General features: G+C 37.4%; 52 protein-coding genes, 2 pseudogenes and 1 riboswitch (2 of these 55 running past the window's edge). Of the genes and pseudogenes, 15 read left to right on the forward strand and 39 right to left on the reverse strand.

Annotation, left to right across the window (positions count from 1 at the left end; genetic code table 11):
* The 3 genes from OE105_RS11835 to OE105_RS11845 form a co-directional block, all read right to left on the reverse strand.
* Nucleotides 1-568, reverse strand: partial view of an ABC transporter substrate-binding protein gene (locus tag OE105_RS11835; RefSeq protein WP_275420379.1) — the beginning only. Its footprint begins 1,055 nt before the window's first position; the window shows 568 of its 1,623 coding nt (coding positions 1-568); its start codon is at nt 566-568; its stop codon lies beyond the left edge, outside the window.
* Nucleotides 569-636: 68 nt separating this feature from the next.
* Nucleotides 637-1,611 (reverse strand): ABC transporter ATP-binding protein, encoded by a 975-nt coding sequence (locus OE105_RS11840; protein WP_275420380.1) that lies wholly within the window; start codon nt 1,609-1,611, stop codon nt 637-639.
* Nucleotides 1,580-2,596 (reverse strand): ABC transporter ATP-binding protein, encoded by a 1,017-nt coding sequence (locus tag OE105_RS11845; protein ID WP_275420381.1) that lies wholly within the window; start codon nt 2,594-2,596, stop codon nt 1,580-1,582. Before OE105_RS11845 ends, OE105_RS11840 begins: the two co-directional genes overlap by 32 nt.
* A gap of 565 nt (nt 2,597-3,161) precedes the next feature.
* Between OE105_RS11845 and OE105_RS11850 the strand changes: the two genes are divergently transcribed.
* The 4 genes from OE105_RS11850 to uraA all read left to right on the forward strand — a co-directional run bounded on the left by OE105_RS11850 (nt 3,162) and on the right by uraA (nt 8,611).
* Entirely contained in the window at nt 3,162-4,013 is an 852-nt protein-coding gene (locus OE105_RS11850) for a glycosyltransferase family 8 protein (RefSeq protein WP_275422183.1), read from the forward strand.
* Nucleotides 4,014-4,121: 108 nt separating this feature from the next.
* On the forward strand, nt 4,122-5,354 hold the full coding sequence (gene pepT / locus OE105_RS11855; RefSeq protein ID WP_275420382.1) for a peptidase T: 1,233 nt from the start codon (nt 4,122-4,124) through the stop codon (nt 5,352-5,354).
* 249 nt (nt 5,355-5,603) lie between these two features.
* Nucleotides 5,604-7,058 carry a catalase gene (locus OE105_RS11860; RefSeq protein ID WP_275420383.1) on the forward strand — a complete coding sequence of 485 codons (1,455 nt, stop codon included), beginning with the start codon at nt 5,604-5,606 and terminating at the stop codon, nt 7,056-7,058.
* 272 nt (nt 7,059-7,330) lie between these two features.
* A complete protein-coding gene (gene uraA / locus OE105_RS11865) occupies nt 7,331-8,611 on the forward strand; it encodes a uracil permease (RefSeq protein ID WP_275420384.1) in 1,281 nt (426 codons plus the stop codon).
* A gap of 204 nt (nt 8,612-8,815) precedes the next feature.
* On the opposite strand, the gene zupT is transcribed toward uraA, so the two are convergent.
* Nucleotides 8,816-9,628, reverse strand: a complete 813-nt coding sequence (zupT, locus tag OE105_RS11870; protein WP_275422184.1) for a zinc transporter ZupT — start codon at nt 9,626-9,628, stop codon at nt 8,816-8,818.
* A gap of 729 nt (nt 9,629-10,357) precedes the next feature.
* Here zupT and OE105_RS11875 point away from each other — a divergent pair.
* The gene (locus OE105_RS11875; RefSeq protein WP_275420385.1) at nt 10,358-12,373 is read left to right on the forward strand and encodes an LTA synthase family protein; all 2,016 of its coding nucleotides are present in this window, start codon (nt 10,358-10,360) and stop codon (nt 12,371-12,373) included.
* Nucleotides 12,374-12,791: 418 nt separating this feature from the next.
* Here the strand turns inward: OE105_RS11875 and OE105_RS11880 are convergent, their stop codons facing one another.
* On the reverse strand, nt 12,792-13,298 hold the full coding sequence (locus OE105_RS11880) for a PaaI family thioesterase (RefSeq protein WP_275420387.1): 507 nt from the start codon (nt 13,296-13,298) through the stop codon (nt 12,792-12,794).
* Nucleotides 13,299-13,526: 228 nt separating this feature from the next.
* A riboswitch (cobalamin riboswitch) is annotated at nt 13,527-13,717 on the forward strand.
* A 127-nt stretch (nt 13,718-13,844) separates the two neighbouring features.
* Here OE105_RS11880 and OE105_RS11885 point away from each other — a divergent pair.
* The 5 genes from OE105_RS11885 to OE105_RS11905 all read left to right on the forward strand — a co-directional run bounded on the left by OE105_RS11885 (nt 13,845) and on the right by OE105_RS11905 (nt 19,769).
* Nucleotides 13,845-15,722: a DUF4430 domain-containing protein gene (locus tag OE105_RS11885; RefSeq protein WP_275420388.1), complete on the forward strand. Its 1,878-nt coding sequence runs from the start codon at nt 13,845-13,847 to the stop codon at nt 15,720-15,722.
* Between the two features lie 87 nt (nt 15,723-15,809).
* Nucleotides 15,810-16,511 carry a DUF4430 domain-containing protein gene (locus OE105_RS11890; RefSeq protein ID WP_275420389.1) on the forward strand — a complete coding sequence of 234 codons (702 nt, stop codon included), beginning with the start codon at nt 15,810-15,812 and terminating at the stop codon, nt 16,509-16,511.
* A gap of 74 nt (nt 16,512-16,585) precedes the next feature.
* Entirely contained in the window at nt 16,586-17,470 is an 885-nt protein-coding gene (locus OE105_RS11895) for an energy-coupling factor transporter transmembrane component T (RefSeq protein ID WP_275420390.1), read from the forward strand.
* A complete protein-coding gene (locus tag OE105_RS11900) occupies nt 17,443-19,089 on the forward strand; it encodes an ABC transporter ATP-binding protein (protein ID WP_275420391.1) in 1,647 nt (548 codons plus the stop codon). Before OE105_RS11895 ends, OE105_RS11900 begins: the two co-directional genes overlap by 28 nt.
* A complete protein-coding gene (locus tag OE105_RS11905; protein ID WP_275420392.1) occupies nt 19,086-19,769 on the forward strand; it encodes an ECF transporter S component in 684 nt (227 codons plus the stop codon). Before OE105_RS11900 ends, OE105_RS11905 begins: the two co-directional genes overlap by 4 nt.
* A gap of 39 nt (nt 19,770-19,808) precedes the next feature.
* On the opposite strand, the gene OE105_RS11910 is transcribed toward OE105_RS11905, so the two are convergent.
* From OE105_RS11910 to hprK, 3 genes are read right to left on the reverse strand one after another with little or no spacing between them, the layout of a single operon-like run.
* Nucleotides 19,809-20,093 (reverse strand): hypothetical protein, encoded by a 285-nt coding sequence (locus tag OE105_RS11910; RefSeq protein ID WP_275420393.1) that lies wholly within the window; start codon nt 20,091-20,093, stop codon nt 19,809-19,811.
* A gap of 40 nt (nt 20,094-20,133) precedes the next feature.
* A complete protein-coding gene (locus tag OE105_RS11915; protein ID WP_275420394.1) occupies nt 20,134-20,583 on the reverse strand; it encodes an ACT domain-containing protein in 450 nt (149 codons plus the stop codon).
* A gap of 37 nt (nt 20,584-20,620) precedes the next feature.
* Nucleotides 20,621-21,538, reverse strand: coding sequence for an HPr(Ser) kinase/phosphatase (gene hprK / locus OE105_RS11920; protein ID WP_275420395.1), 918 nt, complete (start codon nt 21,536-21,538; stop codon nt 20,621-20,623).
* 804 nt (nt 21,539-22,342) lie between these two features.
* On the opposite strand from hprK, the gene OE105_RS11925 reads away from it, so the two are divergent.
* Nucleotides 22,343-23,245 (forward strand): M23 family metallopeptidase, encoded by a 903-nt coding sequence (locus tag OE105_RS11925; protein WP_275420396.1) that lies wholly within the window; start codon nt 22,343-22,345, stop codon nt 23,243-23,245.
* 27 nt (nt 23,246-23,272) lie between these two features.
* Entirely contained in the window at nt 23,273-23,683 is a 411-nt protein-coding gene (locus OE105_RS11930) for a bactofilin family protein (protein WP_275420397.1), read from the forward strand.
* 140 nt (nt 23,684-23,823) lie between these two features.
* Here the strand turns inward: OE105_RS11930 and OE105_RS11935 are convergent, their stop codons facing one another.
* The 7 genes and pseudogenes from OE105_RS11935 to OE105_RS11965 form a co-directional block, all read right to left on the reverse strand.
* Entirely contained in the window at nt 23,824-24,030 is a 207-nt protein-coding gene (locus tag OE105_RS11935; RefSeq protein ID WP_275420398.1) for a DUF2179 domain-containing protein, read from the reverse strand.
* 396 nt (nt 24,031-24,426) lie between these two features.
* On the reverse strand, nt 24,427-25,941 hold the full coding sequence (opuFB, locus tag OE105_RS11940; RefSeq protein ID WP_275420399.1) for an osmoprotectant update ABC transporter permease/substrate-binding subunit OpuFB: 1,515 nt from the start codon (nt 25,939-25,941) through the stop codon (nt 24,427-24,429).
* Nucleotides 25,934-26,899, reverse strand: a complete 966-nt coding sequence (locus OE105_RS11945) for an ABC transporter ATP-binding protein (RefSeq protein WP_275420400.1) — start codon at nt 26,897-26,899, stop codon at nt 25,934-25,936. Before OE105_RS11945 ends, opuFB begins: the two co-directional genes overlap by 8 nt.
* Nucleotides 26,900-26,903: 4 nt before the next feature.
* Nucleotides 26,904-27,761: an SDR family oxidoreductase gene (locus tag OE105_RS11950; RefSeq protein WP_275420401.1), complete on the reverse strand. Its 858-nt coding sequence runs from the start codon at nt 27,759-27,761 to the stop codon at nt 26,904-26,906.
* Nucleotides 27,762-28,081: 320 nt separating this feature from the next.
* Nucleotides 28,082-29,332 (reverse strand): annotated as a pseudogene (ltrA, locus tag OE105_RS11955) (group II intron reverse transcriptase/maturase).
* A 1,327-nt stretch (nt 29,333-30,659) separates the two neighbouring features.
* Nucleotides 30,660-31,232 carry a hypothetical protein gene (locus OE105_RS11960; protein WP_275420402.1) on the reverse strand — a complete coding sequence of 191 codons (573 nt, stop codon included), beginning with the start codon at nt 31,230-31,232 and terminating at the stop codon, nt 30,660-30,662.
* A 127-nt stretch (nt 31,233-31,359) separates the two neighbouring features.
* Nucleotides 31,360-31,494, reverse strand: a pseudogene (locus OE105_RS11965) (IS3-like element IS655 family transposase); the annotation flags it as partial.
* 48 nt (nt 31,495-31,542) lie between these two features.
* On the opposite strand from OE105_RS11965, the gene OE105_RS11970 reads away from it, so the two are divergent.
* Complete coding sequence (locus OE105_RS11970; protein WP_275420403.1) at nt 31,543-32,523, forward strand: Abi family protein; 981 nt, start codon at nt 31,543-31,545, stop codon at nt 32,521-32,523.
* Between the two features lie 559 nt (nt 32,524-33,082).
* Here OE105_RS11970 and rlmH read toward each other — a convergent pair.
* Nucleotides 33,083-33,562, reverse strand: a complete 480-nt coding sequence (rlmH, locus tag OE105_RS11975; protein WP_275420404.1) for a 23S rRNA (pseudouridine(1915)-N(3))-methyltransferase RlmH — start codon at nt 33,560-33,562, stop codon at nt 33,083-33,085.
* Between the two features lie 110 nt (nt 33,563-33,672).
* Nucleotides 33,673-33,843 carry a hypothetical protein gene (locus OE105_RS11980; protein WP_275420405.1) on the reverse strand — a complete coding sequence of 57 codons (171 nt, stop codon included), beginning with the start codon at nt 33,841-33,843 and terminating at the stop codon, nt 33,673-33,675.
* Between the two features lie 201 nt (nt 33,844-34,044).
* Between OE105_RS11980 and OE105_RS11985 the strand changes: the two genes are divergently transcribed.
* Nucleotides 34,045-34,539 carry a GNAT family N-acetyltransferase gene (locus tag OE105_RS11985; protein WP_275420406.1) on the forward strand — a complete coding sequence of 165 codons (495 nt, stop codon included), beginning with the start codon at nt 34,045-34,047 and terminating at the stop codon, nt 34,537-34,539.
* Between the two features lie 250 nt (nt 34,540-34,789).
* Here OE105_RS11985 and OE105_RS11990 read toward each other — a convergent pair whose 3' ends face one another.
* From OE105_RS11990 to OE105_RS12085, 20 genes are all read right to left on the reverse strand, one after another.
* Nucleotides 34,790-35,740: a hypothetical protein gene (locus OE105_RS11990; protein WP_275420407.1), complete on the reverse strand. Its 951-nt coding sequence runs from the start codon at nt 35,738-35,740 to the stop codon at nt 34,790-34,792.
* Nucleotides 35,737-36,255: a sigma-70 family RNA polymerase sigma factor gene (locus tag OE105_RS11995; RefSeq protein ID WP_275422185.1), complete on the reverse strand. Its 519-nt coding sequence runs from the start codon at nt 36,253-36,255 to the stop codon at nt 35,737-35,739. The genes OE105_RS11990 and OE105_RS11995 overlap by 4 nt, the downstream gene beginning before the upstream one ends.
* Before the next feature lie 453 nt (nt 36,256-36,708).
* The gene (locus tag OE105_RS12000; protein WP_275420408.1) at nt 36,709-36,927 is read right to left on the reverse strand and encodes a CxxH/CxxC protein; all 219 of its coding nucleotides are present in this window, start codon (nt 36,925-36,927) and stop codon (nt 36,709-36,711) included.
* A 67-nt stretch (nt 36,928-36,994) separates the two neighbouring features.
* The gene (locus tag OE105_RS12005; protein ID WP_275420409.1) at nt 36,995-38,209 is read right to left on the reverse strand and encodes a S1C family serine protease; all 1,215 of its coding nucleotides are present in this window, start codon (nt 38,207-38,209) and stop codon (nt 36,995-36,997) included.
* A gap of 73 nt (nt 38,210-38,282) precedes the next feature.
* A complete protein-coding gene (locus OE105_RS12010) occupies nt 38,283-39,077 on the reverse strand; it encodes an MBL fold metallo-hydrolase (protein WP_275420410.1) in 795 nt (264 codons plus the stop codon).
* A gap of 97 nt (nt 39,078-39,174) precedes the next feature.
* Nucleotides 39,175-39,990, reverse strand: a complete 816-nt coding sequence (locus OE105_RS12015) for a two-component system regulatory protein YycI (RefSeq protein ID WP_275420411.1) — start codon at nt 39,988-39,990, stop codon at nt 39,175-39,177.
* Nucleotides 39,977-41,290 (reverse strand): YycH family regulatory protein, encoded by a 1,314-nt coding sequence (locus OE105_RS12020; protein WP_275420412.1) that lies wholly within the window; start codon nt 41,288-41,290, stop codon nt 39,977-39,979. The genes OE105_RS12015 and OE105_RS12020 overlap by 14 nt, the downstream gene beginning before the upstream one ends.
* On the reverse strand, nt 41,290-43,110 hold the full coding sequence (gene walK, locus OE105_RS12025) for a cell wall metabolism sensor histidine kinase WalK (protein ID WP_275420413.1): 1,821 nt from the start codon (nt 43,108-43,110) through the stop codon (nt 41,290-41,292). The genes OE105_RS12020 and walK overlap by 1 nt, the downstream gene beginning before the upstream one ends.
* 5 nt (nt 43,111-43,115) lie before the next feature.
* Entirely contained in the window at nt 43,116-43,823 is a 708-nt protein-coding gene (yycF, locus tag OE105_RS12030; RefSeq protein ID WP_275420415.1) for a response regulator YycF, read from the reverse strand.
* A 519-nt stretch (nt 43,824-44,342) separates the two neighbouring features.
* Nucleotides 44,343-45,815: a peptidoglycan DD-metalloendopeptidase family protein gene (locus OE105_RS12035; protein WP_275420416.1), complete on the reverse strand. Its 1,473-nt coding sequence runs from the start codon at nt 45,813-45,815 to the stop codon at nt 44,343-44,345.
* A gap of 458 nt (nt 45,816-46,273) precedes the next feature.
* Nucleotides 46,274-47,557 (reverse strand): adenylosuccinate synthase, encoded by a 1,284-nt coding sequence (locus OE105_RS12040; protein ID WP_275420417.1) that lies wholly within the window; start codon nt 47,555-47,557, stop codon nt 46,274-46,276.
* A 231-nt stretch (nt 47,558-47,788) separates the two neighbouring features.
* Complete coding sequence (gene dnaB, locus OE105_RS12045) at nt 47,789-49,153, reverse strand: replicative DNA helicase (protein WP_275420418.1); 1,365 nt, start codon at nt 49,151-49,153, stop codon at nt 47,789-47,791.
* A gap of 270 nt (nt 49,154-49,423) precedes the next feature.
* Nucleotides 49,424-49,873 carry a 50S ribosomal protein L9 gene (gene rplI, locus OE105_RS12050; protein ID WP_275420419.1) on the reverse strand — a complete coding sequence of 150 codons (450 nt, stop codon included), beginning with the start codon at nt 49,871-49,873 and terminating at the stop codon, nt 49,424-49,426.
* Nucleotides 49,874-51,841 (reverse strand): DHH family phosphoesterase, encoded by a 1,968-nt coding sequence (locus OE105_RS12055; protein WP_420842536.1) that lies wholly within the window; start codon nt 51,839-51,841, stop codon nt 49,874-49,876.
* An 83-nt stretch (nt 51,842-51,924) separates the two neighbouring features.
* A complete protein-coding gene (locus tag OE105_RS12060; RefSeq protein WP_275420420.1) occupies nt 51,925-52,863 on the reverse strand; it encodes a YybS family protein in 939 nt (312 codons plus the stop codon).
* A gap of 332 nt (nt 52,864-53,195) precedes the next feature.
* On the reverse strand, nt 53,196-53,438 hold the full coding sequence (rpsR, locus tag OE105_RS12065) for a 30S ribosomal protein S18 (RefSeq protein ID WP_275420421.1): 243 nt from the start codon (nt 53,436-53,438) through the stop codon (nt 53,196-53,198).
* A gap of 127 nt (nt 53,439-53,565) precedes the next feature.
* On the reverse strand, nt 53,566-54,051 hold the full coding sequence (gene ssb, locus OE105_RS12070) for a single-stranded DNA-binding protein (protein ID WP_275420422.1): 486 nt from the start codon (nt 54,049-54,051) through the stop codon (nt 53,566-53,568).
* Nucleotides 54,052-54,090: 39 nt separating this feature from the next.
* Nucleotides 54,091-54,378, reverse strand: a complete 288-nt coding sequence (rpsF, locus tag OE105_RS12075) for a 30S ribosomal protein S6 (RefSeq protein ID WP_275420423.1) — start codon at nt 54,376-54,378, stop codon at nt 54,091-54,093.
* A 139-nt stretch (nt 54,379-54,517) separates the two neighbouring features.
* Nucleotides 54,518-55,618 (reverse strand): redox-regulated ATPase YchF, encoded by a 1,101-nt coding sequence (gene ychF / locus OE105_RS12080; protein WP_275420424.1) that lies wholly within the window; start codon nt 55,616-55,618, stop codon nt 54,518-54,520.
* 35 nt (nt 55,619-55,653) lie between these two features.
* Nucleotides 55,654-55,878, reverse strand: coding sequence for a DUF951 domain-containing protein (locus tag OE105_RS12085; RefSeq protein ID WP_275420425.1), 225 nt, complete (start codon nt 55,876-55,878; stop codon nt 55,654-55,656).
* 174 nt (nt 55,879-56,052) lie between these two features.
* On the opposite strand from OE105_RS12085, the gene yyaC reads away from it, so the two are divergent.
* Nucleotides 56,053-56,685 carry a spore protease YyaC gene (gene yyaC / locus OE105_RS12090; RefSeq protein WP_420842537.1) on the forward strand — a complete coding sequence of 211 codons (633 nt, stop codon included), beginning with the start codon at nt 56,053-56,055 and terminating at the stop codon, nt 56,683-56,685.
* Here the strand turns inward: yyaC and OE105_RS12095 are convergent.
* Together OE105_RS12095 and OE105_RS12100 are read right to left on the reverse strand one after the other, a co-directional pair.
* On the reverse strand, nt 56,670-57,374 hold the full coding sequence (locus tag OE105_RS12095) for a DUF554 domain-containing protein (RefSeq protein ID WP_275420426.1): 705 nt from the start codon (nt 57,372-57,374) through the stop codon (nt 56,670-56,672). The two genes, yyaC and OE105_RS12095, sit on opposite strands and share 16 nt — an antisense overlap.
* Before the next feature lie 62 nt (nt 57,375-57,436).
* A protein-coding gene (locus tag OE105_RS12100) for a ParB/RepB/Spo0J family partition protein (protein WP_275420427.1) crosses the window boundary here: on the reverse strand, nt 57,437-57,671 show its 3' end. It continues 620 nt past the right edge of the window; only the last 235 of its 855 coding nucleotides appear in the window; the start codon falls outside the window, past its right edge — the gene reads right to left on this strand; it ends in the stop codon at nt 57,437-57,439.

Raw genomic sequence — 57,671 nt, forward strand, 5'->3', positions numbered from 1 at the left:
ACATCGCAATATTCTTTAAAAAGACAGCTTGTGGATGTTTCAGAGTAAACTGAACTTCATATTCACCGGTCGCTTCCACTTTTTCGATGTTGTCACCGAACATGGACTGATAATATGGAAAAGGTGTTTGATCTCCCGAAGTACCAGCATTACCATTTTTCCAACGTTCGAAGTTTACGACGACGGCTTCGGCATTAAAATCGGTTCCGTCATGGAATTTAACCCCTTCCCGTAGTTGGAAGGTGTAAACCAATCCATCATCCGAGACGTTCCAATCTACAGCCAGACCGGGTTCTAATTCCGTGTTTTGTTCACCAAAATTTATTAAGTTTTCAAAAATATTTACTGTTACTTTAAAAGCTTCACCTTCTGTCGTGGCACCCGGATCAAGGGATGTGGAATCTCCCCCACGGCCGAATACGAGTTCTTTCGGTGTATCTTTTACCTCATCCTTCCCATCGTCACTATTTCCGCCCGCCTTTTCATTATTCCCTGAACAAGCAACTAAAGCGAATGATAGGAATAGGAACAATAGGAAAAATAGCCATTTTCTTTTCCCTCTTTTCACCTTTACTCCCCCTTTTCATTGTTTTCATTTATCAAAATGTGGCCGTCTTAATACAGAATATTCAAAATTTAATCATTGTACAGATGACATGCCACATAATGACCTGGTCTGAATTGTTTCATTTTCGGCTTTTCCACTTTACAAATATCCATGCAAGCATTACATCTCGTATGGAAAACACATCCTGAAGGTGGATTTGATGGACTTGGTAAATCCCCTTTGATTTCAATTCGTTCCCTTTTCACCGTCGGATCGGCAATAGGAACAGCACTTAATAATGTTTTCGTATACGGATGCAGAGGTTCCCTATATAGCTCTTCACTGTCGGATAATTCGACCATATGGCCTAAATACATAACGCCTATTCGATCGCTAATATACCGAACAACTCCTAAATCGTGGGAAATAAAAATATAAGTCAGTTCAAACTCCTGTTGCAAATCCTTCATTAAGTTTAACACTTGGGATTGGATAGAAACGTCTAGGGCAGATACCGGTTCATCGGCAACGATTAACTTTGGGTTCGTCATTAAAGCTCTTGCGATACCAATGCGTTGCCGCTGACCACCACTAAATTGATGGGGGTATCGTTTTTTATGCTCCTTTCTCATACCAACAACATCCAAGATGTGTTCGACCTTTTCTTTCCTTTCCTCTTTTGTTCCAATTCCATGTACGATAAGGGGTTCGGTCAAAATTTTTTCAATCGTATGGCGCGGATTTAGCGATGCAAAGGGATCCTGAAAGACCATTTGCATATCCCTTCTCGTCTTCCGCATCTTTTCTTTTGAGAAAGTATATATATTTTCTCCCTCAAAAAGAACTTCCCCTCCTGTCGGTTCGTGGAGCCTTAACAGGAGTTTCCCCGTCGTTGATTTCCCACAACCGGATTCTCCGACTAGGCTAAATGTTTCTCCTTTATTTACAGTAAAGGAAATTCCGTTTACCGCTTGAACGGTTCCAATTTCCCGTCCAAATACACCACCTTTAATCGGAAATTCCTTTCGTAAATCATTGACTTGTAGTAATGGTTGACTGCTCACGTTCTTCCCCCTCCTTTTCTACTAACCAACAGCGAACTTTATGATTTTCCTCCGTCGTATAATAGGGGGGTTGATCATGTAAACATCTGGGCATTCTTACATTACAACGACTATAAAAACGACATCCTTTCTTTACTGATCCAGGTTTCGGTACAGTTCCTGGTATGGAATATAATCGTTTCTCTTTTTTACGAATGTCCGGAATCGATTGTAGCAACCCTTTCGTATATGGATGTTGTGGATTTTGGAAGATCGTATGAACATCGCCCTCTTCGACAATTTTCCCCGCATACATGACGATGACCCGTTCACAAACTTCTGCCACAACACCTAAATCATGGGTAATAAGGAGTACCGCTGTTTTTAACTTCTCATTTATTTCTTTAATCAATTGTAATATTTGTGCTTGAATCGTAACGTCCAAAGCGGTAGTTGGTTCATCGGCGATCAATACTTTCGGATTACAAATTAAAGCCATGGCAATCATGACCCGCTGCCGCATACCTCCGGATAATTCATGGGGATAGGCATTCATTAGTTCTTCATGGCGGGGCAAACCGACGAGTCGGAGCATTTCCACCGCCCGATCGTAAGCCTTTTTTTTCGGCCATTTATTATGGATCAACACTGCTTCCATCAGTTGATTGCCAATGGTAAATAACGGATTTAATGAGGTCATCGGCTCTTGGAAAATCATCGCCAATTCATTTCCTCGAACCCGTCGCATTTGTTTCTCATTGAATTGCAAAATATTTTTCCCGTTTAAATAAATTTCTCCCCCAGTAACTTTACCCGGTGGATTTGGAAGAAGTCCCATAATCGATAAAGAAGTGACACTTTTACCCGATCCGGATTCTCCAACTATCCCGACGATTTCCCCTGGATATACGTTGAAAGAGATATCTTCAACGGCAGGTACTTCACCATCATCGGTGAAAAATGAAGTTTTTAAGTTTTTGACTTGTAATAACGGTTTAATTGTCATAAAATTTCCCACCTTATAATGGGTATAAATAATGTTTAATTTAAATTTTAGTGATAATTATTCCATATTTTGAATAAATAATCAATATGTTTTTTTAAAAAAATATTATTTTTTTAATATATTACAATTTTGATAGTTTTACATAAACCCTTTTCTATATAATTTATTCCCGCTTTACTATATTAAATTACTAATTTTTAACATTCCTTTGCAACAAAGGGTGAATTTGTTATTCTCGAATCCACCTGCCGAACTTTCCATTGACCGGATTCGAATTTACCGAACGATTCCATATATAGAAACCCTTTTATATGTTCTTCCCTTTTAAAAGTTGAACATGTCATATACGGACGGTACTTTTGATTTCCTCCGTTAAAAAAATAATTTCTACTAAACCTTCTGTAAATACAACCTTCCCTTTAACTTTTTACTAGAACATTTTTTTCAAATTCCATTACAATTCAAAGGAGAACATCGACTATACGGATATTTTTTTTAAGCATTTTTCATGTTAAAATAATTGAGACACTTGTAGGAATTTGATGGAAAAGAGGTGCATCCCCAAATGATTAATATTCTCGTTACTTTAAATGCCAACTATATTCCTCCACTGAAAGTTATGCTTCATTCTTTGTTCTCAAGAAATAGAAATGAAACAATACATGTTTACTTAATGCACTCGACGTTATCAAAGGAACAACTTCTTGATATAGAACAATTTATCCAATTATACGATCAACATTTCCATCCGATTTTCATCGATGATACACAATTCCAAGATGCCCCTGTATTTCGGCACTATACGGTGGAAATGTATTATCGGTTAGCCGCTCATTTGTTTTTACCCCAATCGGTGGACCGTATCCTTTATTTAGATCCGGATATTGTCGTCATTAACCCAATTAAAGATTTTTATGAAATGGATTTTGAGGGCAATTTATTTATCGCATCCGAACATGAACATACGACAAAAATTGTACAACCGATTAATAAATTCCGACTAAAAACGCCAGCAGCAAAAGGGTATTTTAACACGGGCGTTTTGTTAATGAATATTGAATTAATGAGAAGACTGATTCAAATGGATGTGATTTATTCTTTTATTAAAGAAAATAAGCGGTTATTGATTTTGCCGGATCAGGATATTTTAAACGGTTTGTATTGGGATAAAATTAAACCAGTCGATAGTTTCCGTTACAACTACGACGCCCGCTATTTCGAACTGGCAAAACTTTATCCGATGTATAAAAAAGATCTAGTATGGATCAAGATGAACACGTTATTTATTCATTATTGTGGGAAGGATAAACCTTGGCATAATAATTACAAAGGGACCCTCGGATTTTTCTACAACTATTATGAGAAAAAAATGAACGAAAAATTAGAAGGGTCGATATTCCAAGATGACAGAACCTGAATATCTCATCTCCTTCACAACATATTTTTCTTTCTGAGATGGACATTTGCACTCCAATTACTTTTTGATATGATGGATTAAAAAACGAAATAAATAGGAGATGATCTTTTGAAAGAGGATTTGATTCGACGGTTTACTTCATATGTCAAAATTGATACCCAGTCCGATGAAAACAGTTCGAGTTGTCCTTCCACCCCCGGTCAATTAACTTTGTTGAACCAACTTGTGGAAGAACTACGTGCCATTGGAATGGAAGAGGTGTCGATCGATGAAAACGGGTATGTATTTGCCACATTACCGGCAAATACGGAGAAAGATGTACCAGTAATTGGTTTTTTAGCCCATGTAGATACAGCCACCGATTTTACCGGTAAAAATGTGAATCCACAAATCGTAGAAAAGTATGATGGGAAAGACATCGTTTTAAATGAAAAATTAGGTGTTGTTCTTTCGCCTCAAGATTTTCCAAATTTGGCAAACTATAAAGGGCATACATTAATTACAACGGACGGAACGACACTCCTCGGTGCCGATGATAAAGCAGGCGTAGCTGAAATTATGACTGCAATGGATTATCTCATCCAACATCCGGAAATTAAACATGGAAAAATCCGGGTTGCCTTCACACCGGATGAAGAAATCGGTCGTGGTCCCCATAAATTTGACGTGAAACGATTTGGGGCAAAATTTGCTTATACAGTAGATGGGGGTCCAATCGGAGAATTACAATACGAAAGCTTTAATGCCGCCAGTGCGAAAATTACAATTAAAGGAAATAATATTCATCCAGGCTCAGCAAAAGGTAAAATGGTGAACTCTATGAAAATTGGTATGGAGTTACACGGTATGTTGCCAGAAAAGGAAGCTCCCGAATATACGGAAGGATATGAAGGATTTTATCATTTGTTATCCTTCACGGGAGACGTGGAAAACACGAAGATGGAGTATATCATCCGTGACCATGATCGGGCAAAATTTGAAGAAAAGAAAAATACGATGGCAAAAATCGTAGAAAAACTCCAAGAAATGTACGGAAAGGACACCCTTTCCCTCGAATTAAAAGATCAATATTACAATATGAAAGAAAAAATAGAACCTGTACGAGAAGTTGTGGATTATGCTCGAGATGCAATGAAAACACTCGGTATTGAACCGGTGACTGAACCGATTCGTGGAGGTACAGACGGCTCCCAACTTTCCTATATGGGACTACCAACACCGAATATTTTTACAGGTGGGGAAAACTTCCACGGAAAATACGAATTCATTTCAGTCGACCATATGATCAAAGCGACGGAAGTCATTATCGAGATTATAAAAACCTTTGAAGCTCGTTCATAATTTTCAACTAACTTAATATAATTGATAATTGATTTTCCTATATCATTCTTACGATTGAGAACAGAGTCAATCCTAACCGTTGGATTGGCTCTTTTTTAATTAATTGTTCTTACTATAGATCTCCCGGGAAAAAAGATTAATTATATTAAATTCTTTTTTATAATTATTATAATTAAGTATTGATTTTATTATAAAATTTGTTATCATTATAAGTACGTTGATAATATTGGAAATTTAGGAGGGAAATACATGTCTGAAAAACGTCTAACCACTAGCTGGGGAGCCCCCGTCGGTGATAATCAAAATTCCATAACTGCTGGAGCCCAAGGACCGACGTTAATTCAAGATGTCCACCTATTGGAAAAACTCGCCCATTTTAATCGGGAACGTGTTCCAGAACGGGTCGTCCATGCGAAAGGCGGCGGAGCCCACGGTTATTTTGAAGTGACCAATGACATGTCAAAATATACGAAAGCAAAAGTATTTAACGATGTCGGAACAAGGACTCCCGTTTTTGTGAGATTTTCTACCGTTGCAGGAGAATTAGGTTCTGCCGATACCGTTCGAGATCCAAGGGGATTTTCCGTCAAATTTTATACGGAAGATGGAAATTATGACATCGTTGGGAATAACACACCAATTTTCTTTATTCGTGATGCAATCAAATTTCCCGATTTTATCCATACCCAAAAACGTGATCCGAAAACCCATTTGAAAAACCCGACGTCTATGTGGGATTTTTGGAGTTTGTCCCCCGAATCCTTACATCAAGTTACATACTTATTTGGTGATCGGGGTATTCCGCTCACATGGCGACATATGAACGGCTATGGAAGTCATACGTTTAAGTGGGTAAATGAAAAGGGAGAAGCTGTTTGGATCAAATATCACTTCAAAACCGATCAAGGGCTCAAAAATATGGATCCAGATCTTGCCGTCAAAATCGCCGGTGAAAATCCGGATTACCATATTCAAGATCTTTACAATGCCATTGAAAAGGGAGACTTTCCTTCTTGGACGTTATATGTGCAAATCATGCCTTATGAGGATGCAAAAACGTATAAATGGAATCCTTTCGATGTGACGAAAATTTGGTCCCATAAGGATTATCCGTTAATTGAAGTAGGGAAAATGGTGTTAAACCGAAATCCGATCAATTACTTTGCGGAAGTCGAACAAGCAGCATTTTCCCCCGGAACACTCGTACCCGGTGTTGAACCGTCCCCGGACAAAATGTTACAAGGTCGTTTGTTTGCTTACCACGATACGCAAAGATACCGAATCGGTGCGAACTTCAACCAATTGCCGATCAATACACCGAAAGTTCCCGTAAATCATTATCAACGGGATGGAGCGATGAATCCTGGAACGAACGGCGAAGGATCCGTCTATTATGAACCGAACAGTTTCGATGGGCCGAAAGAAGATGAAAAGGCGAAGATTACACCTTTTGAAGTGTCCGGTTTTGCTGATAGCGTCCCCTATGACGATGATGACCATTATACACAAGCGGGGGATTTGTATCGATTAATGAGCGATGAAGAAAAGGAACGTCTTGTAAAGAATATCGTCGATTCTATGAAAATGGTGGAAAAGGAAGAGATAAAACTACGTCAAATCGAACACTTCTATAAGGCGGATCCGGAATACGGAACCCGTGTAGCTGAAGGACTCGGCCTTTCCGTTCCTGAAACGGTTCGATAAATGTACAGAAGAAAAAAATCCTTTTTTAAAATTATTTGTGTTGACATTTACCTCTGAAATTGCAATAATGTTAAAGATAAGTAAATAGCAACCTTTAAGGCAGTCCTGTGAGGCTGGCAAGGTGATCGATTTCGTTCGTCATGCAATCAATCTATGATTATATGATTATATGACGTGTGCTTTCGTGTGCATATATCAAGCGATAAGCACCTTGCCGGCTAGTCAGGCAAGGTGCTTTTTTATGCCCAAAACAAAATAAAGGAGAGGTTTTCATGGAACAAAAGGAAATTCAAGTTCACGAAAGATTGCCTTTTTTAAAGAGTTTACCACTAAGCTTACAACATTTGTTTGCAATGTTCGGTTCAACAGTTCTCGTTCCAATCTTATTCGGTGTCGATCCAGCAACGATTTTATTGATGAATGGAATTGGAACATTGCTGTATCTTTTCATCACAAAGGGAAAAATCCCTGCTTATTTAGGTTCGAGTTTCGCTTTTATTTCACCGGTTTTCGCCGTATTAAACGCCCATTCCGGAGGAGACGGCTATAGTTACGCACTCGGTGGATTTTTTATGATTGGTGTTATACTCGTTATCGTCGGATTCATCGTCAAACTCGTCGGGACAGGTTGGTTAGACGTGATTTTCCCACCGGCTGCAATGGGTGCAATCGTTGCCCTTATCGGTCTTGAGCTCGTACCTGTCGCTGCTGAAATGGCTGGTATCATCAAACCTGCAAATGCATCGGCAGATTGGAGTCCAGATCCTCACGCCATCACTGTCTCTCTTTTAACCTTAGGCATTACGATCGTATCTTGGGTCACATTGCGCGGATTTTTAAAAATCATACCAATCTTAATTGGTATTGTTAGTGGTTATATAATCGCCTTCTTTTTCGGACTGGTCGATCTTACAGCCGTAAAAGAAGCATCAACCTTGTCCGTCCCCCATTTTTACTCAATGAAGTGGAGCTTATCGGACATCGTCGTGATTCTTCCTGCAGCCTTAGTTTTAATACCGGAACATATCGGGCATTTGTTCGTCACAGGAAATATTGTAAAAAAAGATTTGGCTAAAGATCCCGGCCTTGACCGGTCACTTATGGGAAATGGTTTTTCGACGATGCTATCTAGCTTTTTCGGTTCTACACCGAACACAACGTATGGTGAAAATATTGGTGTTCTAGCGATTACTCGGGTTTACTCCACATGGGTAATCGGTGGAGCTGCTGTAATTGCCATCATCCTGTCGTTTTTCGGTAAATTGGCTGCTTTAATTTCTTCCATTCCTACTCCTGTCATGGGCGGAATATCCCTCCTCCTTTTCGGAATTATCGGAGCAAGTGGTATTCGAATGTTGGTGGAATCGAAGGTCGACTACAGCAAATCTCAAAATTTAATTTTAACGAGTGTCGTCCTTGTAATTGGTTTGAGCGGTGCTGCGATTGAAATTGACACTGTTCATTTAAAGGGAATGGGCTTGGCAACGATCGTCGCCATTATCCTAAGCATATTTTTCAAGTTACTCGATATTTTAAAATTATCAAATGAATAAACATCAATAAAGGGCTGGAAAAAAATTACAGCCCCTTTCTTCGTAAATGAAATTCGATTGATTTCAGTGGCTGCACTTTCCGCGGGTACGGTCTTGCCTTATTCATCTAAAGGCTCTCCAGCTCGTGCTGTTCCCGCAGGAGTCTGCTGCCACCTTCCTTTCATCAACTTAGGGACTGATCGATCAGTTCCTTTTTCTTTCTCTTTACAAAAATAATATTAAGCTGACCGCCATTACCGCCATACCGCAGATTAATCCGTAAATAGATGTATGGGCTTGCTCGTATTTTTTTGCAGCAGGAACCAATTCGTCAAGAGAAATAAATACCATTATTCCAGCAACTGCAGCAAAAATACACCCGAAAACGATATCGTTCAAAAAGGGCATTAAAATGAAAAAAGCAACCAAAGCACCAATCGGTTCCGATAAACCGGAAAGGAAGGATAACCGAAACGCTTTTTTCTTACTTCCCGTTGCAAAATAGATTGGAACGGATACTGCGATTCCCTCTGGAATATTATGAATCGCAATGGCAATCCCAATAGCGACCCCGAGTTTAGGATCTTGCAAAGCAGATGTAAAGGTAGCAATTCCCTCTGGAAAATTGTGAATACCAATTGCCAAAGCTGTGAACGTACCCATTTTCTTCAAGGAGGGATCATGCATGACATCCGGAGCTAAAGATTGCATGTCCTCAATCTTTTTTAATTCATGGGGGTTTGATTGTTTCGGAATCAATTTATCGATTAAAGCGATGAATACCATTCCTCCGAAAAAGCCACCAACGACCGCCCAATTTCCGCTCTTTTCACCTAATGCATCCACGAGAGTATCTTGTGCTTTCACAAAAATTTCTATCATCGAAACGTAAATCATAACCCCTGCAGAAAATCCGAGGGAAAAGGAAAGGAATTTCGTATTTGTCGTGGAAGCAAAAAAGGCGAGAATACTTCCTATTCCAGTCGCTAAACCTGCAAATAATGTCATGAAAAAGGCGATATATACGGTTTCATCCATGTTCATCTTTCCCTTCTTTTCGGTTCAAACTGTAAAATATCGATACGTTCCCTATGACAAAGGGATATGTAAAACAATGAATGGTACTACAGAGGATGCGCCTAAGAAAACGATTGAAGCTGATCTAAAAATTTGATAAAACTCATTTATACAACTGAAAATCGAATCCCTTTGAATAGATTTCAAAATACGAAATAACCTAACCATGGGGCTTAACCCCTTTTTATCAATCTTTCCCGCTGGCTTATATTTTGTTCATGCCATTTTATGACGAATACATCAGTCCTTTATAAAGACGCGGATTAAAAACAAAAAACCAACTTCCAAATGGAAGTCGGTTATTGCATACAGCCACATTTGCCGTATTGGTATAATGAAGTTTTAAAACCACCACTCCCAAAAAGTGGGTGTTCGCAAAGACGTTCCTGCGTGTCCGCCATGTCCTGAAGACAGCGGCCTGTCATTTCCGCCCTACTCTAAAACTCCCTGTTAATCGTTAGGTGAAAAACTTATTAACAGTACGTACAATGTAGCTTTTTCTTAAATATAGTATAATTGTTTTGAACATGATTTGCAATGGTAATTATCCGTAAGGGGCAATATCTTCGTCTGGAAACGTTTCCTTCATTGGTAAGTTTTGTCTTTTTACCATTGCCTACATTCAAAGTATTATGTAGCTTGAATTTTTTCAAACAAGCTCGACGAACCCTTTGGACGAGGTGGATGAAGATGAACGATCGATGGAAAATGAGTGGATTTTTTTTCTATTTCCTTCTGTCCTTTTTATATATGGAAGGTTTGCTAAAATTTGCCCTTGGGAAACCCCTTTTTTCCTTTCATACCATTTTAATTGTTTTATTTTCAACCTTTTATGCTCTTCTTTGCTTTTTTTTCATCAACCTCTTTCCGAAAAAAGGAATGGTTAAACTTTCCGTACTCATCTTTATCATTTTAGGGATCGTTTTTTCTTCACAATTCATCTATTTTTCTTTTTTTAAAACGTATTACTCATTTTATTCTGCGAAAAATGCTGGCCAAATCACCCAATTTTGGCAGGATATTTTACTGTCCCTTTGGCATAATTTGTTCTGGATAATCTTATTTTTCCTCCCTGCGATTGTATTCATCCCTTTCGGAAAAAGGAAATTTACCTATCCAAAATTATCTTTTATTGTAAAATTTTCGATTCTTTCATCGGCATCTGTTTTTTATATTAGTTCAATCCTTTTCATCCACTTCTCTGGAAGGCAGCTGAATTCGATTTACGATTTATATTATCAAAATAATTATCCAAATTTATCGGTTTCAAAATTAGGCCTATTGACAACGATGCGACTCGATCTTCAAAGACAACTTACCAATTGGTCTCCTACTTTGACTAAACCAATTTCTTTTAATACCGATTCGAAATCTAATGTGCCAAAAAAAGGAGAAAATGGATCAACCATTGAAAAGGAAGGGGAAAAAACAGATTTAGATTTACCAAAGGATGTGATCGATGAACCGCAAATATTGAACATTGATTTTGATTACTTAATCGCCAATGAAAACAATGCCGAAATCAAAAAAATGCATCAATACTTTTCAGCGGTTCAACCGACATATAAAAATGCATATACCGGGAAATTTTCTGGTTATAACCTAATTTTTATCACGGCAGAAGGGTTTTCCCCCTTGGGAGTTCATAAAGATGTAACTCCGACCCTTTATAAATTGGTCCATGAAGGATACCAATTTACCAATTTTTATACGCCCATTTGGGGAGTTAGTACGTCAGACGGGGAATATGTTGCGACAGTTGGTCTCATTCCGAAAAGTGGGGTGTGGAGTTTTTACGAATCATCGAAAAATGAATTGCCCTTTGCTTTAGGCAATCAGTTGAAAAAGTTAGGATATAAAACTGTTGCATACCATAACCATACGTACGATTATTACCGGCGGGATGTATCCCATCCGAACATGGGATATGACTATAAAGGTGTTGGAAACGGTTTGAAGGTAAAAGAAACATGGCCGGAATCGGATTTGGAAATGATGGAAGTAACGATTCCAGAATATATCGATAATGAACCGTTCCATGCCTATTATATGACGGTTAGTGGCCATTTACGATATTCTTTCACAGGAAATTACATCGCTTATAAAAATAAAAAGTACGTGGAAAATCTCCCTTATTCGGATGAAGGCAAAGCATACATTGCTACCCAAGTGGAACTCGATCGGGCGTTAGAATATTTATTAAACGAATTGAAAAAGCGGGGAATCGCAGATCGTACATTAATCGCATTAAGTGCGGATCATTATCCATACGGTTTAAAAAAGAAGACGATCGATGAACTGGCAGGACATAAAGTAGAAGAGAATTTTGAACTGTATAAAAATCACTTTATTTTGTATACGGAAGGGATGGAGGAAGTCGTCGTCAATCAACCCGCCTCTAGTTTAGATATTATCCCGACCTTATCCAATTTACTCGGATTGCCATATGATTCGAGGTTATTGATGGGACGTGACTTATTTTCCAATTCGGAGCCCTTGGTTATTTTCCAAAATCGAAGTTTTATTACCGCTCAAGGGAAATACAATTCCATTACGAACACGTTCTACCCCGCTAATAACGACAATCCAATGGAAGATTACGTAAAACGGATTTCCACGATCGTGAATGAAAAATTTTATTATTCGGCAAAAATTTTAGATACGGATTATTATTCAATTATTTTAAAGGCTTTGGATAGGGAGTAGAAAGGTTCCATTTTGATGGCGGCCCTTTCCCTTTCTTGAAAATACTCTAGTTAATCTGTCAAATCAAAGGTAGGTTTTTCTTCCAATTTCCAATTTATATCCTTTAAAAAAAACAGCATACCTTTGTTTCCATCGAAAAGGTTTTTCGGCTAAAAGGAAATGCATGGGGTCCTTCCCACAATCAAGATTCCAAAGTTTTCATAGTGGGAAAGACCCGATCGTAAAATATGAAACGTTTAGGGACAAGGCAGTCCAAAAGTACAGCCCCTTTCATGAAATACGTTTGATGTTATTCCGATGACAGTACTTTTTGCGTGCACGGTCAAGCCTTTTCGACGCGCAAAATCATCTGTGGAATCTTCGGCACGTGCTCTTCCTGCTGGAGTCATCGCCACCTTCCCTTTTATCCATTTGGGGACTAATTGGAAAGTTCCTCTTTGTTTCGATTTTCCATAAAGGTTTCTGGCATAACGACGACAGTGACATCCCCTTTTGCACAAAGGGTTTGATCCGCATATAACTCTGTAAATACCCGCCATCTTTTTGGATGAATTTCCGTTACGTTCCCAACAGCTTTTAAAGTCGTATTTTGCGGAGTAGGTTTTAAATAATCGACTTTTAAGGAAGCGGTAACAAATCTCGGTGGTTCCGTCCCATCACCCGGTTCGTTCCCGTTTTTTCGATGAAGGGCTAAGGATGCAGAACCGGTACTATGGCAATCGATTAAGGAAGCGATTAGTCCACCGTACACAAACCCGGGCACAGCCATATGCTCCTTTTTCGGTCGATAATATGTAACAGTTTGATCCCCATCCCATCCTGTTCGGAAATGGTGTCCATGTTCATTTAAACTCCCGCAACCGTAACACCAAGCAAATTCGTCTGCATAATCATCTTGAATAGCGTGAATGACTCGTTCCTCCACAAGCAAATCCCCCTTTATAATGATATAGCCTTCCTATATTATCTAATAATTTCGAAATCGATTCTAGCCCCTTTGCTTCAATTTCCCATCACTCGAATTCGAGGAACCGAGCTTCCGAACAGATCACTATAACGAATCTCCAACTTATTTCAACCCCTTCCATAGCATTGAATTTACATTTCCCTTGACGAACATGGAAGCTGTCTCTTATGATGAAATTGAATACAATTACATACGGGAAAAACAGGTTGATTTTTGTTTACTGAACAAAAGTCATTAAAAGGGAAGTTCGGTGAAAATCCGACGCGGTCCCGCCACTGTAAATGGGAGCTTCTAAGGAGACCACTGTCAAAACGATGGGAAGGCCTTAGTAAGCGATGAACATGAGCCAGGAGACCTGCCTGTTTTTTCACGCCGTTAACCCTACGCGGATAGGGGGTGTGGTTTGCAAATGGGTTTTTATACCCTAAATATTTTTTGCAAAGTACATCTCCTCCGAGGGATGTTTTTTTTCGCAAAAACATCAGATAAAAGGAGGAAAATAAAATGATTATGGAAAAACGTTGGAGGAAAATTGCAAGTATTTTTGTCATTGGACTTTTGTTTCTTTTGCAAATCGGTATTTTTCATCAAGTAAACGTGTTTGCAGATCAATTGCCACAGGGAACGATCATTACCGTTTTAGATCGAGACGGGGATCCGATAATTGCTACAAAGGCCGTTCCTTTTGAGGAAGGAGCGTCGGCAAAAGATTTATTGGAAAAAGTCGCTGATCAGGTTACCTTTGAATCAACCGAATATGGACCTTTTTTAACGGGTATAAACGGACATTTTCCCGAAAATAACGATTATTGGGGGTTTTTTATTAACGGAGAATCATCGATGATCGGAGTCGCTGATTATACCGTTCAACACGGAGATCATTTGCTATTTCAAATCATTGACGGAACCAAATGGCCACCCGCTTCTGTCAACGTAACCGTCACAGCGGTAGACGGTACGGGAAAGGTTGTGATTCCGGAAACTTCCCTTTCCGTTGTAAAAGGTGCAACGGCTTATGATGCCCTTATACAAGCTGCCAAAAAGAATGATGTATCGATGAATATTTCAATCGATTCCCAATGGCTTGTGATGGTTGAGGGCTTAGGGAATGTACAATTAGGTGATAAGGAATTTTGGGCGACGTATATGAACGGACAAGGGATGAGCGTAGGTGTATCATCCTATCAACTGAATGAATGTGATCGTCTATATTTAACCGTTGCTTCCTTTGCCGATGATCGTTTTCCATCGACAATCGAAGAGGAAGTAGAAAAGTGGAAAAATTGTCCGAACTCGGATGAAGAACGTGACCCTTCTACAGGTGAAAATGAAAATCAAACCGGATCGGATCAGAATGTACAGGAAATTGTGAATGAAGTCGTTCAATACTTACAAGCGAACTCTTCATTCCATTGGCAAAGTTATATCGCATACCCTTATTTAAATAAAGAAATTCCTGATACGGTTGTTGGAGATGTAGTTGATGAAATCAAATCGTCTCAAGGAAACTTCCGAAATGTCACCGAATTAGAAAAGACCATTCTCATATTAACGGCTGCGGGAAAGGATGCCAAACAAGTAGCTGGCTACGATTTAATCGATCTTCTTGGAAATCATGAAAATATGACAAAACAAGGAAACAATGGACCGATTATGGCACTAATCGCTTTAGATAGTGGAAATTATGAAATACCGAAAGATGCCCTCTGGACGCGTGAAAAACTAATCGATATGATTATTGAAAACCAACTTGCATCCGGTGGTTGGTCCCTTGTCGGTGATCATCCAAGTACAGATATAACCGGCATGGCTTTAGCTGCTTTATCTCCTTATCAAAAGAAAGAAAATGTACGAAACGCAATCGACAAAGCGGTTCAATGGCTGTCTAACGAACAAACGGAAACCGGCGGCTTTTATGAAGAACTAAATGGTGGAGAAGCGAGCGAATCCATCGCTCAAGTAATCATCGGTTTAACTGCAAATCAAATCGATCCTACGGGGGATTTATTTACAAAATTAAAAGGAAATTTAGTACAACGGCTGATATCCTTTTTCCGAGAAGATGGCGGTTTTGCCCACCTGCCTTCAGATAAATATAGTAATTCCATTTCGTCTAACCAAGCTCTTTTAGCATTGGTCGCATACCAAAATTATCTCGATGGAAACAGATCCGTTTTCCAATTAGTCGACCGTTTCAATGATTTAAGTCCAATTGATCAAAATGGTCCCAATATCGATCAAGAAAAACAAACCAGTCTCGAAGGAAAAAGATTACCAAATACCGCCACAGCCAATGAACAACTACTTTTCATTGGTATGCTCGTCCTCGTTTTGGCACTGTTTACGTATCGCTTTTATCGAAAAATACACATCAAATCTTAATTGTAAGGGTGCCATAATCGGCGCCCTTCCCGTACGCATATCGGTTTACTTTTATTTCATTTATTGAGAAGGTGGGAGATGGTCCCAATGAAAAAATGGTTCGTACTTATTTTATCCATCCTATTGACAATTTCCATCTCCGGATGTAGTCCGGATCCCGTTTTACCGACCGATGACAATAGTCAATCGCTCGAAACATCCAAACAGGTTCAAGAAAATCAACAACAGGAAAAAAAGGAACAAGAAACGGAAATCGATGAAAAAAATTATCATGAAGTTGACCGTTCTAATGATGAAACAAAAGGGGAACAAACCGGGAAACAGTCCATTCAATCCCCGAAAAACGATGAAAAAGAAAATCAATCGAATCAAGAAAAACCTGTAAGCAAAAAAAATGAGGACGAAATTCAACCAAAGAAGGAACAGCAACAAGAGCAAACGGAATCGTCCACAAAACCGAAGGAAACCGTCACCCTTTCCATCGTCGATTTAAATGGTCCGGTAATTCCTGCGACAAAAGTGGAAATCGAACCGAATGATACCGTATTAAGTGTGACGGTTCGAGTTTTAAAGGAAAAAAAGATCCAATATGAATATACCGGTAAAGGTGCTAGTGCCTATGTAAAAGGAATCGACAACTTATACGAAATGGATGAAGGACCTTTAAGCGGTTGGCTATACAAAAAAAATGGTACGATCGTAAGTAGAAGTGCAGGAATTGAACCGGTAACAAACGGGGATCGAATCGAATGGTTTTATACGAAGGATTATACGAAAGTTCGGGAATGAAAAAGTTTATCTTCCTCTATAAAAATCGATTCGGTTAGCGCCCTACTTTTTCAAACACAAGGGGTGAACGTCGATTGGACTATGGTTTTCGCAATTATCATCCGTTAACAAATTTTATCTATTATATTTTTACATTCCTCCTGATTATGCTCAGTCAGCACCCGTTTTTTTTATTTTTCACCGCTATATTTATGATTTTTCTCAACTACTTACTAGATCGCGGGAGGCAATTGCGGAGATGGGGGAAGTTTGTCATAACACTTATATTCCTATTTATAATTATCACCCCCCTAATTAATCATCGGGGATCGATTATCCTTTTTTATGTTTTAGATAAGCCGATTACCTTTGAAGCAATTTTACAAGGCGTCATTAATGCTTTAACCTTATTTTCAGTAGTAGCATTATTTTTCACCTTTTCTTTCGTCATAAACGGGGAAAAATTACTGTTTCTCTTTTCCAAATACTTTCCTAATTGGGCATTGTTAACGATGTTATCCGTTCGATTCGTTCCATTGTTTAAAAGACGGTTAGAAGAAATTCGAAGGGTCCAACAAACGAAAGGAGATGCTCACGAACGATCCATCAAAAGGCGATTGAAACATGGGTTATTACTGATTCAAATTTTATTGACATGGTCCCTGGAAGACGGTATCCAAACGGCGGATTCCATGGCGGCAAGAGGCTACGGTTTACGAAAAAGAAGTCGATATATTCGTTATAAAATCGAAAAAAAAGATATGGTTCTGATTATTCTTATGTCTTATTTCACCGGCATTTCCATCTGGGGATGGTTCCTAGGGGATAACATCTTAACGATCTTTCCCATACTCGAACCTTACTTTCTACAAGGAAGGGAATGGTTCTTTTTCACAAACTTCATTTTTCTTATAGGACTGCCGCTTTTGATTGAAGGAAAGGATGCGTTCAAATGGCTATGTTGGAAACGAAACAATTGAGTTTTACTTATCCAGATCAAAAACAACCTGCTTTAGACAATGTGTCATTATCTGTAGAACCAGGCGAGTTTGTGATACTTTGTGGCCAATCAGGTAGCGGCAAGTCCACGTTACTCCGACTCATAAAAAGGGAGATCGCCCCCCACGGAAAAAAGGAGGGAGATCTTTTTTATAAAGGGCAACCATTGGAAAAAACACCTCCCCTTAAAGTGTCCAAAAAAATCGGGTTTGTTTTCCAAGATCCGGAAAATCAAATCGTCATGGATCAAGTGTTTGATGAACTAATTTTTGGAATGCAAAATATCGGAATGGAAACGGACGAGATGCGCAAGCGAATTGCGGAAATTACCCATTTTTTTGGTATTCATCATTTATTAAAAAAAGAAACCCACGTTCTTTCCGGTGGTCAAATGCAAATGATCAATTTAGCATCCATATTGTTAATGGAACCAGAAATTCTTTTATTGGATGAACCGACAGCTCATCTAGACCCGATTGCGGCAAAGGATTTTCTCCATATTGTCGGTCGAATGAATCGGGAATTCGGGATGACTGTGATCATGGTGGAACATCGTCTCGAAGACGTGTTGTCTTTCGCAGACCGACTCATCGTTTTAGAAGAAGGAAGGATTTTGAAAGATGGTCCCGTTCGTCAAGTAATTAACCAATTGTCCGATGAAAAAAATCATACCTTTTCATATTTGCCAGCACCTGTTCAATTATATTTCCATTATTCCACGAACAAACAAGTGGAGGAAATCCCTCTAACAATTAGAGAAGGGAAGAAATGGGTTCAGCAGTTGAACGTACGTTTACGAGAAATACCTAAAAAATCTGTATCGAGGAAACAAACGATTTATTCCCTTGAAAATGTCGATTTCCGTTATGAAAAACGTGGGGACAATATTTTAAAAGCTTGCCACTTATCCGTTCAAGAAGGAGAATGGTTAGCGATCGTTGGTGCAAATGGGACGGGAAAAAGTACTTTATTAAAAGTGATGGCTGGTATCCTACGACCGCAACGAGGATGGGTGAAAGTGAATGGGAAAATGTTACGGGGGACAATCCCTGAAATCGGTTATGTCCCTCAAAATCCAAAATTACTTTTTTCCTCCGACACCATTTATGAAGAACTGTCTAATCAAATTCCGATAAACAATCGAGATAAAGGACGAAAAAAATTAACAGAGCTGATTACCTTTTTCAACCTAGAATCGTTATTAAATCGCCACCCGTATGATATAAGCGGTGGGGAGATGCAAAAGGTGGCCATCGCCTCCGTATTACTCTCTTCCCCAAAAATCTTATTATTGGATGAGCCGACAAGGGGTTTGGATCCAACGGCAAAAAGGGAACTCGGTACCCTGTTGAAAAAATTACAGGAACAAAACATGACAATTGTAACGATTACCCATGACATTGAGTATGCCGCTTCATTTGCTGACCGTTGTGCAATGATGTTCCAAGGAGCAATCACAGTCCAATCACCAACGGAAGAATTTTTCAAAGGGAACCATTTCTACACGACGATGATTAATCGAATGACGCGGGGAAGTAATGTACCGGAAGTGATTACAGTAGAGGAGGCAAAAGAGAAATGGGATTTGGAGGAAGAATGAAAAAGGGAAAGATTGAAATGTTAGCCATTTTCTTTCTTTTAACTTGTTTACTCCTATTATTCACCTTATTTTTTCACCATCACTATATGCTTACGAGCGTCGTTTTTTTAACTTTGACCTTCATTCCCTTTTTCATTCGTTTTGAAAAGAAAAACGGATCGGGTAGAGAGCTGGTCGTGTTAGCCATTTTAGCAGCCGTCGCTTCCGTTAGTCGCATTCCCTTCGCATCGATTCCGAGCGTTCAACCGATGACCTTTGTCATTATTATGACGGGGGCGGTTTTTGGAATCGAAAGTGGCTTTGTTGTCGGTGCTTTGTCAGCCATCGTCTCGAATTTTTTCCTCTATCAAGGACCGTGGACAGTTTGGCAAATGTATGCATGGGGACTGGTCGGTATTTTAGCTGGACTTTTGAAACAAACATTTTTTATCGAAACAGCGATTGGTCGGGTTATTTTCGGTATTGTAACCGGGTTTTTATTCAGTTGGATTATGAATATATGGGTGGTTTTAACGATGGTTCAAAATTTTAGCATCGAACAAGTACTGGTTTTTTATGCTTCTAGTTTTCCCTTCGATCTTTCCCATGCTTTATCCAATGCCTTTTTCTTACTCGTTTTTGCCAAACGGTGGATAAGCATACTAACGAGATTTCAAAAAAAATACGGGTTGTTAGAATGATTAATCATTTGCAACTACCCGTATGTGCATAAACCATTTTCAGTTCGGCTGGATCTGTTTATACGCTTTGATAAATTGGTCAGGGGATTGTTTCACCGGATAGGAATACACTCCCCGAATTGTATGTAAATACAGGAAACCGATGGAAGAATCAATCGGCCGGAACGTGATGTCGTTTACCTCCTTTAAAGGAAATTCCCGATACTTGGTTGCAATTTTATCAGGATATAACGTTAACATCCTTTCTTCTTCCGTAACCGTTTGCCCCTCAATTTCCACTTTTCGAATCATTTTTATATAAGGTAATTGTGCGATCGGTTCCATTCCTTTCCTTCCTTTTAAAAAAGAATAATTGAACGATTTTTTATATATCGTCCTTCCCTACGACGATTAATTGCTTAACGCCAGCAATCCGTCTCATTTCTTCTATGAAATCGGTCATATTCATCATCAAATGTAACGTATCGATCGATAATACGACGTTGGCAACTCCTTGAAGGGGGATGCTTTGATTGATCGTTAATATATTTCCACCTTGATCCGCTACGAAACGAAGAACCGTCGACAAAATTCCTTTTTTATGTTCTAACATTAGGGACACGGTGATAATTTGTCTAGATGTTGCCTCGTGAAAGGGGGAAATTTTATCCTTATATTTGTAAAAGGCACTTCGACTTAAACCTGCTTTCTCAACCGCTTCATTAATCGTTTGTGCTTCCTTTGTGTCCAATAGGCGTTTCGCTTCGATCGTTTTCAATATCGCTTCGGGTAAAATATCCCGATGCACCAAATACCAAATATCTTTCCTTTCCAAAAACACCCCTCCCTTATTTCAATCGTTCAATCCCATTTTATTCCGACCGGTTTAATTCAATTCGACGATAAAATTCTTCTAAAGCACTGTATCCTTCCTGTTGCAAGTACCAATTATTCGCCGCCGCTTCCACAAGGCCGGCTACATCTCGACCCGGTTGAACTTGAATTTCCACATGCGGAATCTTCACCCCTAAATATTCAATATACTTTTGGGGAATATCCAACTCATTATTTAAATCCTCGTCCTTCCATTTTGTTAGTTCTATATCTAGAGACACCCTCGTTTCCTCTTGAAACGCTTTTCTTCCATACATTCGAACGACATTAAGTAAGCCGATGCTTCGTACAGCTAAAAACTCCTTGTTCGTTTCATTATGGGTACCAAGAATCGTCTGGGAACTTAATTTTTTCAAGCGAACGATATCATCTGCAATTAACCGATGTCCTCGACCGATTAATGTATGGGCTGTTTCGCTTTTTCCTATACCGGATTTTCCTCGAATTAAAATCCCGACACCGAATACGTTCATACAAACCCCATGAACGGTGATCTCTGGGGCCAACATTTTCGTCAAAAAAATATTCAATTGGTCGATAAACTCACTACTTTTTTCCTTCGTCCTAAGAAGCGGGATCCCTTCTTCTGAGCAAAATTTTTTTAAATACACTAATCCTTCTTGACCACGTGTAACAATAAAACAAGGGGGATGATATTTCACAACATTACCTATTCGCCGATGCCTTTCCTCATGACTTAACTGGTGCAAATACGTTATTTCTTTTTTCCCAAGTATTTGGATTTGTTCCATGGGAAAATAATCAAAATATCCCGTGAATTCTAAACCTGGTCTATGGGTACGGGGTTGAGTAATTTTACGATTCAAATGTTCCTCTGCAGCTAAAACTTCTAATGAAAACTCCCGAACGAGTCTTTCTACTGTTATGTATTTCATTTATCCATCTTCCTTCCATACGGATCCATAAGTTTCATTTTTTTCATCGATTTCCTACCCATTTTTCTGTAATCCTTGTCAATAAAAGGCTTTCATCGTTATCATACATTTATATTAACATAAGTGGTCTCTTTTCATAAATTCCAAATGAATTAAGAAACGACCTTATTATTTGAATATTTGTGTATTTTATTAAAATAATCCAACGGTTTTCCCATGAACTTATAGCAGAAAAATAAATCGCTTCGTTTCCGCACTCAATGATATTAAATTATGACATTTTTACTTCCTTACATATTGGACTTGGTAATTTTGGGTATTACGCTCATTACCGTTTATGAGTCATTTTTTCCTCTTAATCGATCAGATCTCGGTTTTGAATCCTTCAACCCTACAAATCGATTTAGAGCGACATCTTGTTTCTTTTTTAACGTTCATTTTACATATTCCTTCTTAATTTTTTATAGATATAGCAGATTCTCATTCCATGTAATCAGGACTTTCATCCTATTTTTTCAATATTTTGGTAGATTTAATCAAAATACTGAAATGAAACAATGACTAATTTATCATTTTTATTACACTTTTATTGAAAACACTTATTTTTATTGACATTAGCTAACATCTATTTACAATGATAATAGATAAATATGTCACATATTTCATCGAATATTATGAATGATTCGTATTTTTTGTCTATTTTTCTTTCAATTGTATTTGTTTATACGAAGAGATGGAAATTCATTCAAAATGGATGGAACTCTGATCACACTATTTTGCCTAGAGGAGGTGAAACAAATCTGGATGATGAACAAGGGAAAAAGGAAAGAAATCACCTTTACGATCCTTTCCAATAATGCTAACGCGGTCGTTACACGATTTCGCGTCCCAAAAATAGTACTTTATTTTTTAACCGCTTTACCTTTTGTTCCAATCCTTTTACTTGTTTACTATATTACCATCAGTGGGAGTCAACAAGCGGAATTGGAAAAATTGGCACAGAAACTGGAAAATGAAACGGCAGAAAAGGAACAACTGGAACAAATCGTCACGGTTCTGGAAGAAAGATCTGGAGAAACAAAAGTTTACTTGGAACAACTAGCTGAGTTGGAAAACCGCATGCGTAATTACATAAATGAATTGCCTTCCGTAATCGAGCCGATGGGTGGTACACAAATTTTAGTAGATGAAGATGAATCGGTGGAAAACGGGAATGTCATCGCTCAATCGACAGAACTTATAGAGCGATATGAAAAAACGTTAGCGATCGTCGGCGAAGTAAGTGAAGAACTACGGTATACCCCAACCGCTTGGCCGACTGTTCCGAACACGATTACATCGGAATATGGTCTGCGTCGCGATCCTTTCAATTACGCCCCATCTTTCCATAGCGGAATCGATATTCGTGGAAGTTACGGAACCCCGGTATTTGCTACCGCAGATGGAAAGGTGATATTTGCTGAATATTATGGTGGCTACGGAAATACGATCAAAATCAAACATAACGGTACATACACCACCCTGTATGGGCATCTATCAAAAATTAATGTGAACGTTGGGGATACGGTAAAGAAAGGTGACATCATTGGCGCCATCGGTAGTACTGGGAGAAGTACTGGACCACATCTCCATTACGAAATTATAAAAAACGGAAAAACAGTTAACCCGAAACCTTATTTTATGTTTTTCGAAACGAATAAAGACTAATGACATTACTAGAAATGAGGGGGCTTTATGATTAAAAAAAGGGATGAAAGAAGTATTGAAACCATTATTAGTAAAGAAACGGTCATTGAAGGAAAAATCACGTTACCTAGTAGTCTTCGCATCGACGGAAAAATTTTAGGAGAAATTGAGTCTTCTGGGGATGTTTATATTGGAAAAGGGGCGCATGTAGAACCAACGGTCCGTGCGAAAAACATTATTGTTGCTGGAGAAGTAAAAGGCGATGTACATGCGACAGAAAAGATTCGAATTGAAGCGACAGGAAAGTTAAACGGAACCATTTCCGCACGGGGTATCATCATCGAAGACGGAGGAATCTTCAACGGAAGTAGCACCATTGTTGAAGCGGAAGAGACCGTCGGATTGAAATCAAAAAACAAGCTCGTAAACAAAAAAGAAACGAATGAAGCAGCAGGATAATGGGGAGATCAGAACGATGAATTCTTCTAACCTTTGGAACGATATAGGTGTTCTAAAGGTTATTTTTTTGGAATACTTTTATATTCATATGCAATGTAGATTATTCAAAATAGGATTTTCTAACTATGTTAAAAATAAAATTAAAACCTTTTATGCTGATTTATATCCTTTTCTACAATTTCATATACTGGATAAATGGTTACATATGCTTTTTCATCGATTTCTTTAATTATTTTTTTGAGTTGTACAACTTCAACATCATTTATAACAATATAAAGTAATTCTTTTCTTTGTTTACTAAATCCACCTTTCCCTTCTAACTCGTTATTCACTTTCGTTGAGAACATTACTTTATGGCAAAATAAATTTGGGAGTTTTGAACTTAGAAAAAGTTCTTTTTGAGGGGAAATGTACCAAGAAGATTATAGATCCATTAAATTGGATAAACTAATTAATCAACAATAGAGTTTTTCATTAGTATTTGCTTCAGTTTGTACAACCTGTTAAGTAAATGTACAATAAATACGTTTACTTATAAACAGGACAAGTGACGTGTATTTTTAAAAAAACACCCCCATTTCTTTGGGGGTGTTAATATTTAGCCAATATCTTGTATAAGGTATTTCTTACATCCTACTTATGCAATATCCAATTTTTTTACGAAAAGAAACAAACCTGAAAAGAAAAGAATGCCTCGGACAATATTCTCCCATACACGGCTGTAACCTAGACCAAATCTACATTTATTTGATCAACCCTTCCTTTTTTAAATAGGCCCGGGCAACATCGGAGGCACGTTTTCCTTCCACATTTACTTCATAATTCATTTTCCGCATTTCATCATCCGTTATTTTTCCTGCCAGTTTATTTAATGCATCAACGATTTCCGGATACTTTTCGACCGTTTCTTTTCGCAATAATGGTGCTCCTTGATACGGTGGGAATAAATGTTTATCATCTTCCAATACCTTTAACTCGTATTGTTGTAACTCGCTATCGGTTGAATAGGCATCGACGAGATTAATTTCTCCAGATTCAACAGCTACATACCGAAGTTTCGGTTCCATCGTAACAAGATTGGAAAACTCGATACCGTATAAAGATTGAATGCCTTTATATCCGTCTTCCCGATCAGAAAACTCCAACGTAAATCCTGCTTTCACCTCGGGCAAAATCGCCTGTAAATCAGAAATCGTTTCCAGTTCATATCGGTCCGCCAGTTCTTTAGAGACAGCTAATGCATACGTGTTGTTGTATTGCATCGGTTGTAACATGACGAGATCAAATTTTTCTAACAGCCCGTCCCGCGCTTGTTTATACACTTCCTCCCGATTGGTACTCACCGCTGTTTCCTTTAAAAACTCGGAAATCGCAGTACCGGTAAATTCGGGATAAATATCGATATTTCCCGAAGTTAAAGCATTGAAAACAAAGGATGTTTTTCCAAATCCAGGTTTTAATTCCACCTTTAGATCCGTTTCTTCTTCAATTAATTCCTTGTACATGTTAATTAATATTTCCGGTTCAGAGCCGAGTTTTCCGGCAATAACGATTTTTTTCTCCCCATTTACAAATAAAGGGGCTATGATAATAATCATTGCAATTACTGTGATGCTACCTAATGTGATCATCGTGTTTTTAAAGGATAATTGTTCGAGTTTTTTTAGTAAATAATCAAAAACAATGGCAAGGGCTGCAGCAGGAATCGCTCCGAGAAGAATGAGATACGTGTCATTTCGGTCGATACCAAGTAAAATAATGTCCCCGAGTCCACCTGCACCAATCAATGCAGCAAGGGTTGCCGTACCGACAATTAACACCATTGCCGTCCGAATTCCCGCCATAATTACGGGCATGGCAAGGGGAATTTCTACCTTTATGAGTCTTCTTCTATTGTTCATTCCCATCGCTTGTGCTGCTTCAATTAACGATGGATCCACTTCCTTTATTCCCGTATACGTATTTCGTAAAATGGGGAGTAATCCGTAGGCAACTAAGGCAATGATTGCCGGTATTTTTCCAATTCCAACGAGGGGAATGAGAATACCTAACAGAGCTAAAGAGGGAATCGTTTGAATCACAGCTGTAATGCCGATAATAAATTCCGCCACTTTTTCTTTTTTCGTTAAATAAATGCCTAACGGAATGGCAATGACTCCTGCAAAGAGTAAGGCGATTAAGGAAATTTGAATATGTTCAATTAACGCATCCAATAACTCCATTTTTCGATCTTGGAATATTTCCATAAAATTATTCATTCGATTGACCTCTTCCCCGAACGTTTTTCGATAAATATTGAATCGTAGCCCGCCGATCGATGAATCCGATCAGCTTACCATTTTCCTCCACCTGTAATCGTTCATCCTCCGAAAGCTTTTCCAATACTTCATGTAAGGAGGCAGATACGTTAACGACCCGGAGATGATCATTTACATTCGTTTCTTCTGTACGTACGAGTATTTTTTTCAATTGAAAATCTTCACCGAACCGATCGCTTTTTCCACCGACAAATTGTTGGACAAATTCATCGACCGGATGGTGAATCAATTCATAAGGTGTACCAACTTGAACGACCTTTCCATCTTTCATAATGCATATACGGTCAGCAAGTTTTAACGCTTCTTGCATATCGTGGGTAACAAAGACGGTCGTTTTTTTTAGATTATTTTTTAAATGTAATAGGTCATCTTGAAGTTTTTCTCGACTAATCGGATCTAATGCACTAAACGGTTCGTCCATTAAAATAATTTCCGAATCGGCAGCTAAAGCCCGAATTACACCTACCCGTTGCTGCTCCCCACCGGATAATTGATGCGGTTTTCGATCTGCATAAATATGTGGATCTAATCCGACCATTTCCATTAGTTCATAGGCCCGTTTTTTCATTTTCTCCTTCGACCATTTTTTCATTTCCGGAACGACCGTAATATTTTGTTCGATGGTCATATGGGGAAAGAGGGCGATTTGTTGTAAAACATAGCCAATATTCCATCGGAGTTCATAAATATCGTAATCGTGAATTTTTTTTCCGTTAATATAAATCATCCCGTCGGAGAGCGGAACAAGTTGATTAATCATTTTCAAAGAGGTGGTTTTCCCGCTCCCACTCGGACCGATCAATACGAAAAATTCCCCCTGATTGATCTCCACATTTAGGGAATCGACCGCAACCGTTCCGTCACCGTATACTTTCGACACATTTTCAAATTTAATCATCCAATTACCCCTTATAATTCCTTTTTATAAAGGATAACAAATCTTCCGGCTCTTGTCCTGTAATTGATTCAATATCATTTGTCGTTTCGTCCATTAAATGGCAACTTGCCGCCACGTATAAAGAAGCGAGAATCGGGCCAAATCCTTTTGGCTCATCATACGTATCGGCAAACTCTTGGGCAGTCATCGGATCGTATACAATCGTATGACCGCTTGCTTCGCTTAAAATTTCAGCAAGTTCGGGCATTGAATAAGCTTTCTTTCCAGTAAGTGTGTATGTTTTTCCGTATAATTCCGGCTGAATGGCAATTTGAGCAATCGCCCTTGCCAAATCTCTTCTAGAAACAAAATTGATCTTTCCATCTCCAGCCGGATATACGAGTTTTCCCCGCTCAATGAGTTCCGGTAAATACGGTGGTAACGGATCCGCATACATGGCGTTACGAACAATCGTATAATGGACATTAGCTGATGCGAGCCGACGAGGAACATAACCGTAAAATGGACTTAAAACAAACGGATTGTTTTCATGGTCGGCAAAAAAACCGATGACGATCAATTGTTTCACCTTTGCCTTTTCTACTGCAGATAAAACATTTTCAAATTCGGCAATTCGTTTAAGATTTGGGTGGACGATACTCGGAATGTATACGAGTGTATCCGTACCGGTAAAAGCGTTCATCATTTTATCCGTTGACTGGTAATCGGCAACATGAATGCTGACCCTTTCCCCAAATATTTGTTTCGCCTTATCCCCATTTCGAACCGTTACCGCTATCTCCTTATCCGTTCCAATCTTTAATAATTCTTCCGTAATTTTTTGTCCTAAACTTCCCGTAGCACCGGTCACATTAATTTTCATTTCCTTCACCTCGATTTTTTTCTTCCTTAGTAAAATTCCCTCGAACATCATTTTTCATGATAAATTTGACCATTTTATCTATTCATCATTTCATGTAACAATTTGTATTACATGTAATGATAATAGTTACAATTAATTGGTTTGTCAACTTTGACTTTTTCTCCTTCTTCGTTTATGAAACGATTTTAATTGATAAAAATGTTGATTCATTGATGATATCCTCTGAGAAACTAACGATCGTGAAGACAATCGAGTAGGAGGGGCTACTAACCCCGTCCTCTCACACCACCGTACGTACGGTTCCGTATACGGCGGTTCAATTAAGATAAATGACGCAGAAATCTATAACGTTTTCGTAGACTTTTAAGCCCTTGATTACTCGAGTATGAGTTATTGAGGGCTTGGTCTAATATCGGACTCTTTGCGATACGCCAATAACCTTTCCGGCTATTTCCCCATTCATAGGCTTTCCATTTGGGTATCCCTAAATGAATAAGATTCCGTATCTTTGCCTTCGGTACTTTCCAATTTTTCCATAAACACATACGTAACCTACGTCGAATCCATCCATCTAAATTACGGAAGACTAATTCTGTATCTGCAAGCGAAAAATATCTGCACCAACCCATTAGATATTGATTCAGTTTCTTTATTCGATTCTCCATGGGTATAGGCATTTTTCTTGAAGTTATTTCTCGGACTTTTCTTTTCATTCGTTGAATACTCTGCTTTGCGATACGAATCTTTGGTTCCTTGGAAATAGTAAAACTAAATCCTAGAAATTTTCGCCCCCATGGACGGTCCACCGCAGATTTCTTTTCGTTCACCTTTAAGCGAAGCTTTCCTTCAATGAAACGTTTCTAGCTTGCCATTTTTCGTTCCCCTGCTCGTTTCGATTGAACATAAATATTACAATCATCGGCATACCGAACGAATTTGTGTCCTCTCTTTTCCAGTTCTTTATCTAGTTCGTCCAAAAGTAACGGGCTTAATGGACCTCCTTGGGGTGTGCCTTCTTCTGTAATAGAGACCACTCCGTTTATCATTACGCCAGCTTGTAAATATTTGCGGATCAGCTTTAATAACAACTTATCGGTGATTCTTTTCCCTAATGTGCTCATAAGTCTGTCATGGTTTACCTTATCAAAGAACTTTTCTAAATCCATGTCTACGACCCATCTGTATCCTTCTTTGATATAACCCTTCGCTTTCCTTACAGCGTCATGTGCACTCCGATTTGGTCGAAATCCATAACTATGTTCAGAAAACATTGGGTCATATATCTTCGATAATACTTGGGCAATGGCTTGTTGAATCAAACGGTCTGTTACGGTTGGAATACCTAATAACCTTATACCACCATCAGGTTTCGGGATTTCGACTCTGCGGACTGGCATAGGTTCATAGGTACCTTTGAGAATTTCTTCTTTAATGAATAGCCAGTTCTCTGTGATATGCCTTCGTAGGTTTTGTACGGGCATCCCGTCAACTCCATGGCTTCCTTTATTCTGTTCCACTCTCTTTAATGCTTGAATCATATTCTCCCGTGACAGAATTCGATTCAAAAGCATGTTATTCTTCCTTCCTGAATAGCTTATCTTTTTATGCCAGTAGTCACTCCACCCTCCGAAGGTCCCCCACGGGATTCACCGTTTCCTCCCTTCTGGTAGGTACATTGTTTTCTGTGTTCATCATGACACACTGAATGCCAAGGGCTATTCTCTCTTAATTGTTCGGTCCTTCTTAGTTGTTCTAGATCAACTAATACTATGACCTCTGCTGACTTCTGATAGTTCAGCTGTTTATCACTAAACAGGTTGTGAAGGGTACTTCACATATCCATCAGATCTCCCCGGGTAAGAGTGCAATCTTTCTTTCCATTTATCTGCTTCATTTACTCGGTATCACCTTGGGCAGAAAGGACTTTGTTGCCTGAGCAAACTCATCCAATGATACCTAGCCTTATATGAAGTTCGTGTTCCTCAGATCGGAAATTTGCCGCTCGATTCCTTCAGATTCCGCGTCACCAGGGACACCCTTGCGTTAAGCTAACCGTTACTTCTGCCTTCACGGCTCGGGACTTTCACCCTAGAGATTACACCCATGCCGGGTGCACAAAAAGAAGGGATTTTGAAGACCGGCATTCGCACACTAGTCATTCATGCCGACAAGGCAAAAAGCATGTTAGAATCCATGTGAGTTTTTCCACTTCCTTTTTCTCCTGCCCATTGGATTTTTGTAAAATAGATTTTATCAATTTCGTTCACTCATACTAAATCGAATCGGATGGAGAACAATTCATTCGGTAAAGAACGAAAGTAAGCAGTGTATTACAATGCCTTTTTTCTATCTTTACTAGAGATCTTATGAATATATTTTGTTGTTCGTTATAACCGTGAATAATAAAGGATAGGAAAAACAATTGATTCAAGAAGTTTAATCAAAAACATTTATTTTTTACATACGATTTCCCCAAATCAATATCCCTTGACATGTATCGTTTGAAAATTAACGTTTGGTCATCGAGGCAGTTGGGGGCAAAAGCGATCAAATTTTTTCCACCTTTCCAATTCACCCGTATTATCCGAATTAATTTTCAGGCAAAAAAAAAGAGACAAGCATGCCCCCATTATTTTCTCCCCATCATTCGATTCAGATTTTTTTCATCTATTTCATAGTACATCGTGGAATTTAGATTCGTCGTATACGATTCCCCTTTCATTTCGTAATGAAGGGTAGGCGTAATTTGATAAAAATCTACATCCCCTTCTAGCTCATGAAAATTGGCAGTTAAACGGATCATTTCATCTGGTTGGATGACAACATCTGTATCAAAATTTTTCCCGTTTACTAATATCGTATTAAATTGAAGATGTTTATTATCTATAAAAAGATCCTTTAATGTATCGAATCTTCACCAGAATTCCTCAATTTCACATCGAAAGTAAGCTTTGTAGATATAGCTGGATAAGAACCCGCCTCTAATAAATTTTCGTGCAAACCTGTACTCACTTGAATATTGCCAACTGAAAAATCATATTGGGATTGATCGTCCGTTCGTATTGTAATCGTTTGAATCGTTTCCGAAATCTGTTCAGTCACATCAGCTACCCCAATAGTTGCAACAAGGGTGAATAAAGAATATTTGTCGTTGATATCATCACCCTTTTCGATCTGATATTTCATTAGTTTTATTTTTTCTGTATCTTTTAATGAAATTCCTTCAATATGTTCAACGTCGCTCGGAGGAGCAATAAAAACTAAATTTAGTGATTGTTCTGGAAACGTATCACTTAGCTTAATATCGCTATCCCACCTGGCGAATTTCACCTTTTCTGGTGTGAATGTTTCTTCTTTATCCGGTAATTGCATCGCCTTGTCTTCATCTCCATCTCTAAAAAAGAAAAAAAGGGTTGTAACCGTTATAAAAAGGATTAGTAGAGCGAACGAGTAAACATACTTCCGGTTCATATATAATCCTCCTATCTATCGAAACTTCGGACGACACAATTTTATTTTAATTAACGTAAATTATATTTTCAATATTTTTATAATTTTTTAAACGATAAAAAAGTTTTCTAATCAAAAGTCACATCTACTTTCGTCCTATGATCAGCGCGGCTTGTTTAAAAATATCATTCTCCATCATCAGTCTTTGATTTTCTTTGCGTAACCTAATTAACTCTTCCTTCTCAGGGGTTCTATTGACCTTTTCTTCAAAGGATCCACTTGTTTTATGCTGACAAACCCATGATATAATACAAAAAGGAGGGGGAAATAAATGTCAAAAGTAAAGAGTATAGATTCTCTTATGAAATATTTAAGAGACAAACATGGCATTCATATCTCAGGAAGCACTCATAAAAGAAAACTTCGAAATATTGGGTATTACCATGGATATAAAGGCTATCGCTTTATTAAAAAACCAAGTAAAAAAATTAATTATACTGATTTTAATCAGATTTTATCAGTCAATGAATGCGATATGGAATTGAAGGCACTATTTTATCCTCAAATAATGTTTATTGAAACTGCTATAAAAAATTACGTTCTTGAAATTGTTTTGAAACACGGAAAAACGGATCGCTTCGATACTATTTTTGATACTCTTTTAACCAATTATAAAAGACATAAAGTTGGTTCTAAAGATTACAAAAAAGCACTGAATCAAAGATTACGTTTGAAAAATAAATTTTACGAAACACTTGCACGTAACTATAATTCTGACAAACCAGTAGTGCAACATTTTTATCATCAGGACAGGCATGTACCAATATGGGCGATTTTTGAGGTCATAAGTCTTGGGGAATTTGGAAATTTTGTTTCCTGTTTAGATATAAGGATTAAACGGGATATCTCCAAATCGTTAAATCTAAACCAAGCCTTTGATGGAGATGCTAAGATGACTGAAAATATAATTTTTCTTATCAAAGATTTAAGAAACTCAATAGCCCATAATGATGTAATTTTTGACACACGTTTTCAAACTGGTAAACCAAAAAAGTCTTTAATAAATGCTTTAAAAAGTGATACAGGTATTCAAAATATTACGTTTAACACTATTGTAGATTATTTAATTTTGTTAATATTCATCCAAAAGAAACTCTATATATCCAAAACAGAATTGAATAAGATAGTAAATAAGTTTGAAACAGTTATTAATCATTTCAGAACACAAATCCCAATATCTGTTTATCATCAAATTTTTCATACAGATACAAGGAACAAAATAAATTCTTTAAAAACGTTCATTAAATCGTAAATTTCTTGCATCTTTTTATAAATAGTTGTATATTATATATACAGAATAGCGGTGGATGTCTTCGGACCACACCTAAGGGAATTGGATGCGTCCAATTCCCTTTTCGAAATTTTAATTACCTTTTTTAATCTAAACTTACAGGGGGTAGTTCAAAAAAGTCAGGGTAACTGATTTTTTTGAGTCCCTCATTTTTTCACTTTTTAAAAAAACGCACAAAAAACCGTCCTTTAAGTAAAATGAAGTTACCACACAACATTACATACAGGACTGTTTTTTATGAGCAATCAAAAGATTATGTAGCATTAGCTCACAACATACTGAAAGTAGCCGGCATCCGCCAGCTACTTTCAGATAAAAATCGAAAACATATAAAAGCAAGTGGAGAGAAACGAATTGTTTTTCTCCACCTACTTCTTTTTAGGGAGTTATGAGAAAGGGAACTTATGATAAACCAATGGTAAAAAGAGTATTTTTTAGGTTAGATATCACCTTGCTAAAAGTAATTTGGAATAATTAAAAAGGGGCTATTTATGCTCTAAATCTTATAAAAAAACCTAATTTACTTATGATACGGCTCATTCCTCATGATGCGAAATGCCCGGTATAGTTGTTCGAGTAGAATCACTCGCATGAGTTGATGGGGAAAGGTCATTTTAGAAAAGGAAAGGGATTCGTTCGCCCGCTTCATCACCTCGTCGCTTAGTCCGAGGGATCCTCCGATGATAAAGGCGATATGGCTTTTTCCACGAATAAACAGTTGTTCCAAATTAGTGGCAAATGTTTCCGATGATTTCATTTTCCCTTCGATGGCTAATGCGATCACATAGGCATCGGGAGCGAGTTTTGCTAAAATCCTTTCCCCTTCCTTTCTCTTTACGATTTCCTTTTCTCCTTCTGTCATATTTTCCGGAGCCTTTTCATCCGATACTTCCACAATTTCTATCTTTACATAACTCGATAACCTTTTGGCATATTCATCGACTGCTTGCTTTAAATATTTTTCCTTTAACTTTCCGACGGTTATTATCGTTATTTTCATACGTTCGTTCCTTCCGTTTTTTCTTTAGTATAGCAAAAATAAAATGACAGACTAAGGTGCGGTGTGCCCCCATCTGCCAAAGGAAAATCAATTGTATAATGATGATACCTTTATAAACTGATCATTGAACCTTTACCTAGCAGCATTCCTTTTGAATAAACGGCACTAGCCATGGCCAAATCAAAATAAGCGATACCGACCGATTTAAAGAAGGTGATTTCATCCTCCGTTTCCCGGCCCAATTTCTCACCAGAAACGAGTTCGTCGAGTTCACTATCCACTTGATCAAAATCCCAAACTTCTTTCTTTTAGGAAGTAATCAAATTTTCCGTTTACTCTTTTGTCCTTCATATGTTTCGACTACGATTTTTGAACTTCTTCGGATCGTTTTTTTAGCGTAAAATCAAAACTAAGGAAAAGGACAAACGTATAAAAAAGGAAACGTTCATAAGACTACTGATACATTGAGGAGCGAAATTTAAATGGAATTCATTTCAACAAAACATCTTTCAAAAACGAAACTAACGAATTTTTTCATCGAGCATTGGGGAAGTCCGGAGATGGTAATTTCAAGCGGAACGTTCCATTGTGACGAATTAGACGGTTTTGCTGCAATCGATGAGCGAGGAAAGTTGATTGGACTCATTACATATGTCATTGAAAAGGATGAATGTGAAATTATTTCTTTGGATAGTATTATTGAAAACAAAGGGATCGGTAGCACCCTATTAAAAATGGTAGAAAAGGAAGCGAATAAACACCGATGTCAACGGATAAAGTTAATTACGACAAATGATAATTTACATGCTCTAGGATTTTATCAAAAGCGGGAATATCGATTGGAAAAAATTTATGTAAGGGCAGTGGAAAAGGCAAGAAAAAGAAAACCGGACATCCCGCTTATCGCAAATAACGGGATTCCAATTCGGGATGAACTGCTTTTAGTGAAACGAATCGACTCAGATGAACAAAATTAAATGGAGAAATGGCAGCACATCATTAATATAAGGACTGTCCGATACACCCCAAAGTTGATGGGGAAGGTAGTGGCGATCCTTTAAGGAATAGCACGTGTCGAAGATCTGACAGACGAGCTTGTGAGTTGAAAGGGCTAGGCCGTTCCTGCGGAAAGGGCAGCTATCGAAATGAAATTAAACGCATTTCATAAAAGGGGCTGTATTTTTGAACGCCCCCACGTCTACATATAGCCGTCTTTGTTACAAAAAATCATTTATTCAATTGATTCCACATTTTAGCAAAGGGTTTTTCATTCATTTTAAAATAAACAAGCATATTTCCATAATAAATATACCCGTCTTTGAAAAGTATGAGTTTTACTTTTGAGCCATCCGCAAGTTCGATCGTTAACTCACGAAATTGTTCATCCGTTCGGAAATCGACAATTGGATCTAAATTTTCTTTCCGAAGAAATGGTTTCGTTTCATTCAACTCATCGATAAAATCATTTACAATTTCCAAATTTGAAATAGGGTAGTATTGATCTATATTGTAATCCCAATCGTGAAAAGTTCGATAAAATGCATTCGTAACGTTCCCTGCCAAATGTAATTGGCCAAATAGATCCCCTCCACCTGTTATTGTAATCCCGTACAAGTTTTCGAAAAACTGGGCATACGGATGGCCATTCCCTTCTCCGTAAGCCATAATTCGAAAATTTTGATCATAACCTTTAACGGAATATACATTTACTTCTCCGATGTTCGAGGCAAATTCCTCTTCGTACGCTTCTTCCTTACCCATACTCCATTCATCAATTGTTGGCTTCGTTATTCCAAGTTTTTCTCCAATTAACGCTTTAGCCTTTTCCGGTTCGATTTCCGTACTTGTTTCCGTATAGATTTTTCCATGATAAATAATGAGACCAAGCATATCAGCAGTAACCGTCGTTTTCTCCGGTAATTGAATGGGTGGAATTTGAATGCCCTCATGCTTTGAGACATGGGTATTTTGAAAGTCATCATTCATAAAGAAAGATAAAATCGTGTATGTTCCAATGGATATAAGAAGTAAAGCAATTACGGCAATCGTTTTTTTACCGATCCTTCGTTTCGAACTATCCATTTCTTTTTTCGCTTTTGAAACACCGAGTATGGTCCTTTGATGAAGTTCTTTTGGAATGTCAATTGAATGGATAATTCGTTTCATTTGATCGTTCATTCTACACCAACTCCTTTTACCTTTTTCCGAAGTTTTTCTAAGGCACGATAGAAAATGGTCTTTGCTGTACCTAACGGAATATCAAGGATTTCGGAAATCTCTTTAAAGGTTAAATCTTCATAAAATCGTAAAAAAATCACAGTTTTTTCATCCTCATTCAAAAGGTCGATGATTTCACGAACAGCTATTTTCAAATCGAGATCTTCTTCTATTCGGCCAATCCAATCCATTTGAATTGGTTGTGTCAATGGAAGGACCTTTTTTCGTTTTCGAAGCAAGTCGAATGAGCAATTGATCACGATTTTGAATAACCAGGTTTTCACATGTTCCGGTTCTTTTAAATTTTTAATTGATTTAAAGGAACGATAGGCCGTCTCTTGTACAATATCGAGTGCATCCTGTTCATTCTTCACATATAAAAATGCCATGCGATAAAGATCCTCTTCAAACGTTTGAAATAACGTTAAATATGCTTTCATATTCCCTTTTTGTGCTTTTTTTACTAACTGGACCAACTTCACTTGTTACCCTCCCAATTTGTTAACTCACCTCAGTCATGGGCATATGTATCCGATTAATGGCCGTAGGAATCTACTTGATCTCAGTTTTCAGTAAAAAAATGATGTAAAAAGTCGTATTTGATAGATTTTTACTTGAAGAATCGGGTTTTTTCACTTATTAGACGATGCACAATGGATTTTAGCTTTATTTTATAAATATTTTTTCAGATAAAAAAAGATATGAGAAAAAGAATGATAACAAAACAGACAAAAAGAAAAGGAGTAGTGGGGTCTACTCCTTCGATTTCATAATATGAAATTTTTTAATGTATCCATTCGTTTTGTATTGAACCATCCACTATAGAATGGTATTCACAAAGGAAAGAATCCATTTTCCACATGAATACACATGTTATAAACAAGTTACAGACAACTTATTCACAGGACTTATCCACATATTCACAAAATCTATCCACATTTTGTGTGGGAATATTCGTTCGACACAATATATACACTTAGTTTTCCACAGTATGCACAAGCCTTTGTTGACAATTTCCCACTTTCCAATCGTTTTAATATTGGGGGTGTTCCTTTTTCATTGATGATCTCTTCCATCGCATATTCTACATGTTCTTCACAACTATAAATTACTTTTTTCTCCGTTCCTAATTCATTTTCTTTTTCCATTTTCAAGGCTCCTTCCCTACGAATTTCATGATAAAAGACGGATAATGTTCTATCCGCCTTTCACTTGTTAAAACTGTTCTTCAGTAAGTTCCAATGTTACTTTTTCATATTTACCATCTCGGTAATAGCCGACAGTAAGAGAATCTCCGATATCTGTTTCTGTGTATAAATATTTTCTTAAATCGATAATATTATGAACATCCTTACCATCTAATTTCACAATAACATCCAGTCGTTTCAATCCAGCCCGATCTGCAGGACTACCGGGGACAATCTCTGCAATTAATAGGCCAGAACGAACATCTGATGGAAGTTTTAACGTTTCATGTAAATGATAGCCAGAGATTTGGGTAATATCTTGTAATTTCACACCCATATACGGACGTTTTACTTGACCGAACTGTTCTAAATCTTCGATGATCGGTATAGCGATATTAATTGGAATGGAAAAACCGATACCTTCAACTTCTTGTTCTGCAATCTTCATTGAATTGATTCCGATAACTTGACCGGAAATATTTACGAGGGCTCCCCCGCTGTTTCCAGGGTTGATTGCCGCATCTGTTTGCAAAACTTCCGCGTTCCAATCTGCTACTCCATCTTGATCAAAATCGATTGGTACCGTCCGTTCCAACCCCGATATAATGCCTTGAGTAATCGATCCTGAAAACTCCAAACCTAACGGGTTGCCGATTGCAATAACCGGTTCACCTAATTTTAATGAATCCGAATCGCCAAACTCGGCAACTCGGTCGATATCAGAGCCATCCACTCTGATGACAGCCAAGTCCGTCCAAATATCACTACCGAGTAATTCTGCTTCTAATTTTGTCCCATCTGGCAGTGTCACTTCCAATTGATCCGCATTTTCAATCACGTGATGATTCGTCACTATAAATGCTGTATTCCCCTTCTTTTTATAGATGACACCCGAGCCGGTTCCTGCCTCCATACTTTGGGTCCAAAAATTACTCGTCGTATAATTGGTAATGCCGACCACTGTATCAATGGCCCTATCCACTGCTTTTGTAATATCCGTTGTTACATTTAATACATTTCGAACGGTACTGTTTTGCTCATTTATTTCCGTTGAATCAACGATTTCCTGTCCATATTCTTCCTCTTCATTAAATGGCAATATATCTCCCCTTATCAAAAAGAAGAAACTTGCAGCAACGATCAATCCCCCTAGGAGTGCACCGATAAAGCCTGAGAAAAAATATCCCCGTTTCCTATTTTTTTGTCGATATTCATTGATATAATCCTGATCATAATAACCCATTCCACACGCCCGTCCTTTCTACTGTGTGTCAAAGAGCTATTTTTATCATTGCCAAACATCAGCGATTCTTACACTAAATCGTCTTAATTGGAGTAGGTATTTTTGGATCTGTATCATACAAGGAAAAACTTTCCCCAACGGCAAAACCTTTCTTTTTTAATATTTGGGTAACGCTCATTCGAGCCAATTCCTTCATGTTGTTATCTTTACTTAAATGGGCTAAATAAATCCCTTTTGTTTGATCACCGATACATTCGCTCATAGCAAGGGCTGCATCTTCGTTGGAAATATGGCCCACATCACTTAAAATTCTTCGCTTAACACTCCATGGATATTTTCCCATACGTAACATTTCCACATCATGATTACTTTCAAAAATAAAATAATCAGCGTTTTTAATTTTGCCAATCATTCGGTCATTCACATAACCGGTATCGGTAATGATCGCCAATTTTTTCCCTTCATAATGGAATATGTAAAACATCGGTTCTGCCGCATCATGGGAGACAGCAAAGGATTCAATATCCAATTTTCCAAAAGTACGAACTGAATCAGTAGGAAAAGTAAATTTTAAATCCGTCGGTATTTCTCCAAGTTGCGGTTCCATTACCCGCCATGTTTTTTCATTTGCATAAATGGGTAATTGATATTTTCTTGCAAACACGCCAACCCCTTTAATATGGTCTGAATGCTCATGGGTAACGAAAATACCCGATAATTTTTTCGGATCCCGCCCGATCTGTTTGAATAATAAATCCATTTGTTTCCCACTTAAACCGGCATCGACTAAAAGTGCTTGGTCATCGGTTTCTACATAAATAGAATTTCCTGTACTGCCACTTGCTAACACACTGAATTGTAACGTCATTGTATCCTCTCCACTTTTTCTCGTATGATCTAAAGATGTATGTCCACTTTATAATTTTGATGGTGTTTTTTCTACACATATCCCTTCATATTCCTTTTTAAGGGATCGCATTTGGGTCCCGTTCTTGCATTCGCTCATTCGCCTCTCCTGTCTCTTGGAAAATTGAGCCTTCGACAGCATTGACGAATAAATTCTTTTCCCCGTTAATTTCAAATCGCCACGTCGGCACTAATAATTGCGAGGAAATTGCAGGAACGAGGGTATAGTAACCGAGGGCCACATCCGTAATTTTACTTCCACTTTGAATATATTGTTTATTATACAAGATCAACAGTGCTTGTTTCGCAGAAAAAATATCCTGTTCTTTAATTTCTTTAATATTGTCCAACATTGTTTGGGAATAGGAATCAATATTTCCATTTTGATCTAATTGAAGAATAATTGCAGCGTTCTTGTTTTTGTAAAATGTTTTGTTTTTAAAATTTTGATAGTAAATGATTTGTCTTTTTTCAGGATCATAATCCCAAAATGTATATTGATTTCCTTGGTAAATATGATTGAAAACAAATAAATCCACATCCGTTTGTTTCCAATCATCATTCAATTGGAATGGAATTGATAAGTTGCTTTCAAGGACATTTTCACTAACGATGGTAATTTCTTGACCGGAAAGGTCCTCCATATCATTACGATGAAATGTTTTTGCCGTTGCCTCCACATAATATTCCTTTTTCGGTTCTTGCGGTAATTCTGGTACTTCAATATCGTCAGCCAACAGCCGTTCCTCCATCGACGTTTCCTGGATAAAAGCGTTTTTGTTTTCCGTTTCTAATTGAATTAATCGGAAAAGTAAAAACACATTTAAAATGAGAAAGGTGAAAATAAAAATCGTTTTTGCTCTACTCCAATCCATCGTTCACCCCTCCCATAATCAAACTGCTTCCACCAACCTTTTTCCACTCTTCATCCGTCCGATAAAACCAAGACGGTTCAAGGATAATTAACGGTTCTTTCATGTCGAATGTTAATTGGTATCCAATCAAAATATCTTCGATTCCATTGAGATCGACCGAATCATTTTCTTCCAGTCGTTTCAATACGTTTTTACCAGAAAGTAATTGATACCTTTGATAAGTAGGATTAAAAGAAATATTAAACTTAAAATATGGGCGTTCATAGGAATAAACCCCCTGATTGCCAATGATGAGGGAAATTTCACTTGCTCCTGAATGACTGAATACTGGATAATCTTGCAAATACATTTGAAAAATGATCTTATTTTCTTTCTGTTCATACCGATTGAAAAGATACTGATCCGTCCATCCGCTATGTCCGTTCACATAATCCACTGCTTTTTTCATTAAATCATCTGACGATATCATCCTATTTAGTTGAACCGTTAGATTAACGAAAGAAAGGGTTTTTGTATCCGGAAAAATATCCAACAAACTCGAACCGTCCGTATATCGATTTCCAGTTTTCGTAACGAAATCGGGATCAGGGAAAAGGGCATCCTTAAACAAGATTGTATCAAAAAACCTCGGAATAAATTTGGAATTATTTACCTCAATTTCACGATTTAAAACAAATAAATAAGACTCGTCATCCTTTTTATATGCATAATAGGGAACACTTTCTCCAACTATTTCATTATAGAGGGTAAGGAATTCTTGCAATTGATTATATCGAACCCCTGCCTTCACCGCAGATTTCATGTCTGAAGAGAGGAAAAACACAGTCCCTTCCTCATCATTCAGTTGTTCTGGAAAAATGAAAATATATCGGAAATTACCGAATGGTACAGTTTTCGCATCAATATTGAACAATGAATTAATTAAATCGAATGGGATATCATCGGAAAATTGAAAAATGATGACATCCTCATAGGGTGGCTGTTCGTATCGATTAAAAAATTCTTCACTATTTTTTTGGAAGTTGTAGTAATCCCACCCTTCCAATTGTCGATATAACTGTCCAATTTGGGCGTTTTTTTCCGTTCCCGTATATTCCGTTTCATTTTTTCGGAAAATTAATTTGTTCGGGATGATCAATTCTTTCATACTTTTCTTTTGGTCGATATTTATTTCCTTCACGTATTCCCTTCGATCGATGGAATCGTAGTTTTGTTGGTATGTGACCAAATTCCAAAATAAATATATACTCGATAAAACGAGAATTGTTAGTATGATCGATTTCACGGTTTCTAATTTCATTAAAAATCATCCTCTTGTGTACGGTCATAAGGAAGAGTGAAATGAATGGTCGTTCCTTTTCCTTCGATGCTCGTCGCCCATATTTTTCCTCCGTGGGCTTGGACCATTTCTTTAGCAATTGCTAAACCGAGACCGGTTCCACCCATTTGCCTCGATCTAGCTTTATCAATCCGGTAAAATCGGTCAAAAATCCGATTAATGTTTTCTTTTGGAATACCGACTCCTTGATCCGATACTCGAACTTCTACATATTCATGGTATACAACAACTTTAAAGGTTACTTGCCCACCATTCGGTGAATATTTTAAAGCGTTAGAAATAATGTTATCCATTACTTGTGTAATTTTATCAGTGTCGATTTCCAAATATATAGGATGTTTCGGAAATCGGCGAACGAAGGTAATTCCTTTCTCCTTCGTCATTTCAAATCGATCGATGATTCGATCCAAAAATCCGACGAAATGTACCCATTCTTTTTTCACCCGATAATCTTTGCTATCCATTTTGGAAAGTTGCAACAAGGCATTGACGAGGCGAATCATCCGCTCCGTTTCATTTTGCGTTACATGAATAAACTTCGGTGCCAGTTCTTTCTCTTTCCACGCACCTTCAGACAATGCCTCCAAATAACTTCTCATCGTCGTCAATGGCGTCCTTAATTCATGGGAAACGTTAGCGACGAATTCCCGCCTTTCCATTTCGATTTTTTCCTGTTCGGTAATATCGTGTAAAACAACGATTAACCCATTCATTAAACCCGTTTCCTTTTGAATAACAGAAAAGTTCGCCCGTAAAATATACGGGTTCTCTTCAGAACTGTAATCAAGAATTATCGAATTTTGTTCCTTTAATAATTCTTCAAAGGTGTATTTTTTTTCTAATCCTAACAATTCGACAACGGGTTGTGAAATCACTTGCTCATGGGTTACGTTTAACATCTTTTCTGCCGCCTCATTGATTAAAATGACCCGGCCCTTTCGATCGGTCGATATCACCCCATCGGTCATAAAGGTTAAGATTGAGGAGAGTTTCCGTTTTTCGCTTTCCGTTTTCGCCTGCTCATCTTGTAATTTTTTTGTTAGATGGTTAAATGTTTCAGCCAATTGTCCGATTTCATCATGACTATACACTTTAACCTTTCGGGAAAAATTTCCCTTTGCCATCGCTTGAGCTTGTTTTTTCATATCCGTTAAAGGCCTCGTGATCGTTTGGGCGACGAATACAGCAATGATGGCCGTTAAAAAGAGGGCAATGACCGTACCTGTAATCAATATCCCATTGATGACCCGAATTTGATCGTAAACTTGCTCAATTTTCCCTTCGACATAAACAACGGCAACCATTTTCCCGTTCGCTTTCATCGGAATATACAGTCGCCATACTCTTCCGTTTTTCGGGTCAATGACTACGTCGTCAATTTTTTCTTCTGTATTCAATGAGCCGGTAACTAATTTGTCCGTCGTCCTTTTTCCGACGATGTCTTGATTGTTTTCATCGGATGATGCGATAATGCGTAAATTTGTATCGATTACTTGAATTTCAGAAATATCTTCAGAAGTGTTTTCCATTAATATGTTTCGGATGTCTTCTTCCAACGGTGTGTTTTCTTCCTCATTCCGATCCTTTAAAAATTCTTGTTCTATATTATAAATGAGAAAGTTCATCCGTTCTAAGATTGAATTTTTGAAATTATCCGTTAACCGGTTCTCCAACTCTTGGACAAAATAGACACCGATAATTTGCATAGCAATTAAAATCAATAATACGAAAAATAATATAAATTTTAATCGAATGGAGGAAATGGTCGGTCGAATCTTCATTCTTTTTACTCCTGTTCAGGGTTTTTTAAATAATACCCTACACCTCGACGGGTGACGAGCCAATCGGGATGACTAGGATTATCTTCAATTTTTTCACGTAATCGACGAACGGTTACATCGACCGTCCGCACATCGCCGAAGTAGTCATAGCCCCAAACCGTTTGTAAAAGATGTTCTCGGGTCATAACTTGACCTAAATGTTTCGCTAAATAATATAACAGTTCAAATTCCCGATGTGTAAGTTCAATCTTTTGACCACGTTTTGACACCATATACGCATCTGGATGAATGACGAGGGAGCCGATGGTGATCTCATTCGTTTCATTTTGGACAGCCGCCGTCGTTACTTGTTTATGTCTCCGTATATTCGCCTTTACCCGTGCCAATAATTCCCGCGTACTAAAAGGTTTTGTAACGTAGTCATCTGCTCCCAATTCAAGTCCTAAAACTTTATCGATTTCCGAGTCTTTTGCGGTTAACATAATAATTGGCATTTCATATTTTTTTCGTACTTCACGACAAACTTCCATCCCATCCCGCTCTGGCAACATAATATCTAGTAATATTAAATCTGGTTTTAGTTCGTCCACCTTTTGCAACGCTTCTTCGCCGTCGTAGGCACAATACACCTCATAACCTTCTTTTTTTAAATTGAATTGCAATATATCCGCAATTGGCTTTTCATCATCGACAACTAATATTTTCTTTGGCATAGACCCCACTCCTAATTAAAATTCATTCAATCCACTCTTTTCCTCATTTCAATGGAAGGAAAGGTCTATATCATAAATTCCCTTTCCTACTTGGACAAACGGATTAAATTATCAAGTCGTTTACTATATATTTGATTTTATCGGTATACATTCCTAATATTACTTTACCATGAATTGCAAGCAGAATTCATCCTACAAATGGTCACTTTCTATCCTTTTCTCTCAAATTCCTATATCAAGTCGATTCGTTCATTGAAAAAGATCAATCCGTTGCCATACAGGTTTCTATGATCGTTTGTTTTTTTGTTTATCGGTAAATAAAGCCCTTTTCTATTTGGGAAAGTTTATTTTTTTTTAAAAACATGATTATAGAAACATTTAATCTGGGGAAAATATTTTTTAGCAATTATTTCCCGAGAAATATTCATAAAATATACTCAATTTTTCTTTTTGAAATAGCAAAATTCCCCGGGTTCTTCCGGGGAATTTTTATATTAATATATTTGTTTACCATACATATTATTTTAAATATGATAATGGATTTTGGAGAACACCGTTTTTATACACTTCAAAATGTAAATGGGTACCTGTTGAATAACCGGTGGAACCCATGACACCAATTTTCCTTCCCTTTTCTACCGTTTGACCAACACTAACGCTTATGGAGGAAAGGTGGGCATATACCGTACGCATACCGTTGTTATGGTCAATCACGATTTTATTTCCATAACCACCGTCCCATCCTGCGAAAACTACTGTTCCGTTATCTGCAGCCTTAATTGTATAATTGGACGGTCTTGCAATATCAATTCCTTTATGAAAGCTTCCCCAACGATATCCTACATAACTAGAAATATATCCGCCGTTCGTTGGCCAAGCTAACGTTCCGGTTCCACGGGAAGGAACAACCTTCGTTCCTTTATGGACAACTTTCGTTACAGGTTCCTTTAAAACCTTCTCTTCCTGAACTTCTTTTCTCACTTCTTTTCCGTTTACAAGTTGCACGTAATATTTAACAGCCTTTTCTCCTTCTTTTCCTTTTTGAACGACTTTTGTATCACCTTTATACATACGGTCGTCTTTTACATATTCAACGTCATAATCAATTTTCTCATTTTTTAAAACTTCTTTCTCAACGATGACATCGATATACGGTTCGTATGCTGTTACATTTAGTTTATCTCCAATTTGTAAAATTGTTTCTTCACTTACTTGTGGGTTGAGCTCTAACAATTGTTTTAATTTGAGCCCGTGATCCTGGGCAATGGAACCTAATACATCCCCTTCTTTAACCGTATATTTTTTCTCTTCTAGCGTCCCTTTCATTAATAGTTTCAAAGCATCATCGACGGGAAGAACTTGTTCCGGTTTTACATCGTCTAAAGCAACGGTTATGTTTTGAGAAAGTTTTACGTCCAATATCCGAGTTCCCTCTTCTTCAAGCTCAGGCAACTCTTCCCCAGAAGCTAATTTTTCTAAATCTTTTCCTTTCACATATTTTAATTTTAATTCATTGATCAGTTCTTCCACTTTCTCTTGATTTTCCAAATATGTGACCGTCTCTCCGTTAATTTTCAAAGCGACTGCTTCTACAATCACTTCATACTCTTCTTCTACTTCTTTTAAGACTTCTTCATCTGAAATATTCGTAGAACGGAAAATTTGTTCTGGAACGAATACAAGCTCGTCGGCTTTAAAAGAAAGATCATAATCTTTATACTGCTCTTTTACTTCTGCCATTTTTGCGTTTAAAAGATTTTCTACTTGTTGTTTGTCTGATACGGCTCCTATATATTCATTATCTATGTACACGTGGTAGATTGTTTGCAGTTTCGTAGGTGTCTTTGTATCGGCAAACGCTGTATTTATTGAAATTGTTGAAACAACCAAAGTCGCAATGACTGTCTTCTTTAAAGCTCCATTCGTCTGAATTCGGAACTTTTCCATGCGTTCTGTCATTTTAGACAGATTTTCTTTAAATTGTAAATTCATCTTATGTTCCTCCTAAACTATTTGACTACAAATAGATTAGTACCTGATTTTTCTATCCGATTTTCTTTTTATACTTTATCATAAAATGAAGAAAAATGGAGTAGACGTTTTCATTTTGTAATGTAATTGTATAATAGCAGGAAAAAACTTGTATCCATTTCAGTCAAACATATAGAAATTCAGAAAAACAATAGGCTTTTTCCATTGAATTTTCATTTACTGAAAGGATCTTTGAAAAATTCATTCCTTTTTCAGTGTTATGTTACAATAATATTACAATAGGTTTACAAAATGTACGGGGATTTTACATTTTCCTTTGGACAATCTTTTAAAATGTTCTCCTTCTTTATACAATTTTGTCATGAAAACTCATTTTGTGTGAATGTTCCTGTCCATAAAAAAACTGCGTTGAAAGAATGTTTAATCTTTCAACGCCGCTTCATTCAAATTTCACCCTTTTATTCCCATATATTACGAAGAACATTCGTTTGTGTTCGATCTGGACCGACAGAAAACATAGAAAGATGAACACCAATCAAATCCTGGATCCGTTCGATGTATTTCCGAGCATTTTCCGGAAGCTCTTCTAACGTTCTACATTTCGTAATGTCTTCCGTCCAACCAGGTAATTCTTCATAAACCGGCTCACATTCGGAAAGCACGTTTAAATTGGCTGGATATTCGTCGATCAATTTTCCCTTATATCGGTAAGCAACACATATTTTTAATTTATCAATCCCTGTTAATACGTCAATGGAATTTAAAGATAAATCCGTTATTCCGCTTACCCGGATTGCATGTCGTAAAACAACGCTGTCAAACCAGCCGACACGTCTCGGTCTTCCAGTCGTTGTACCATATTCCCGACCTGCTTCACGAATTTGATCACCAATTTGATCTGTCAACTCCGTCGGAAAAGGTCCGTCCCCAACCCTTGTTGTATAAGCCTTCGCTACACCGACAACCCGGTTAATGATCGTCGGTCCAATCCCGGAACCAATGGTTACCCCCCCAGCCACCGGATTGGAAGATGTAACAAAGGGATACGTGCCGTGATCAATATCGAGCATGATACCTTGGGCTCCTTCAAATAGGACATTTTTCCCGGTTTTTATTTTTTCGTTTATGACAACAGATGTATCGACAACATATTGTTTTACTTTTTGACCGTATTCATAATACTCTTCAAAAATTTCCTCGAAGGAAAAGCCTTTAGCACCGTACAATTTTTCAATGATTCGATTTTTTTCCGCCAAGTTGTCGGTTAACTTTTCCCTAAATACATCTTGATCGAGTAAATCCGCCATCCGAATACCAATGCGGGATGCTTTATCCATATAGGCAGGACCGATTCCCTTCTTTGTCGTACCAATTTTATTTTTTTTGTTTGTTTCTTCCAATTCATCCAATCGAATATGGTAAGGTAAAATTACATGGGCACGGTTACTAATGTGTAAATTATCTGTAGAAACGTTATGATCGTTTAAATAGGCTAGCTCCTCCACAAGGGCCTTCGGGTTAATCACCATTCCATTTCCTAAAACACATTGTTTTTCTTTATAAAAAATCCCAGACGGAATTAAATGTAATTTATACGTATTTCCTTGAAACTTAATCGTATGTCCGGCATTATTTCCCCCTTGGTATCGAACGACCACATCGGCCTTTTCAGATAAAAAATCGGTAATTTTCCCTTTTCCTTCATCTCCCCATTGTGTCCCGACTACAACAACTGATGGCATTGGAGCACCTCCAAAACAATTTAAATTATAACCATTGTAAGTGTAGCATTTTTCGAAAAAAAGTCAATGAAAAGACGAATATTATTTTCTATTTAACAATAAATTGTTCGGCATTTTATAAAACCATTTTCCTATGATTCCTTTTTTCTCTCAATATTTCGAAAAAAAGATGATTCCAAACGAATGTTGGAATCATCTTACCTTTGATTAATCTCTTTTCGATGTAAACCGTTACGCTCCTGGAGGAATGGATGAATCATCAAAACGCTTTTCTAAATTGACAAATTTATTATATTCCTTCGCAAAGGCTAATTGAACCGTTCCAACTGGGCCATTCCTTTGTTTTGCGATAATAATTTCGATAATATTTTTGTTTTCTGTTTCTTGATCGTAATAATCTTCCCTGTAAAGGAATGCAACGACATCCGCATCCTGTTCGATACTCCCTGATTCCCGAATATCCGACATCATCGGTCGTTTATCCTGGCGTTGTTCAACCCCACGGGATAACTGGGATAAAGCAATAACAGGGATTTCCAGTTCCCTCGCTAACGCCTTTAATGAACGGGAAATCTCCGACACTTCCTGTTGTCGATTTTCCACTGTCCGTCCACTACCTTGAATCAACTGTAAATAGTCGATAATAACCATTCCTAATCCTTGTTCTTGTTTCAAGCGACGGCATTTGGAACGGATTTCGGAAATTCGAATACCTGGAGTATCATCAATGAAAATACCGGCGTTCGATAAACTTCCCATCGCCATCGTTAGTTTTTTCCAATCTTCATCCGTTAAAGATCCCGTTCTTAAACTTTGGGCATCGATATTCCCTTCTGAACTAAGCATCCGCATAACCAATTGTTCCGCACCCATTTCCAATGAAAAAATGGCCACATTGTTATCGGTTTTCGTTGCAACATTTTGGGCAATATTCAGAGCAAAAGCGGTTTTACCGACGGAAGGACGGGCGGCAACGATGATTAAATCATTTTTTTGAAATCCGGCAGTCATCCGGTCCAATTCGACAAATCCAGTTGGAATGCCTGTTATTTCACCTTTTCGGCTATGCAATAGTTCGATATAATCATACGTTCGAACGAGTACATCTTTAATATTTTGGAAAGATCCGGCATTTTTTCGGTTCGCCACTTCCAATATTTTTTTTTCCGCTTCTGTCAATAACTCATCGACTTCATCTTCCCGTGTATATCCATCTTGAACAATATCTGTCGCCGTACGAATCAAACGCCGTAGAAGGGATTTTTCTTCCACAATTTTGGCGTAATATTCCACATTTGCAGCGGTTGGGACGGATACTGCAAGTTGGGATAAATAGGATACGCCACCTACGTTTTCCAATTGGTTTGATGCAGCCAATGCTTCTGTTACCGTTACTACGTCAATGGCTTTTCCTTCATCGTTCAATTTTAACATGACGGAAAAGAGAATTTGGTGAGCCGTTTTATAAAAATCCTCTGGAATTAATATTTCTGAAGCAACAGTCAATACTTCAGGTTCCAAAAAAATGGCACCTAAAACCGCCTGTTCCGCCTCGATATTTTGGGGAGGTGTTCGATCAATTAATAACTCGTTCATATGTTTTTCCTGCCTCCATGCAACGGTTCATTCAAAAATATGGATCGATTGATCTATGGACAAGATCCTTTTCTTTCATCTATAGATACAAGTTTGCTAGATTTTATAAATCGGATAAAATAGAAAAGTCGTTTTCATTCACAAAAAAAGCTGTCTAAAACATTCGACTCATTACCTTTTTTAACTTAGGTAATTTTCCTGCTTTCAGACAGCAAAAAATCTATACTGTTTATTTTATCATGACCTTTCTCTTTTTTCGATGGAAATATATTATTTTTGCTCTTTTACATGAACGGTTAAGGTGGCAGTTACTTCCGAATGGAGTTTCACCGGAATTTTTGTAAATCCTAAAGAACGAATAGCATCCGGTAAGTCAATTTTCCGTTTATCAATTATAATTTGATGATCCTTTTGTAGTTTTTCTGCAATTTGTTTCGATGTAATCGAACCGAATAGTCTACCACCTTCCCCGGCTTTGGCAGTCAGCTCGACTGTTAATTGATCTAATTTTTCTTTTAGTTTTTTCGCTTCCTCAATTTCCTGTTCTTTTTGTTTCATTTCTCTACGTTTTTTCGCTTCCATCGATTTGATATTTGCAGGGGTCGCCTCAATCGCAAGATGATTTTTAAACAAATAATTTTGTGCATATCCATCCGCTACATTTTTAATTTCTCCCTTTTTCCCTTTACCTTTTACATCTTTTAAAAAAATCACTTTCATCTATTCATTTCCTCCTTCCAAATACTCATCAATCACTTGTAATAATTTTTCTTCGACTTCATCTATGGAAAGTCCATTAAGTTGGGTGGCAGCGTTCGTTAAATGCCCTCCACCTTCCATTTGTTCCATAATAATTTGAACATTGATATTTCCGAGGGATCTTGCACTGATTCCGATTACCTCGTCTGTCAGGTTTGCGATAACAAAAGATGCCTCTACGTTTTCCATCGTTAATAAAAGATCTGCCGTTTGGGCAATTAATATTTGACTATATACAGATTCCGATTCACCTTTCGTTATTGCAATTCCATTTTGATAAATCTGTACCTTTTCAATTAGTCGAGAACGCTTCAAATAAGTATTTACATCTTCTTTTAATAATTTTTGTACTAAAACTGTATCTGCTCCCTTTGAACGTAAGAAGGATGCCGCATCGAAAGTACGTGAGCCCGTTCGAAGGGTAAAACTTTTCGTATCGACGATAATACCTGCTAATAAAGCTGTTGCTTCTACTATGTTGATCTCTCTAGCCGGTTGATATTCGAGTAATTCTGTTACCAATTCACTTGTGGACGATGCATAAGGTTCCATATAAACGAGTAAAGGATTCCGTACAAACTCTTCACTTCTACGATGGTGGTCAATGACGACAACTCGCTCGATTCGTTCCACTAACTTTTCTTCGATGACAAAAGACGGTTTATGCGTATCAACGATTACTAATAGGGCGTTATCTATATCCATTTCTAAAGCTTCTTCTGGCGAGATAAATCGATTATAAATTTCCGTCCGTTCTCTAACTTCTTTCATCAATCTTTGTACGCCAGTTTCTACATCTTTTTTATCTAGTATAACATAGGCTTCTGTATTGTTCAGTTCCGATATTTTTAAAACTCCAATAGATGCTCCAATTGCATCCAAATCCGGATGTTTATGCCCCATTATAAATACCCGGTCGCTTTCTTGAATTAATTCAGCTAACGCATGGGAGATGACTCGAGCACGTACCCTCGTTCGCTTTTCCATCGGGTTCGTTTTTCCACCATAAAATTTCACCTTTCCATTTGGCAATTTCATAGCCACTTGATCGCCACCTCGTCCTAAAGCTAAATCGAGGCTCGATTGGGCTAACGTACCTAGTTCTGGTAAAGAAGATCCACCGACACCAACACCGATACTTAATGTTAAAGAGATGTGATTTTTCATCGTCGTTTCCCTTACATCATCCAAAATATGAAATTTTTTATCTTCCAATAAACGTAAAATCCGCTCATTAAAAAAGGCGATAAACCGGTCGGATGAGATCCTTTTTAAATAAATTCCGTATTCATTGGCCCATTGATTCAATAATGATGTAACCCGACTATTCAGGCTTCCTCTCGTTTCATCATTCATTCCCTGCGTAACTTCATCATAATTATCTAAATAAACGATCGCAATAACTGGTTTTTCTTCTTCATACTTTTTTTCCAAATGTACTTGCTTCGTTATATCAAAGAAATAAAATAATTTTTCCTCTTTTTTATAATAAACGTGAAATATACGCTCATCGATCGGAACGATATCTTCTTCCAGTTCCTGTTTGATCATCGGAATTAAATGATCACCGATATCATATAAAGATCGACCCACCAATTTTTCTTCTTTAAAACACGAAACAAGATAAGGATTGGCCCAATCGATATAATAATCATCATTGATAAGCATAATTCCGATGGGCATTTTTAGAAATGCTTCCTCTCCCACTTTGTTGATCCGGTAAGAAAGCGTTTGAATATATGCCTTCGTACTTGTTTTAAATTTGAAATATTCCTTTATTATAAATCCGATGATTATAACATAAATGACGAATCCAATAATCCCCATCCAATGGTTGTAAAAGAAAAAAATACCTAAAAATAATCCGATAAATATCGTTAATAAAACGATTAAAGTCCCCATTGTTTTATTTCGTAAAAAAATTGGCATTTTATCCAGCTCCTAAATTTGGATCTCGCTAACGTTGCAATTTTTCCATAGAGTAGTTATATTTCTATAACCACATTATTACATCATTTTTGTCCCTTTATCCGTTTTCTAAGATCAAATCCAACGTCGATAATTCCAAGTATATTTAGCAGAATAATGAACACGGGATTGAATACGAAAATAATTGCAACGACCGCTGGAATTGCCTTATGCATCTTTTTTTGATGTGCAAAATAAAACAAAAAGGTAATTCCTTGTATCGTAAATAAAGTTTGGATGATATATAGTAGATTCACGATTGCATTCTGAATAAAACTTCCCTTCTCCATTGGTACGAACATTGACAAGATCATAATCAATAAAAAATACCAAACGAATTTCTTCGGTAAAGAGAGTTCACGGAAAGGTTTTGCGTTCGGCAAAGAAATTCCGAGTTTTTTCAAAATAGGAAAAGAGATCAATTGGGTGATTAAGACAAAAATTCCCGATGACATAATTAATAAATACGGTAAAATTGTGACAATAATGGATGGAAATTCTTGAAGTTGTTGTTTTACACTCGTCGAAAGATCTTGTTGGAAAGTTTCAAAAGTAGCAATTACTTCGTTAATGGATTGTTCAATCCCTTGAATCAATTCTTGAAAATAGTTTACATCTAATAAAATTGCTGAAATAAAATAGAATATTACGGTATTCATAACAAAAGTTAATGTCGCCAAAATATATGTATTGAACAGTCCCATTTTATTATGAAGACCAATACCGTATACAACCCCTGTTAAACCCATCATAAAGGTGGCGGGTAGTGTATAAATATTTCCGATGATAAAGGAGATGATGACTGCTCCAACAAAAAAGACAAGCCCATCTTTCCATCCATGTTTAGCTGTAAAATACATAAAAGGTATCGGCAATGCAAAAGTAAAAAGAACGCCTAAAATCGGTAAATATAGAAAAATTAGGAGCATTACTGCATAAATGGCAATCATTATGGCTCCTTCAGTGATCTTTTTCGTACTCACTTGGACACCTCTTTTTTTGATTTATTCAAACCTTTGTTAACCTATCTTTGGTTTGACTTTTCGTAGCCACTATTTATTTTACTTGTTCCGGTACATTCCTTCAACCAAAGATCTTCAACGTTCATTTTAATAGGAAAAGTGATGTCCCTTTTTTATCATTACATCTTGTTTTCAGTGATTAATGTATGTCTTATCGAATGTTTATCATCAACTTTCCCGTCAATATAAAATTTTCTATCATTTCAAATCAATTCGTATTTTTCACACAAACGAATTTCTTAAGATTAAAAAAAGCAGTTCGGAGATTATATTCCAAACTGCTTAAGCTACGATTATTTATCTTCCGCAACATATGGAAGTAATGCAACATGACGAGCTCTTTTAATCGCTTTTGTAAGCATGCGTTGGTATTTTGCACTCGTTCCTGTTACACGGCGGGGTAAAATTTTTCCACGTTCTGAAATAAATTTTTTTAGAAGATCAACATCTTTATAATCGATATGGGTAATACCATTTGCAGTAAAGTAACAAACTTTCCGGCGTTTTCCCCGACCTTTACGGCCTCCTTGTGCCATGTTTATTCCCTCCTTTAATCATCTTTCATAACGAGCATTTATTTCAACACATCCCAACTATTCGAAATAGGAAGAACCTTGATTATGAATATAATGGGCGTGCCTCATTGATTTATTTATCCATGTCTTAAAACGGTAGGTCGTCATCAGAAATGTCAATTTGTTGGCCGTCATCAAAAAATGGATCCGTCTCTCTTTCGATGTTGGGGTTTCTTTGTTGATTCTGACGGTCGTTTTCAAAGGGAGTCGGTTGATTTCCATAGGCCGACGAAGAAGCATCTCGGCTAGATGCACTTTTCGGTTCTAAAAATTGAACAGAATCCGCAACGACTTCTGTCACGTATACTCGTCTTCCGTCCTGTGCTTCATAACTTCTCGTTTGTAGTCGACCATCTACACCAGCCAAACTTCCCTTTTTTAAATAATTTGCAACGTTTTCCGCTTGCCTTCTCCAAACTACACAATTAATAAAATCCGCTTCCCGTTCACCCATTTGATTCGTAAACGTACGATTTACAGCTAAAGTAAAGGTAGCAACGGGAACACCATTTGGAGTGTACCGTAAATCCGGATCCTTTGTTAGACGGCCAACTAATACTACTCGATTTAACAACAGAATCAACTCCCCTAAAATGTTTCACGTGAAACAAAATTATTCATCTTCTTTCACGATCAGGTGACGAATAATATCTTCGTTAATTCTAGCTAAACGATCGAATTCTTGAACGGCTTCAGGATTTGCGTTTACATTTATAATACGGTAAATCCCTTCACGGAATTTTTTTATTTCATATGCCAAGCGGCGTTTTCCCCATTCTTTGGATTCGATAATTTCCGCACCCTTATCCGTTAAAATTTTATCGAACCGTTCAACTAGGGCCTTTTTTGCCTCGTCTTCAATATTCGGCCGGATAATGTACATAATTTCATATTTCCTCATTATTTTCACCTCCTTTTGGACTTGACGGCTCTTCATTCAGAGCAAGGAGCAATCTTATACATTACTCACGATGATAAATTATATCATACACTTTTCATCGATGCAATATTCAATGAATGTACGTATTATTTTCTTTTTACTATACATTAAAACGAAAATAAATCACATCTCCGTCTTGAACAATGTAGTCTTTACCTTCCAATCGAACTTTTCCTGCTTCCTTTGCTGCGTTCATCGACCCATAAGAAACGAGATCATCGTAAGAAACCGTTTCTGCACGAATAAATCCTCTCTCGAAATCGCTATGGATAATTCCTGCACATTGGGGGGCTTTCATTCCTTTTTTAAAGGTCCATGCCCGAACTTCTTGTTCTCCTGCAGTAAAAAATGTTGCCAAACCAAGTAATGTATAAGATTTTCGTATTAATTGGTCTAAACCTGATTCTTCTATTCCCAGTTCTTTTAAAAATTCATTTTTTTCTTCTTCATCCAGTTCTGAAATTTCTTCTTCAATTTTCGCACATATCACGACGACTTCCGAATGTTCTTTTTCTGCATATTGTTTTACCGATTGTACCATTTCATTGTTTGAAGGATCTGTTATACCTTCTTCACTGACATTTGCTACATATAGTACCGGTTTCATCGTCAGCAGTTGGTATCCTTTGACAATTTTTTGTTGTTCTTCTGAAAATTCAAGAATTCGAGCTGGTTTTTCTTGTTCAAATGTATCTTTTAACTTAAGGAGAACTTCATATTCACCCATTGCATGTTTATCCTTTTGTTTAGCCAATTTTTCAATCCGTTGCAATCTTTTTTCAACGGTTTCCATATCGGCGAAAATTAATTCCAAATTTATCGTTTCAATATCATCAATTGGATTCACATTACCAGATACATGTGTAATATTTTCATCTTGGAAACAGCGAACAACATGACAAATGGCATCTACTTGTCGAATATGGGATAAAAATTGATTCCCCAATCCTTCACCTTTACTAGCACCTTTAACAATGCCTGCAATATCCGTAAATTCAAAGGTCGTCGGTACAGTTTTTCGAGGATGAAATATTTCAGTCAATCGATCTAATCGTTTATCTGGGACTTCAACAACGCCGACATTTGGATCGATTGTACAAAAAGGGTAATTGGCTGATTCGGCACCTGCTTGAGTAATTGCATTAAAAAGGGTCGATTTTCCCACATTCGGTAAACCGACAATTCCTGCTGTTAAAGCCATTCTTTTCACTCCTAATAATTGATATCTCTTTTTTGCTAATTATTTATACCTTCCGAAGATGCGCTCTCATTAAAATGTCCGATGACTTTTTTCATTTTCCTTGTGAACTCTCTTCTAGGCATTAAAACACTATGGGAACATCCCATACATTTTATACGAATATCAGCACCCATTCGAATAATTCGCCACTCATTTGATCCACACGGATGAGGCTTTTTCATTACAACAATATCGTTTAATTCAAATTTCTTTTCTTCCATCCTTACCTCCTCCACGCACATTCCCACCACTACGATTTCTTCGTTTTTCAATTATATCATAAATTGTGTATTGGAACGTGATCTCCGTTATCGAAAATCTTTTTTTAATTTTAATGTATAAATTTCGCCTCAAATTACTACACTTTTAATACAAGTAACGAAAGGGGGGATTTGGTGCTCCGCCCATTTGCAAATAAACAATTGGAACTAAAAATTGATAGAAACAATCCATTCGCTTCTATTGAATTGGCCCATGGCATTCATTCCATTCTATCAAATCATGTTCAGAAATCGATTGCCATTATTTGCATTGGAACCGATCGATCAACTGGTGATTCCCTAGGACCATTAGTCGGTACTTTTTTAAAAGAACGATCCTTACCTTCCTATTTTTCTGTCTTTGGGACATTAGCAGATCCAATCCATGCGGTGAATTTAGTAGACAAATTGAAACGGATTGACGAACGTAATCCCCATACTTTTAAACTTGCCGTTGATGCTTGTTTAGGGAGGCGTCAAAATATCGGTTCAATTTATTTGAAAAAAGGACCTGTGAAACCAGGAGCTGGTGTAAATAAAACTTTACCATCCGTTGGCGATGCCCATATAACGGGTATAGTGAATATTGCCGGTTTTATGGAATTTCATGTTTTGCAAAATACGAGACTTTATCTCGTTATGGAGTTAGCCAAAACGATTGCAGATGGAATTTATAAAGCTGGCATGTTAATCGAATTAAATCGAAAAAGATACGAGAAATATACAAATATCAATTATTCCTCTCTTTCATTTTATAAAGGGAAATAATGGATCAACGGAATTATTAAGGCAAGAACGATTAAGCTAGGTAAAAAATTGGCTACTTTAATCTTTAATATGCCTGTTAAACTTAATCCAATTGCAAAAATCATAATTCCACCCGTTGCCGTCAATTCGATCAGAAAGGAATCAAACAACGCCTTTGGAATCCAATATTCAATTTGCGTTGCAAGCAATGTAATTGTCCCTTGATATATGAATACAGGAATCCAAGAAAAAAAGACTCCGATGCCGAGGCTCGTCGTTAAAATAATCGCTGTAAAACCATCGAGCATTGCCTTAGTATATAACACTTGATGGTCACCTCGAATTCCGCTATCTAACGCACCGATCACAGCCATCGCTCCGACGACAAAAATAAGAGTAGACGTAACAAAACCTTCTGCAACGCTTTGCCCTTTTGCTTGAAAACGTGATTCTAACCATCGACCGAGTTGGGTCAATTTCCCGTCCAAATCGATTTTTTCACCGATTATTCCGCCGATTATGATACTACTGATTACGATTAAAAAATTTTCGCTCTTCGTTCCCATTTGAATGCCTAATACGATCACAGTAATTCCAATCCCTTTAATAATCGTATCCTTCATCGAATCCGAAATTTTTGATAAAAAAAGACCGATCATTGAACCGATCATGATAAAAACAACATTTACGATTGTGCCTAGTAGTACCATGAACTTCACCTACGTTTATCCAAATTAATCTTCGTTTTTCCTTCAACTATCATCCAATCATATTAATATTGAGCGTCATGGGTAGAAAGAAGATCTAATATGCGATTTAAATCTTCATTGGAATAAAACTCAATTTCAATTTTCCCCTTATGTTTATTTCGTTTAATTTGCACATTCGTTCCTAATCGCTCCCTTAAATACGTTTCTTGTTCAAGTAAAAATACATCCTTCTTTTCTTTCTTCTTCGATGTTTCACGTGGAACATTTTTATTTAATTTTTGAATCAATTCTTCCAAT

The organism is Fervidibacillus halotolerans, from assembly GCF_026547205.1.
GTDB lineage: Bacteria > Bacillota > Bacilli > Bacillales > Caldibacillaceae > Fervidibacillus > Fervidibacillus halotolerans.

Excerpts from the sequence above, each read along its gene's own strand:
- OE105_RS12055 (WP_420842536.1), bottom strand. The coding sequence starts at position 51,841 with ATGCCAATTTTTTTACGAAATAAAACAATGGGGACTTTAATCGTTTTA.
- uraA (WP_275420384.1), top strand. The coding sequence starts at position 7,331 with ATGGAACAAAAGGAAATTCAAGTTCACGAAAGATTGCCTTTTTTAAAG.
- OE105_RS11950 (WP_275420401.1), bottom strand. The coding sequence starts at position 27,761 with ATGAAAATTAATGTGACCGGTGCTACGGGAAGTTTAGGACAAAAAATT.
- OE105_RS11900 (WP_275420391.1), top strand. The coding sequence starts at position 17,443 with ATGGCTATGTTGGAAACGAAACAATTGAGTTTTACTTATCCAGATCAA.
- OE105_RS11845 (WP_275420381.1), bottom strand. The coding sequence starts at position 2,596 with ATGACAATTAAACCGTTATTACAAGTCAAAAACTTAAAAACTTCATTT.
- OE105_RS11850 (WP_275422183.1), top strand. The coding sequence starts at position 3,162 with ATGATTAATATTCTCGTTACTTTAAATGCCAACTATATTCCTCCACTG.
- dnaB (WP_275420418.1), bottom strand. The coding sequence starts at position 49,153 with ATGAACGAGTTATTAATTGATCGAACACCTCCCCAAAATATCGAGGCG.
- OE105_RS11885 (WP_275420388.1), top strand. The coding sequence starts at position 13,845 with ATGATTATGGAAAAACGTTGGAGGAAAATTGCAAGTATTTTTGTCATT.
- OE105_RS12085 (WP_275420425.1), bottom strand. The coding sequence starts at position 55,878 with ATGGAAGAAAAGAAATTTGAATTAAACGATATTGTTGTAATGAAAAAG.
- walK (WP_275420413.1), bottom strand. The coding sequence starts at position 43,110 with ATGAAGATTCGACCGACCATTTCCTCCATTCGATTAAAATTTATATTA.
- OE105_RS12015 (WP_275420411.1), bottom strand. The coding sequence starts at position 39,990 with ATGGATTGGAGTAGAGCAAAAACGATTTTTATTTTCACCTTTCTCATT.
- OE105_RS12095 (WP_275420426.1), bottom strand. The coding sequence starts at position 57,374 with ATGGTACTACTAGGCACAATCGTAAATGTTGTTTTTATCATGATCGGT.
- OE105_RS11890 (WP_275420389.1), top strand. The coding sequence starts at position 15,810 with ATGAAAAAATGGTTCGTACTTATTTTATCCATCCTATTGACAATTTCC.
- OE105_RS12040 (WP_275420417.1), bottom strand. The coding sequence starts at position 47,557 with ATGCCATCAGTTGTTGTAGTCGGGACACAATGGGGAGATGAAGGAAAA.
- hprK (WP_275420395.1), bottom strand. The coding sequence starts at position 21,538 with ATGAAATACATAACAGTAGAAAGACTCGTTCGGGAGTTTTCATTAGAA.
- OE105_RS11905 (WP_275420392.1), top strand. The coding sequence starts at position 19,086 with ATGAAAAAGGGAAAGATTGAAATGTTAGCCATTTTCTTTCTTTTAACT.
- OE105_RS11930 (WP_275420397.1), top strand. The coding sequence starts at position 23,273 with ATGATTAAAAAAAGGGATGAAAGAAGTATTGAAACCATTATTAGTAAA.
- opuFB (WP_275420399.1), bottom strand. The coding sequence starts at position 25,941 with ATGAATAATTTTATGGAAATATTCCAAGATCGAAAAATGGAGTTATTG.
- OE105_RS12000 (WP_275420408.1), bottom strand. The coding sequence starts at position 36,927 with ATGGAAAAAGAAAATGAATTAGGAACGGAGAAAAAAGTAATTTATAGT.
- zupT (WP_275422184.1), bottom strand. The coding sequence starts at position 9,628 with ATGGATGAAACCGTATATATCGCCTTTTTCATGACATTATTTGCAGGT.
- OE105_RS12035 (WP_275420416.1), bottom strand. The coding sequence starts at position 45,815 with ATGAATTTACAATTTAAAGAAAATCTGTCTAAAATGACAGAACGCATG.
- OE105_RS12010 (WP_275420410.1), bottom strand. The coding sequence starts at position 39,077 with ATGACGTTACAATTCAGTGTGTTAGCAAGTGGCAGTACAGGAAATTCT.
- rlmH (WP_275420404.1), bottom strand. The coding sequence starts at position 33,562 with ATGAAAATAACGATAATAACCGTCGGAAAGTTAAAGGAAAAATATTTA.
- OE105_RS11970 (WP_275420403.1), top strand. The coding sequence starts at position 31,543 with ATGTCAAAAGTAAAGAGTATAGATTCTCTTATGAAATATTTAAGAGAC.
- OE105_RS11990 (WP_275420407.1), bottom strand. The coding sequence starts at position 35,740 with ATGAACGATCAAATGAAACGAATTATCCATTCAATTGACATTCCAAAA.
- yycF (WP_275420415.1), bottom strand. The coding sequence starts at position 43,823 with ATGCCAAAGAAAATATTAGTTGTCGATGATGAAAAGCCAATTGCGGAT.
- OE105_RS11960 (WP_275420402.1), bottom strand. The coding sequence starts at position 31,232 with ATGAACCGGAAGTATGTTTACTCGTTCGCTCTACTAATCCTTTTTATA.
- rplI (WP_275420419.1), bottom strand. The coding sequence starts at position 49,873 with ATGAAAGTGATTTTTTTAAAAGATGTAAAAGGTAAAGGGAAAAAGGGA.
- OE105_RS11945 (WP_275420400.1), bottom strand. The coding sequence starts at position 26,899 with ATGATTAAATTTGAAAATGTGTCGAAAGTATACGGTGACGGAACGGTT.
- OE105_RS11910 (WP_275420393.1), bottom strand. The coding sequence starts at position 20,093 with ATGGAACCGATCGCACAATTACCTTATATAAAAATGATTCGAAAAGTG.
- OE105_RS12005 (WP_275420409.1), bottom strand. The coding sequence starts at position 38,209 with ATGGGTTATTATGATCAGGATTATATCAATGAATATCGACAAAAAAAT.
- rpsF (WP_275420423.1), bottom strand. The coding sequence starts at position 54,378 with ATGAGGAAATATGAAATTATGTACATTATCCGGCCGAATATTGAAGAC.
- OE105_RS11860 (WP_275420383.1), top strand. The coding sequence starts at position 5,604 with ATGTCTGAAAAACGTCTAACCACTAGCTGGGGAGCCCCCGTCGGTGAT.
- OE105_RS12020 (WP_275420412.1), bottom strand. The coding sequence starts at position 41,290 with ATGAAATTAGAAACCGTGAAATCGATCATACTAACAATTCTCGTTTTA.
- rpsR (WP_275420421.1), bottom strand. The coding sequence starts at position 53,438 with ATGGCACAAGGAGGCCGTAAAGGTCGGGGAAAACGCCGGAAAGTTTGT.
- OE105_RS11925 (WP_275420396.1), top strand. The coding sequence starts at position 22,343 with ATGATGAACAAGGGAAAAAGGAAAGAAATCACCTTTACGATCCTTTCC.
- ychF (WP_275420424.1), bottom strand. The coding sequence starts at position 55,618 with ATGGCTTTAACAGCAGGAATTGTCGGTTTACCGAATGTGGGAAAATCG.
- OE105_RS11985 (WP_275420406.1), top strand. The coding sequence starts at position 34,045 with ATGGAATTCATTTCAACAAAACATCTTTCAAAAACGAAACTAACGAAT.
- OE105_RS11935 (WP_275420398.1), bottom strand. The coding sequence starts at position 24,030 with ATGTTCTCAACGAAAGTGAATAACGAGTTAGAAGGGAAAGGTGGATTT.
- OE105_RS11875 (WP_275420385.1), top strand. The coding sequence starts at position 10,358 with ATGAACGATCGATGGAAAATGAGTGGATTTTTTTTCTATTTCCTTCTG.